Below are 57,671 nucleotides of genomic sequence, written 5' to 3'. Positions count from 1 at the left end.
CCCACCGCCGCCACAGCGCGAGATCGCCGCAGCACCGCGGCGAACAGCCACCACGAAAGGAACGTCAGGACATGAGCGATGCAGCGAGCGAATGGGCCGAGGCCGCCACCGCAGTACGACAGGCACGCGAGACCCTCGAGGCGTCGACCGCGAGCGAGATCCGCGCATGGGCCGAAAAGTCCGGGCTGACCGACTGGTCGATGTGGCAGAAGATCAAACGAGAGCTCTACAAGCAGCTCGACCTCGACTACGACGGATTGCGCGCCAGCGAAGCCGAGCAGGTCACCGACGCCGTCGCCTCCGCGGCATCGGCCGCACCGGTGGTCGAGCTCTACGCCGCAGGTGATGAGCGTGGCAGCTTCGCAGTGGTCGGAGACGGTGACGAAACAGCCTGGTACGGAACATTTCACGCCAAGGACGCGGTCTTTCGGCAGGGCGATCAAACATCGGCCGACGACTCGGCGGCCGGCAAGGCAGCCTTTCTCGCCGGCAAGCTACGCGAAGAGCTCGACGCCCCCGCGATCCGGCTGATACTGCATATCTCCAACCCGCACCTCGACGGCACACGGCTCGCAGCTCTCGCCGCGCGATACGGAGTGCACCTCGAACGCCTCGAGATCGACGACGAGAACCCGGCCACCGTGTGGTGCGAGGTTCCCGGACACCGTCCGTGGCAGGCCATCCGGCTCTCCGATCTGCTCGTCGACGATCAAGCGGAGGTCGGCTGATGGCCGAACAGCACCCGCGCCCAGACGTCGACAACCCCGTCGCGGGGTACGAAGCCGAGGACACCGTCAACCTCCGCGCTCAACGCCTACGACGACCCGAATCCGAACCGGACGAACAGCCTGCGGAAGAGCCGGCCGACGACACGGCACCGGACCCGTACGGGGTCGGGCAGGACGCATTGGCAGCGGTCGAAACACCCGACGTCGACCCCGCAGCGTTCTACCGAGCACGACTGTTCGACCGCCAGGAAGAAGACCCGACCGCCGAGCCCGCCGAAGCAGGGCTGAGGGGCCGGATCAACGCCGCCCTGGGAACTCATCTCAAGCCCAAGCCCACCTCGGCCGAAGTCAGACTGCGTCAGTCGATTCGCGTTGTGCAACAACCCCTTCCCGGATGCTCGGTGGTCTCGGTCATCAATCCCAAGGGCGGAGCGGGCAAAACTCCGACATCGGTGCTGCTCGGTTCGACGTTCGGTAAGCACCGTGGCCACGGGGTGACGGTGTTCGACGCCAGCGAATCGCTCGGCAGTCTCGGCGATCGAGCCGCCCGCACCACCGATCCGGAGCTCACGGTGTGGGACCTGCTCGACCATGCACACGAGCTGGCGTCCTCGTCGGCGGTATCGGGATCGCTCAACGCGTTCCTGCGGCGTCAACCGACGATGGAAGACATTCTTGCTGCGGACAATTCGGCCGACCGTGAGCGCAATCTGGGGTGGGACGAATGCGCCGCGGTGATGGCAGTGCTGCGCCGACACCGGGACCTGATCGTCATCGACACCGCCGCCAATCCCTTGGCCGAGTCCTGGCAGTGGGCCGTGCAGCATTCCGATGCCCTGGTCGTTCCGCTCCCGCTACGCCTCGACATCGCCCGGCAGGTCTATCAGATGCTCGAGGGCATCATCGCCCGCGGCTACGGGCACCTGTTGGCGTCGACGATCGTCGTGACCTGTGCAACACCCGATTCCAACCCGCAGTTGGCGTCGGCGGTCTTCGAGGACCTGCGCAATCTCGGTGTCCAGGAAGGCAATTTTATTCAGGCCCCGTACGAATCAGCGCTCGCCCGCGGCGATCGGATCGTCTATAAGGACCTCCCCCCGGACACGATCGAGGCCTACACCAATGTCACCGCGCTGGTCGCCGACAACGTCGCCGCGGCACGAGCCGGCGCGGCCTATCAGTTCACCGATCCGTATTCCCCGCAGCCGGTGTACCGCCAGCCCGACAGCGCACCACCCCCACAGCTCTCGCAGTGGGAGCGGCGCAGCCGCGACCGTCGCGGAGCCTGACCCGTCCCCACCCCGCTCGAGCACACGAGGAGAACACCATGACCGGCCAGAGAACGCTCACCACCGCGCTACGACGACCGCGCTGGGCGCACTCCGCGATGGCAGCAGCCGCCGCGGTGGTCCTGGCCTTGGGCGCTGTCCCAGCACACGCCGCACCGGCAGCGACGGCGGCGACCTCGTGCGCGAAGTACGTCGCGATCATGGCCCCGGGTACGTGGGAGACCAATGCCGCGGCGAATCCCACCACCCCGGTCGGGATGCTCGCCACCGTCGGCAACGCCCTGAAACAGAAGTACGGCAACGACATCGAGGTCTACTACCCGGCGTACGCGGCGTCGGCGTTCGACAAGGGCCGTACCTACGCCGACAGCAAGGAAACCGGCAAGAGCGCCATCAACAACATCCTCACCTCGGCGTGCGCGACGTCGAAGTTCCTGCTCTCGGGCTACTCCCAAGGCGCGGACGCCGCCGGCGACGTCGCCGCCGAGATCGGTAACGGACGCGGCGTCGTTCCCGCGTCCCGGATTCTCGGCGTCGGCCTGGTCGCCGATCCGCACCAGGGCACCGCCGGCGGCACCGTCGTCGGACCGAAGGTCGACGGCCAGGGCATCGGCGGGGTCCGGCCCGAAGGCTTCGGCTCTCTCGCCCCGGTGGTCAAGCAGCTCTGCAATCCCACGGACCTGTACTGCTCGACGAACGCCGGCAAGGACGGTCTGCTCGCGGGCCTGGGCAAGGTCTTGGCGAACAAGCCTGTCGACCCGGCCACCACCGGCGGACAGGCCGGAACCGGGTCAACCGCGGCAGCGTCGAGTACCGCAGTGCCGTCGACGACCGCGCAGGGCGGTGTGACCGGTGCCGGGACACAGCCGGGAACGACGCCGACACAGGCCGGAGGGGTCAGCGATTTCTCGTCGTCGCTGGTCTCGGACTTCTCCCGCGTCGATCTGGCCGGTGCCGCGAACACCGCATCGACTCTCGGGGAGCGGGTAGCCACCCTGCCCGACTCGGTGGGAACCAACCGCACTCAGTCGCAGGTCGCCAGCGTCGGGGCCTCCGCGACATCGTTGCTCAACACCCTCGAACCGGTCGCCGACGTGCAGTCGGTGATCGCCGCGAACCCCGGCATCCGCTCGACTCTCGACACCGCCCCGGAAGGATCACCGGAGGCCAAGACCTCGACGGTGCTCGACGCACTGGACCAGATCGACATTCCCGCAGTCCTGAGCACAGCGACCTCGATCGCCGACACCGCATCGTCGGTACTGGGCGGCACCGGCACCACCGCCGGCCTCGCAGGCACTGCGTCGACCCTGGGCGGGCAGGTCGCACCGTTGCAGTCCGTGTCCCCGGACGCGCTGACCTCGGCAACGCAGGTGCTCTCGCTGCTCAAGCCGAAGACGGTGGTCAACCAGGTCGTCAACGTCGCGACCGGCTTCACGAGTCTGGACTACCAAGGCATCGTCGACAACCTGATCGCGTTGCCGCAGAAGGTCGCTGCACTCGATGTCACGGGATCGCACAAGATCGCCGGAGATCTCAACAACCAGTTCGCACCGATCGTGAAGATGGCCGCGGGAGTGGATCTGCACACCCTGTCGGTGTTGGTGGCGATGATCCCCGACCCCAGCGGCTCGGCGCAGATCGCCTCCCTGGTGCTGAGCTTGCTCGGCAACGTCGACGTGATCCGCCTGGCCAACGATGTCGGCGCGATTCAGGAAGTCGCGTGGAAGATCCTCGAAACCGGCAACCTCGCGGCCACCGCCGAGCTGCTTCCCATCGGGCTCGACCTCGCCTCGGTCGCGGTCGGAGTCCTGACCGGCTCGGCCGCCAAGACCAGCCCCGACCAACTCGGCGCACAGACCCAGGTCACCGGACAGTCCGCAGCGATCGGCCAGCAAGCCTCCACCGGCGATTTCGCCGGTCTGGCAGGCAGTCTCGTCTCACTGGCCTCGTCACCGAGTGCCGGCGATGCCGCCGAGCTGGTCGGTGCCGGTATCGACGCCGCGACGTTCTTCGCCTCCGGTGCGCACCAGTCCTACGGCGACTTCAAGGTCGACTCCACCGGCCGCAGCGCCCTGCAATGGCTCATCGACTTCTTCACCCAGAAGATCGGGGGCTGACCGGCGGCCACCGAGCAGGCTCTGCAGCCGGGCGGGCATGACGCAGAGCAGCCGAAAACTACAGCACCACAACCGAACTACACGTACCACCACAGGTGTCCGGGCGGGCACTGATCATCTTTTTCGATTCGTGAGGACATGCACCGATGGCAGCATCACAGCAGGGCAGCAAGGGCAGTGCCGGCGCACTGAGCCTGCTGCTGATCGCCGCCGTCGCTGCGATCGGCATGTTCGGTGTCCTCTCGGGCGATCGCACACCGCCGGTCGACGAAGGCACCTGCCTGCCTGCCGGCGCGGCCGTAGTGGCCCCGCACTCGGGAACAGTGGTGATGCCGCTGCGTGAAGGCACCTATCAGGCCACGAGCGGTTTCGGTGCCCGCACGAACCCGGTCACCGGCGAAGCCGAAGGACACCAGGGCCAGGACTACTCCGCCCCGATCGGAACCCCGATCTACGCGGCCACCGACGGCACGGTCGTCAAGGCCGAACACGCCAGCGGGTTCGGCAACTGGATCATCATCGACACCACCGTCGACGGACAGTCGCTCTCGACGGTCTACGGCCACATGAACGACGACGGCGTCGGGGTCACCGCGGGCCAGACCGTCAAAGCCGGCGACCCGATCGGCGGCGTCGGCAACGCCGGACAGTCCACCGGCCCGCACCTGCACTTCGAGGTCTGGCCCGGCACCCGCCTCGCATCCGGATCGAGCCCGGTCGATCCCGTCGCCTGGCTCGCCGCCGCCGGTGCCACCGCACCGACCGCCACCGCAGACGTCCTCGCCGCAGCCCCGGCCGGCCCCTCCGCCGCGACCCCGACCACCGGTGCCGCGGCGCAAGGCGTATCGAGTCGATCGGTCAAACTCGCCGCCGCCATCAAACCCGGCTGCGGAGTCCCGGCCGGATCGACCGGACTGCGACCGGGGTCGGTCCCGGCGGACTTCGAGCCGTGGATCGTCAAGGCCGGCACCGTCTGCGCAGAGGTCACCGCCCCGGTCGTCGCCGCGCAGCTCGAACAAGAGGGCGGCTTCAACGTCAACGCCCACAACAACGGTTCCGGCGCGGACGGACCGGCGCAGTTCATGCCCGCCACCTGGGCCGCGAAAGGCGTCGACGGAGACGGAGACGGCCGCAAGGACACCCGCAGCATCGCCGACGCGGTGATGAGTCAAGCCGCCTACGACTGCGAGCTAGCGGGCATCGCCAAGGACTCGCTCGCCGCCGGCAAGGTCAGCGGCGACCTGACCGAGCTGTACCTGTCGATGTACAACTGCGGGCCCGGTGCGACCCTCTCGCAGGGCCGGGTGTGCCAGAACGCCGAAACCCTCGACTACGTCGCGAAGATTCCCCGCCGCGCAGCAGAAGCGTTCTCCGTCGCCGTCCCCCAGGCCACGCCGGGCATCGTCCCCGGTGGACCGTTCGGTCAGAACGTCGTCGCGGCCGCGATGCGCTGGCTCGGCACCACCTACGCCTGGGGCGGAGGCGACCGCAACGGCCCCACCCGCGGTGTCAGCGACGGCGGCGGCCGCGCGGACATGATCGGCGACTTCGACAAGGTCGGCTTCGACTGCTCCGGACTGGTCCTCTACGCCGTCGCACAAGCCTCGGGCGGTGCGATCGTGCTCCCCCACCAGGACTCGGCACAGATCGCCGACAGCCGCGGCCGCGTGATCGCCACCCCCGGCGAGCTCGCTCCCGGCGACATCATCCAACCCCACTCGGGCCACATCTTCATCTGGCTCGGCGGAAACAAGGTCGTCGAGGCACCGCAGTCCGGCGACGTCGTGAAGGTATCGGACTGGACCCCGCCCGCGAGCGGCCTGACAGCACGGAGATTCGGATGAGAACCACCCGCACCGCCCTGACCGGATTGCTCGTCGCCGCAGCGGTTCTCACTGCCTGCAGTGGAGAGAGCACCTGCGACGGAAGCGAGGCACCGCCGATCCCGGCGCAGCAGTGGACACCGGGTACGCCCCCGCCGAGCGGCAGCGATCCCACCCGCACCCCGGCTCCGGCCGCGACCGCGCTGCCCGACATCGCGGCAGGGGTGGACCGCCAGGATCCGGACTCGGTGGCCACTGCGGCGTTGACGGTCTGGTTCACCTGGAACACCTCTATCGACGCCGGACCCAACGATGCCGCAGCCCGCACCGCACCGCTGCTCACCTCCGAGTACGCGCGTGAGATCACCTCCACCACAGCGCAATCGAGCCCTGGCGCGGCATGGCTGGACTGGGCCGCGGACGGCGCGGTGCTGACCCCCGATCTCGTCGCCGACGACGAACCCGTTCCCCCGCAGACCGATTCGACGGCCTACCGGTCCTACCGCGTCACCCAACGCATCGACGGTGCACCGGTGAGCGAGAGGGTCGTCGCGATGATCCTGCGGCGCGGCACCGACGGCTGGGAGGTGAGCCGCATTCAAGACAAATAGCCCCGCCTCGTACATCCACTGGCACTGCAGAACAACCCGTTTCGGAAAGGAACCCCCGATGGACACAGAATCCGTCACCACCCGCACTTCGCACCGAGCGCGCCGCGTACTCGGCGTCCTCGCCCTCACCGCCGCGCTGACCGTCCTGGCCGGCGGAGTCGCCGCCGCCCAGACCGTCAACCCGTACGACGGGGTCAACCCGGACATCGGCCTGTTCGGGCCCGCTCTGAACCAGACGTGGAAGCGCCTGCTCGCGGCGATCTGGGGAGCCAGCATCGCCCTCGCGGGCCTGTGGGTACTGACCTCGTTCCTCAGCTCCAGGAAGGCCCGCAAGCGCAACATGTCCAGCGATCTGAGCGAAGCGGGCGAGGATCTCAAGCTCTCCCTCATCATCTTGGGCGGAGTGGCCGCTGTCTCGCCGATCGTCGGCGCGGTCCTGCTCCTCGTCCAGCCCGGCGCATAACCGACCCGGCTCCGACCACCACTCTTACGCCTCCCCGACGCGGACACCGTCCGCAGAAACGAGTTACCCATCATGGCCATCGACTACCGCAATGTCGGTTCCGAACCCCCCAGCTCCCCCAACACCGGCAGCGACGCCGGTGACCGCCGCACCGACAGCAAGTCCGGATCCAAACGCTGGATCATTCTCGGGGCCATCGCCCTGGCGATCGTCGCCGTCGTCTCGGTGATCGTGGTCGGTCTGTCGGGCGGCTCCGACGAGACCGGCGGCAGCGATGCCATCCGCGCAGTACACGGGCCCACGACGGTGAACAACGGTGTCCCCAGCGGCTACACCCGCGACACCCAAGGCGCATCGACGGCCGCGGTGAACGTGCTCCAGGCGTTCGATCAGGCCAGCCAGGCCCGCATCGACATGAACGATGTCCGCTCGACGATGATCGCCGCCGACCCCGGCGCCGAACTGGCCCGCGAGATCGAACTCGGCAGCAACCGCGACGAGAGCGGCGACGTCATGAACACTCTGCCGGCCGCGGTGCACGTGTCCTCGTTCAGCACCGATGCCGCGCAGATCTCGGTGTGGTCGATGACCACCACACAGTCCGACATCAACAACACCGGCACCGTCGCTGTGAGCACTCTGTGGGCGACCACCGACATCTCGTTGGTCTGGCAGGACGGGGACTGGAAGGCCAAGGACTGGTCCTACCGCCAGGGCCCGCGACCCGAAGACGCCTCCTACCCGGCCGCTGATTCCGCGCTCGGCGGTCAACTGACCGCCGGGTACTACACCTTCTACATCGACTAGGAGAGAACATGATTCGCCGTCTCGTTCTCATCGCGGTCACCGCCGCACTGGTGGCACTGTTCGGATCACCCGCTGTTGCGCTCGCCCAGCCTTCCGCCGTTCCCGCCCCCGCACCGGGGGCGGTCACCGCCCAACAACCGGCATCGAGGCTGCCCGCGCACTTCCCGGACGATCTCAAGAAATTCATCGGCGGCACCGAGGAATTTCGGAGCGGGCCCTGGTTCACGGGCAACTGCGCAGACCACGGCGGCGACCTGGGAACCTATATCTCCCAAGCACTCACGAACGAAAACCGGCTCCTGTACTGGACAGCATCGGACGAGAACAAAGCCGTCATGCTCGGCGGAGCGGGCGCGGTCGGCAGCGACCCTCAGGCCCAGGCCACGGCCGAGATCACCCGTCAGGCCGTCTCCGACGGGACCGAACCACCCGCCGACGCTCTGCCGACGGTGTTCCCGGCCGGGGACACCAGCTTTCACCCACCGACGGGAACCTGCGCCGAGGACCTCGCCCGGTGGGGCACCAAGGAATGGGGCACGTGGGGCTTCGCCTGGGCGCAGAGCCCGGACGCGGACTCGCTGACCGCGATCAAAGCGCTGCCCGGTGCCGACAAGGTGCCCGACGCCGCCTGGTCGGACCCGTGCTCGCAGGGCTCGGGCGACCAGTACTGCATGCACGCGTTCTTCGTCGACTGCTCGAAAGCCGAACGGGCAGATGCCAGCCGCTGCCAGGACTGGAATCTGTCGATCGGACGATTGTTCGCCGGCACCGCGAACTGGATCGACAAGAACACCTCGTTCACCGAGCGCCTCGAGGACACCCTCGGCAAGGTCATCGCGGCCACCCCGCAGTACAAGCTCGGCAAGGCCTACCTGCAGGCGTTCTCGTGGATCTCGGGGGCAGCGAACGACGTCGTCGACTTCGTCACCGATCCGACCACCGTCATCGACGACTGGGTCAACGCCACCAAGAGCGGGTCACTCTCCCTTACCGACGCCGTGCTGCGCGGGCTCACCTCGACCGGCGACTTCGATCCCACCCAGCAATGGTTCGTGACCTATTACGCCGGATCGACAGGTCTGGGAATCATGGTCATGTCGCTGGCGGTACTGCTGGCGATCATGCGATCACGGCACAAGGGCTCACCGTCGGAGCTGGTGGCCAACGTCTTCGGCTACATGCCGGCCGGGGTGGTGATGATGCTGTTCTCCCTGGCCCTGGCTCAACTGGTGATCGAGTTCGCGACGGTGCTCACCGAGGGCATCGCCAGTTTCAGCGGATCCACGATCACCGAGATGGTGGAGAACATCTACGCCACGATGGGCACGCTGAACAAGGACACCGTCGTCGGCGGCTCGATCGTCGGACTGGTCTTCTTCGGCATCCTGCTGCTCGGCGCGATGTCGGTCTACCTGGGTCTGCTCATGCACCAGATCGGGCTTCCGCTGACCGCGTGCGTCGCCGGAATCGGCTACGGCATGTGGGTGCACCCGACGTGGCGAACCAAAGCTCTGCGGCCACTGTTCACGTTCGTCGGCATCGTGCTCAGCAAGCCGATGCTGTTCCTGCTCATCGCGATCGTGCTCGCCGGGGCGAACAACGCTCTGCTCTCGGGCGGCGGCGGCTCGGGAGATCTGACCTCGCTCGGCGCTCTCGTACTCGTCGGGGCCTCGATGGTCGTCGTCGGCCTGGCACCGTGGGCGATGCTCAAGTGGGCACCGATCCTGCCGACCAAGGCCGACTCCGAAGGATTCGGCGGCGGTGGCGGGTCCGTCGCCGGTGGTGTCATCGGAGGCGTGGGCAGCTCGGCCCTGTTCCGCAGCCGCAGCGGCGGAGGCGGCGGAGGCGGAGGCGGGTCGACGGTCACACCGCGCTCGACCCGCTCCGGCGACGGCGTCGACAAGGCCACCCGATCCGGGCATTCGACCCCGTCGACCAATTCCACCCCCGGCCACACCACCGGGGCCGCCCACAGCGGCGGCGCCGGAAACAAGAGCGGCAGCTCGACCCGTGGCGCGGTGGGCATGGCCGGGCGACTCGGCGGAAAGCTCGCGATGGGCTCAGCCGCGACGGTCGCCTCGGCCGGGGCCGCGGCGGTGCCGATCGCCGCGCAGTCCGCAGCGGCGGCGATGAACAAAGCCAAATCCGGTGCCGAGTCCGCACCGTCCGAAGCCGAAGGCAGGTAAGCGATGTCGACCGAGACCGTCGAACACGACAGCGAGCAGAGAACCTCCATCCTGGGCGGTGAGATCGCGCGCCGCGGCATGACCGGGATCTCGGCACCGGTGCTCATCACCTGGACCGCGGCTCTGATCATCGGCGTCGTGTACTACTTCGCCGCGGGCGGGGGCGCGATGACCGTCGGGCTCGTGGCCGTGTTCTACGTCGGGGTGTTCGCCTCGACATACGAATTCGGAGACGTTTCCCTGGCGGCGCGGCAGATGCACCGGTTGCGGAACTGGACGCGGATGCGGCGCGGGGAGCACGTCTATCGCAACGCCGACGACCCCGCCTACGGGGTAGCCGATCTCGACCCCGGCTGGGAGTACCCGGTGCCGCTCGGGCGGACCGCACCGCTCGACGTCGCCGGCACCGGCCTGGACGGGATGTTCATCGTCCGCACCGCCAACCCCGGCGAGCGGGCCTACTACACGGTCGTCCTGTCCGTGCAGGGCCTGGCCGGCGGGCTGCGCACCGACGCGGCCTGGGCGACGACATCGGAGAAGTTCGGTCTGTTCAGCGCCTCGATGGCCCGCAAGACCTCACTCATCCGCGGAGTGCAGCTGATCCACCGCTCCATTCCCGCGGATCTGACCATGCACGAGGACTGGGTGGAGCGGGAGGTCGAAAAGCTCGGCGACATGCGTCTGCGGGCACCGGTGGAGTCCTACGGCGACCTCATCGACACCATCCGGCCGCACTCGGAAGAGCATCGGGCCTACGTGGTGCTCAAATTCCCCCAAACCGACCACTTCGAGCACGCGGCCGCCCGAGCGGCGGGCGGGAAAGGTGCCCGATTCGAAGGCGGTGTCGCCCAAGTGATCCGCGACGAGACGATGCGCGCGGTGAGCAAACTCGTCGCAGCCGGCCTGGGCCGCGTCCAGGTCCTCGGTGAGCAGCGCACCTGCGCGCTGATCCGCGCGTTCGTCGACCCGTCGAACCCACTCGATCGTCACCAAGGGGCCAGGTGGTCGAACTGCTGGCCCTCCTACATCGGTGGCCACGACTCGGTCATGGTGTCCGGCCGCTGGCACACCCGTGTCGGGTTCCTCCCGCCGGCGAGCATCGAACCCATTCCGCTGGGCCCACTGTGGCTCGCGCCGCTGCTGACCGGGGTCGCGCCCGACATCGGCGACGACGAGAACCCGCCGTCCCCGACGATCCGAACCGTCAGTGTCCGAGTCGATTTCGTGCCCGATGCCGTCGCCCGGGAAGCGGCCAGCCAAGACTTCACCCAGGACAAGGCGGCGCAGGAAAGCGCCGCACGCAAAGGCATCACCGGCGACGGCTCGGCCGAAGTGATGGCCACCGCGTCCGGGCGTCGACGCGCCGATCTGATGCCCGGCTCGGGCCATCACGGCACCATCTACTCCCTGTCGATCGCGGTCACCGGCCGCGACGAAGACGACCTCGAGCAGGCGTGCACGCGCGTGGAGGAAGCCGCCGACGAATCAGGAATCAAAACCATCACCTGGCAGGACGACACACACGACGTCGCCCTGTTCACCACCCTTCCCTTCGCCCGCGGTCTCGCCGTGACGCGCTACACCAAGTAGCCCAGGAGATTTCGATGCCGCAACACACCACCCGTCGTCCCTCCACCCGATCCGCCGCGACCGAGCAACCGGTACGCCCGCGGTTGCTCGGCGGCGATCGGGAACGACTCGGCGACGGCGGCGTCGCCGTCCTCGAGACCGCGCAGGCGGTCCCAAAGCGGATTGCCCGCCGTAAGCCGCCTCGGCGGTTCGCGCTCCTCGACCGCTACGGCTGGTACGAACCCCGCTCCGAAGGTGCGTGGAGTACGACCAGGCAGTCCGAAGCGCTGAACCTGGCCATCAGCCGCCGCAGTGCCCGCCACCAGGGAGCGGTGACGGGCCTGAACCGGATCTCGCAGGATCTGGTGATCACCGATCCGTTCGAGCTCTACGGCACCGACATCTCCAACATCAACGTCTGTGTCGTCGGGGACATCGGCAAGGGCAAGTCGTCGATGATCAAGACCGCGTTTTTGTGGCGGCAGATCATCTTCGGCCGCCAGGTGGTAGTCATCGACAAGAAACGTCAGGGCAGCGAGGGCGAGTACTCCATCTTCGCCCGCACCCTCGGGGTCGAATCGGTCCGGTTCAAAACCGGTGGCGGCGGGGCGCGACTGAACCTGCTCGATCCGGCGATCACCACCGGCGGTGAACACGCCGGCGGTCTCGACGGTGTCACCCCGGCCGGTCAGGAAGCCCTCGTGCTCGCCGTCCTCGCCGACACGATGGAACGCCCGCTGACCACACCGGAGAAGAGCGCCGTCGGCCGAGCGTTGGAGCTGGTCAACGCCGACGCCGCCGCCACAGGTCGTGCACCGGTGCTCGAGGATCTCGCCCGCCGCCTCGTCGAGCCGTCCACCGACGACGGCTCGTACTTCGGTGACCGCTGGTCCGAGCGCTCGCTCGAATGGGGCTATGAGCCTGGCCTGGCCCTGCTGCGCCTGGTAGACCGGGACCTCAAAGGCCTCGTCGACGCCGAAACCTCCCCGGAGGTCCGGGAGGCGCTTGAGCACCCCTTCGCACACTTCGACGTCTCCGCGCTGCCGACCGAAGGGCCTGCGCTACGGGTGGTGATGACCGTGATCAACACCTGGCTGGCGAACCTGCTCGCGGCCCGCTCGTCGGTGTCCAAGCAGACCATTCTCATCGTCGAGGAAGGCTGGCACGTCGCCGAAGGATCGACCGGCACGGTGTTCCGGTCGAACATGAAACTCTCTCGCGGACTGGGCCTGTCGACCGTCTCGGCCTTCCATCACCCCTCCGACATGTCCCACGATTCCCCTGCCCGGGCGCTCATGCAGGAAGCGGGAATCGTGTTCCTGTTCGCGCAGGAACGCTACGACGACGCCCGCGAGACCGCGGAGATGTATCACCTCCCGCCCGGGTCCATCGACATCATCATGGGCCTGGGCCAGGGCGAATGCCTGGTCAAGATCGGCTCGGCCGACCCGATCCTGATGGAACACGTCCGCTCCCCGCAGGAGATCGCCCTCACCGACACCGATGCCGCCGTGAAAGGAGTCACACCCGCATGAGCACCTCATCGCCATCGCCGTCAGCGGCCGGGCGTTCCCGCACCATCGACGTCGACGTGAGCTCGCCGGCCCCGATCGGGTACGACGACACCCGCTCGAGCACGGGGGGCAGGTTCGCAACGCCCTCCGCCGCAGCACGATTCGCCGTCAGCCACGCCGCCGCCCGCGACGCCGGTCGCCCCGACATCACCGTCACTGTCGACGGGCACGACGAGGTCTGTGTGTCCGGTACCTCCGGCGAGATCGCCTGCGCACTCGCCGCCATCCCGGCCTACAGCGCCGGCGTCAGGAAAGCGCGGACCGCGCCGGCACTCGATCTCGGCGGAGAGCCGATGCGGACACTGGCACCGGACTTTCTCCATGCCGCCGTCGACGACATCACCCTGCCGATCCAATGGCGGAGCGACCTCGGCCCCGGTAGCCGTGTAATTGTGACAACCGGCGTCGACGTGCGTGTGCTCTCGACTCGGCCCGATCCACTGCCGAACTCGCCACTAATGCTCGGACAGTGGGCACCGGTCATCGCGCACCGCCTCGCACACGCCCTCGCCCGCTCGATCACCGAGCGCAGCGGTCGACGGACCCCGCCTACCGTGACGTACCTGCCCGACCAGGGGCGGTTCGAGATCACCCATCCCGCCCCGATCTCCGATACCGATGCCGCCGCGGTGGCCCGGTACATCCGGATCACGCAGCTACGAGCCAACCTCGCCGCCCTCGACCCGGTCGCCGACGCGGACTGCGCTGTCGGTCTCGCCGCCGAGCTGCACGTGCTCGAAAGCTATTTTCGCCGTGTCTCTTCCACCGACGACAGGACAGTTCGATGAGTGCGATGCAATCCCCTCCCCGTCGGCCCAGCGATCTGTTCGTTCCGTCCGAGGTCTGGGTCGGTGCCGCTCTGATCCTGGGTCTGGTGGTCGCTGTCGCCGGCGGCGGCATGGTCTCCTCGCTGGTCTCGGGCAAGGTGATCGCGATGCCCACCAGCCTCGGTGAGCTGTTCTCGATCTTCCGCGGGTTGGCCACGAACCCGTCGGACCCCGCCGCTGCGTGGCCGGCGACCGCGCAGCCGGGCCCGGCGTGGGTGACCTGGGTGTGCATTCTGGTGCTCGGTGCGCTGTATACCGCTGTGGCCCTGTGGATCAGCTCCGAGATCGACGACTGGCAGCACCACCGCGGTCAGGCGCAACGTGGTTTCGCCGGCCGACGTGAACTCGCCCGGGCAGGTATCGACGACAAGAGTGTCCGCACCGCTGCCGTCGCCACCCGTTCGTCGTTGAAGGGCACGCGGGCCTCGAAACTGGACGCGAGCGAGGTCGCGATCGCGTTGGGCTGCAACATGGTCGACCCCGACAGGGTCGTCTACATCAAACAGAACGACTGCATGCTCGTCGAGGGCGTCACCGGCTCGGGTAAAACCTGGCGCGTGGCGTATCAGCGCTGCATGGACGCACCGGGGACCTTGCTGGTGACGTCGACGAAAGTGGATCTGATCTCGGCGACGTACGAGCACCGCGCCGCGCTCGGGCGGGTGTCGATCTTCGATCCGGACAACATCACCGGATGGCCCGACCCGATCCGCTGGTCGATCCTCTCCGGATGCCAGGACCCGGACGTGGCGATCCGCCGCGCTCAGAGCTTGGTGTCGGCAATGCCGATGGGAGACACGAAGAACGGCGGCTACTGGGAGGACAAGGCAGTGGTGCTGCTGCGCTGCTACCTGCACGCGGCCGCGATCAGCGGCGCGGATCTGGCAACGCTGCGCGTGTGGGTGAACTCGCGTAAAGGCCGCGAACCGCGCGAGATCCTGATGCGGACGATGCCCGGGTGGGAAGCCGAACTCGGCCAGATCCTCGACTCCGGATCGGATTCCTCCGACGACATGATCGGCGCGGCCAGCCGACTTCTGGCCCCGCTCGCCTCCCCCGCACTGCTCAAGGCGGTCGATGTGCCGATGCGCGAGTCGTTCGACATCGACGAGTTCATTCGATCCGGTGCGGACACGCTGTATCTGGTGTCGAAGGGCAAGGACAATTCTGCGGCACCGTTCATCGCGGCCCTGGCCAGCGAAGTGCACTACCTCGCCGATCGCCACTCGCAGAGCCTGCCCGGTGGCCGATTCGATCCCCCGATCCGGTTCGAGCTCGACGAAGTCAACAACGTCGCCCCGATCCCGGGCCTGCCGGATCTGATGTCGGACTCGGGCGGCCGAGGCATCACCATCCACGCCTACGCCCACAACGAAGAGCAGAACAAGCTCCGCTGGGGCGCGGTCGCGGGCAAGATGTTCGCCGACAACTCCCCCGCCCGCCTGATCCTTCCCGGCCTCAAAGGCGACGAGCTGCAAGCGATCTCGAAGATGCTCGGCGACCGATACGAGTGGCAGCCCTCCGGCAACGCCCAGTCCGGCCCGACACTGCGAGAGGTACCGGTGATGTCGCCGGCGCAGATCCGCCAGATGGACCCCGACCAAGGGCTGCTGATATACCGGACCGCCCCGCCGATCCTGGTGCACCTGCCCACGGTGTGGGACGAGAAACCATCAAGTGCCGCCGTGTTGCGCTCGCAGCAGGTGTTCGACGAGATCGTGGAATCGGGCACCGCGCCTCGTGCCGAGGCCGGGTCCGGCGCGGTGGTGCTCGACAAGGTCAGTGACGGGACGACACTGTCGTGACCGCAACGGGCGGCGAGCAGGAAGAGTTGGTGCCGTCGCGGTTCACCTGGCGCTATCTCGACGCCGAGCAGGCGCGGGGCCTGTGGTCGGAGCTGATCGACTGGACCACGTGGCTGCGCGAGCGCTACGAGCTCGGCACGAAGATTCCGCCCTGCTGGTACCGCCACGATCCCGTCGTCGAGGAACTGAGCGCCCTGATGGCGGCATGGACCGATGCCTACTACCGCGGTGACGAGTACCGGGACGACCTCACCGCCTGGCACACGCAGTGGTTCCGGCCGCTCATGGCGCGTATCCGTGACATCTCGGACTTCGACAGTTGCACCCACGATCGGTGCGCGCACCGGCCGTTGCCGCCGGCCACGCTCGCCGACATCGAGGAGTTCGTCGACGCCGATGTCGACGCCCGCCCCGAACCGGCACCGGCCCGGCCTGCACCGGGTGCCGACGTCAACGCGGCCGAGGAAGTGCGCACCATCCCCGCCGACGAAATGGACATGGCGATCGACTCCAGTCTCGCCGAACCGCTCGACCCCGCCGACCCCGACAGCCCCGTCAGCTTCGAAGGCATCGAATGGACCTTCAACGCCCGCATGGGTGCCTGGGTTCCTTTCACCTGACCTTCATTCACACTCCCTGCCGTTTTGGCAGCTAAGAAGGATCATGGAGAACGCCTCGGACGACCGCAGGTTCTCATCGACGACATTGTTGGTCGCGTGATTCGACAACGAGCATCCGGCACCACTTTGCAAGCAATTGCCGATGGGCTCATCGCGGACGACATCGCCACCGCTCTAGGTGGCCGTTGGCAGCCTGGCACTGTCAGGCACGTGCTGAACTCTCAACGCGCAGCCGACCTCCGGGCAAGTAGTCTGACAGCTCAGTGAAAAATCTCGAAAGGGACCAAGTGCCGCAACCTATCGCGCTCGACTTGACCAATGCGAGAGCACGACTCAATCGAGCCGTCAAGCACAGGCTGGAGATGGCCACGCTTAGGGAGGCAGATCGTGACGCGGGATCCTTTGCAGCGAGCCGCAATGTAGTCGGCAACACCGTTGTAATCGAAGCTAAGTACTCCGCGCATCCCGATCTCGCGATCGCGTTTGGCGAGTGGTTGGCGAGCCTCCGTAGCGGACTGGACTATCTGTTCTTCGACCTAGCGGCCGCAGACACAGGTTCAAACCCGCCGACTCGCCAGGGTTCGCGAATGTTCCCGATCAAGGAGACACCTGAGCAGTTCGAGCAGATTCGGAATTCCGACACCTTTCATGGCATGTCGGACTGGACTGTGGATTCGATTGAGTCGATGCAGCCCTACCACACGAAATATGGCGCGAAGGGGAACGCCCTTCTGTGGCTTCACGATCTGGCGCGGCGAGATCGCCATCGAATGCCGTTCAAAATGGGTGCGCTGATCACTAAGTTCGAGGCAAAGGTACATCCAGTTGCCGGTGCGCGCGGCATCGGTATGGACACAATCGATCCTGAGCAGACCGCAGCGGTCGTAGCCGAGGGCGAATCGATGTACTTAGGTCGGTTGCGGTGTCCTTCCGCCACTGACGCTGAGATCATGTCCGGGCGAATCGAGATCTGGATAGATCAGGATCTAGAGGTCGCAACCTGGTACCGAGAAGCGCATACAAGCGGGATATCTGCCAACATCCGAAATGACAGGCTTGAGGAACGTATGAAGTTCATTGAGTGGTACTTCTACACAGTGCTTGAGCACTTCGAGACAGGCTGGCACCAAACGTCGTAAAGCTAACCTCGATCTTTCTTTCTTCTGACGTGCCTCTCGAACTCGCTGGATTGTTGCCTTCGCAAGTTCAATCTTCCGAGTTCAGGGCACTATCCCTCCGAACTGACACTCGGTCGAGGTCAATTCGCGTGAAAGCCCGAGGCTAAGGCCACCTGCCCGCCACGTTCAACTGCACTCTGCCGGTAACCAACGCTGCTCCGACGCGGTATCAGCACCCACAAATACCCTGAATTAGTTTCTTTTCGCGCCACCGGACGGTTCACACGACGAACGTGCTGCTCGCATGGTGGTGCTTCAGGCGCGGTGTCGCTAATGGCGACGGAAGATGCGGGTGTCCGGTCTCAGATACGTGGTCCACGGGTCGGCCCGGATCGGCGGACCTGTTGCTGGCGCAGTTGTTCACGGCGTTCGGCTTTGCGCTGCTCGGCGAGGCGGCGTTGCTCTGCCGCGCGTTGCTCGGCGGCCTCTCGTCGCGCCCTGTCCGTGTCGACGATCGGATCTGGCGTCGCAGGTTGGGAAACCGGTGCCGACTGCTGTCCGGGGCCTGCGTGTGCGGGTACCGACGCGGGTGCGGTGACTGTCTTGATGCGGGCGCTGACCTGATCCCACGCTCGGGCTGCTTCCCCGTGTTCGGGTCGGTCTCCGATGAGGGTGCGGTCGGTGTCGATGCCGAATTGTTCCCGGTAGGCCCCGACTTGGCAGGCGGTGATCTGCCAGCGCAGTCGGGCACCGCCGGAGTCGGGCACCTCGCCGAGGTGGCGAGTCCAGGCGGGTTGTTCGTCGACGGCGTTCTGTCCGAGCTCGCGGGTGCGTTCGGCGATCTCGGTGTATCGGCGGCGGCTCCAAGCGACGAGTTCGGGGTCGATTCCCTCACGGTCCTGCATCGGCGGCAGGACCCAACTCGGGGCACTGTGATCGCGTGCTTCTCGGCCGAGGGGCCAGCGTCGTTCGGCGTCGTCGAGCAGATCCGCTGCACTCGGGTCGGGGTCGGTGACACCGCGGCGCAGTTCCACGATCGCGGCGTGGGGGTCTTTGCCGGCGCGTTCGGCATTGCGCAGATGGGCGGCGAGGTCGGGCCACGCCCCGTCGTCGCCGAGGATGGTCTCGGCGTGCTCACCGAACTGGGTGCGCAGCGTCGGTTCGATGCTTTGCGCCCACACGTGCATCTCGTCCGCACCGTTCTCGATGTGCTTCTCGAGACGCCAGTGCATCACGGCGGAGACGGAGTCTGCGCTGGCGAGTTCGCGCTCCGAGCGTGCGGCGGCGAGGGTGGGGGCGGCGTCGAGGCCGAGCTGCTCGGCGCGGCGGTACTGGTGGACGAAGGTGTCCCATTCGGCTTCGGCGATCATCGTGTTCGCCAACTCCGGGCCCATTTTCTCGCGGACGATCGCTTCGATGCGGTGCGCGTCGATGAGCTCGCCCGCGTACTCGTATCCGCCCACGTTGTAGTCGAGCTTGCGGTGCGCGACGGCGGCGTCGCGTTGCTGTTCGGTCGCCGAGACGTCCGAGCCGTCGCGGCCGATGATGGTCCGCACGACTTCGTCGGCGATCTTCTTGTCCGGGTGCACATGGATCAGGTGCGGGTCGACGATCCGGTCGATAGGCACATACAGCTGGTTTCCGTCGCGGCCACGGGTGAGGGCGACGTAGAGGGCTTGCCGGTTCATGGTGTCGTCGACGAGCACATGGACCTGGTCGACGGTCATCCCTTGGGAGCGGTGGATGGTGGCGGCGTAACCGAGCTCGCAGTGCTCTTTGACGTAGTCGGCCGGCAGTCGGATGCGCCCGCCGTGTTCGAGGTGGCGCACGGTCAGCGATCCGTCGCGGTGCGCGGTCTTGACCGTCCACAAGTCACCGTTGCGCACTCGTTCCCCGCGGGTACCGGTCACCCGCAGGCCGGTGTCGTTGCGGCGGGTGACGATACGGTCCCCGGCGCTGGCGCGCAGTCCGTCGGACAGGTCGTTGCCGCCTTTTTTGACCAGTCCCTTGGCGAGTCGATCGGTGCGGGCCCGGTCGTTGAGGTCGCGGACGGCGTGGTTGCTGCTGGCGATCATCAGCGACGTCGTGTCGGTGTCCGAGGTCTTCGCCCAGGCGGTGAAGACTTTCTCGGCGAGGTCGTCGGCCATGCCGTGCTGCACGCGGTCTTTCGCGGCGTACCAGGCGGCGACGGAGGTATCACCGTCACGCAGTCGCAGCGAGATGTCGGCTTCTTCCTTGTCGCGGAAGCGATGAACGTCGACCAGTTCCGGTGCCGCGCTCGACCGGGCGACCAGCCGCAGTGCGCCGCCGGTGTCGACGGCGGCGAGCTGCTGCGGGTCACCGAGCAGTCGGACCACTGCGCCGTGCTCGGCAGCAATGTAGGTCAACCGGTCCAGATCGTGTGTCGAGGCCATGCCCGCTTCGTCGACGAGGATCATCGACCCCGGGGTGATGCCGGTGTCGAGTTCGTTCTCGTGGCGGGTGAGGACGTCGGCGATGGTGCGGCCGGTGACACCGAGTTCGTCGCCTAGGACGCCGGCGGCTTTTGCAGAAGGCCCGAGGGCGATCACGTTGTATCCGGAACTGCGCCAGGCGTCGACGACGACGCGCATGGCGGTGGTCTTGCCGGTGCCGGCCGGTCCGACGCCGGCGGCCAGGAGGGCACCGGAGAACAGGAAGTGCTCGACGAGTGCTTTCTTGTCCGCGCCCAGATCCCAGCCCTTGCGTTGGGTGTGCGCGGCGAGGGCGGCGACGTAGGCGTTGCCGGGTGCCATGACCGCGGTCGGGGTGTGGGCGGCACCGACGAGGCGGTGTTCGGCGGCGAGGATCGCTGCGCTGGTGTAGGTCTCGTTGCCGTGCACGGTCAGAATCGACGCACCGTCACTGCGCTGCAACGCTGCCGGGGTCGCATCGACCTGGCGAGTCAGCCGGATCGACTCCCCGCCGAGCGCGGCTTCGGTGACCTTCTCGGCTACCGCGTCGCGCTCGGCCGCGGTGGCGAACACCAGCGGCCGCAGTTGTCGTTGGACCTCAGCTTGGATGTGCCAGCGGTTCCAGCTCGAGCGTTGCTGTGCGATTCGTGCGACGGCGGTGCGGGCGATTTCGCGGTGGTCGATCGCGGCGGCATCGGTGACGGTGATCGTGTTCCCAATGCTCGTTTTCAAGGCTGAGTTCAGGGCGCGTCGGCCCACGACGTCGAGCGCGCGTTCGCGCCATTCCGCGCGTTGGGCACCGAGAGATTTCGGGGGTGCTTTCTCATTGCGGGTTTCCAGGGTCGCTTGATCGGCGAGGCGCATCTGCATCGCGGTCGAGGCGTCTTTGCCGTGGGTTTTGCGGTAGTCCGAGACGAGCTTCTCGAGGCGTGACTCGATGGCGTCGCGGCGGGAGAACTCGCTGAGCAGTGCGGTGGGGATGCCCTCGATTTCACGGACTGCCCGCTTGTTGATTCCGGTGCCGGGTCGGTCGGCGAACACGGTGCCGAGCTCGCGGGTGACGTACTCCTCGATGAGGGTGTTGTAGCGCTCGGATGCGGCGACGGCGAGCTTGTGCAGCACGCGGCCGTCGAGGCTGCGCCATTTGCCGTCGACGCCTTGCACTTTGGTGGAGATCGCGACGTGGGTGTGCAGGTTCGGGTCGCCGTTGCGGTTGTCGCGGTGATCGAACCGGGTGTACATCAGGCCGGTCGATTCGATCTGTCCGACACCGGCTTTGCCGACACGGGTGTAGGAGGCGTTGTCCTCGACCCAGCCGATGACATCGCTCACCGCGGCGCTGTGTGCGCGCTCGATCGCGACACGGGTGTCGTCGTCGCCCAGGCCCCAGAGAACCGAGACAGATTTCTGTGGAGTGAACACGCAGTCGTAGCCGGCGACGGGTTGGCGTTCGCGGCGTTGCTGCGAGGCGATGTAGCGGACGAGTTCGGCTTCGCTGGCCGGTGATCGGCCGACTTCGCGGTGGAACTCGTCGGCTCCGATGCGGTAGCGGATCTGCTGGCACTGCTCAGCGGTGAGCGGCTTTCCGCCGGCGGCGCGATCGTTGTCGATCTCGGCGCGGATGCGCTTCATCAGCGGCACCTCATTGCGGAAACTCGCGAACTTGCGTCCGAGCCTCACACTCTCGATCGCCGCGTTCGCCTTCGTACCGTCGAGGACGGCGGCCTCGATCAACGCCTGGGCTTCGGGATGCAGGCCCTCCCCGAACAGCGCCTTCATCTGGTCCTCGCGGACGTATCCGGACACGCCGAGCTCGGCCGAGGCCCGCCCTCCCCACATGCCCGGTTCGGTGCCGTCAGCGGCGTAGTAGTCGGTGAGGTCCTGGCCGCGTTCGCGGCGGATGTCGTCGCTGGCGACCTCGCGGGTGAGGTAGGTGTAGCCGTCGCCGGCGTGCAGCGCGTGAACGGTCATCATCGCGGGCACCGCCGCCGACGAGCCGGTGCGCGACGAGATCTCACGGGTCGATCTCGCTCGAAATCTGCTTCGGAATCGCGCGGCACAGTCGCGATAGTACGCAGATTCCGCCCATGGACACTAATAGTGCAAGAGGTGTGTGGCGTTTAGTTTGTCATTTCGCAAACAGTCACAAGAAATCCGAAGTCGATAGTATCTGCATTTCGGACGAATCAGAACGTACATGGACCTTGGGGGACGAAAGCTGCAGCAGGACAGACGAATCAGGGCGAACGTGGGTACGAGACACTCTTTCGCCGGCCGGCATGTCGGCGGTAGCCTGTCTCGTATGACTCCCTCGAACGGTGGACCGGTCAGCGCTCGGGAACGGGCTCGGCGGGCGAATGCGCAGCGATTGTCGGACGCACAGTTGCGTTTGAAGAATCAGGAGCAGGATTTGATTTCATATTTCGATGCCACTCGCGACGAACAAAAAATCAATGACGATGTGACCTCGAGGATCGAGAGGTTGCGGCGGGACGCGGAAACCAAACTTGATGCGGCGCGCGAGCGGCGCGCAAGAGCACTTGCCGAGCTGAAGAAACGCGGTGAGACATACGCGAGCATTGCGGCCTTGGTGGATCTTTCAGTGCCAGAAGCGACGCGCTTGGTCAAATCGACGATGGCGGCACGTGCGACAGTCCGGTCCAACGTCGATCCGGCTGCAGAGATTGACGCGGGTGGCACGAGTAGCACGGAAGAGAGTGTCGAGAGCCCTGGAGATTCCGCATCGATCGCCGCTGCCGAGCCCTCGAGAGATGAAGACTCGTGGGCAGATGGCGAGGGCGGACGCAGCATCGCGGTAGGAGGTGAACGACCGTGATCGCATTTGTTGCCATCGGATTGATCGTCGCAGGAGCGCTGTGGCGCGCTGGTAAGTCAGAGACTGGTTGGCGGTTCGCTCCTCTGCGGGCAACGGGAGTCATCGCCGCGGGCGTGTTCCGCATCAGCGTGATTGTTGCTTCGATCTTGTTTGCATTTTTCGTCGCCGCCACTATTGGCGCATTGCGCAGCACCCTTCCATAACGAAGCGAGGCTTCGTCGCGTGGCGATTTTCCCGGCGTAGTCCGGATATTGCCCCATGCGGGTTCACGGGTACGCACCACTTCGCCTTCGCAGCGCTCGTGCTCGTGTGCGTTTGGTGTTCCACGATCGTGCTATTGCATGCGTGTCAGGTCAGCAGGTCACGTGCCTACTCGTGCAACCCGCAAGGAAACACAGTTGCATCCAACGGTGCGGGAACAGAATTCGATGTGCTGCAAGCGGCGCACTCGGGAATTGCGTCGACACCGCAGGAGCCGAACGGGTCGAGCGTGAGGACTTGTTGTCGGGAGCGATGCGGCATTGTTGATTCGTGACTGTGAAACTCGGAGGCGGCAGCCGACATCAAGGTCGACGCCGAAGTAACATCTGCGATGTCCAATGAATGTGTAAAGGCACCGAACAGGGAGAGACGCGCCTGTGACACTGACCCAACCCAGCAAGCACAGGGCGCGGGTGCCGGCCGAACACCGTGTGCTCGGCCTCGACATACGATCACTTCCAGCCGCACTGTTCGTCATCGCGGTCTTCGTGGTCCTGACCATCGTCGTACCGAGAATCGACTCATCTCTCGCCTGGGACGATCCGACCGAGGCAGGCGAGCAACTCGCCCTCACCGACGCCATCGAATTCACCCCCACCGCAGGCTGGAACGTCGAAAGCGGTTTTCGAGTCGACCCAGGCGAATCGGTACAGAAATCCGGCGACGTCATTCTCGCCGGCGACGGTGTGACGTTTCAGATCTCGTCGGACTCCTTCGACGGCACTCCGTCCCAACTACTGGACCAGACAGCGAAGGTCACCTCTCGTACCAGTGATCCTTCCTTTCAGGTCGAGGGCGATCGAACCAACCTCACGACGGTGACCGGAGAACCCGGCGTCCTTGCGCCCTACAGCAGCATCCGAGGAGACGGTCTGGCGGCGACCTTCGTCATCGACGGGACCGGCCTGCAGATCACGGCATACGGCCCACCCGCCCAGATGACTGCAGCCGCCGAGAACATCCGAGACATGATCACCAGCATCCGCAGCACGGACGGGAACAACCGATGAGCGACAACGCAATCGAGACGTCGACGGATCCATCGGCTACCGATGCGCTGCGACGCCAGGACGACGCTGTGAAGATCTCCGGCTGGGGCGAACGATTCGAGTTCTTCCAACCTCACAATTTCTCGTTCTGGGTGTTTACCGCTCTCACCGCCCTCGGTGCTGTACAAGCCTGGTCATTCTTCGCTCCGAAGGCCGGGTTCTACGCCGACGGGTTCGCGATAGCGGCCGTCCTCTGCGGCCTGTGCGGTCTCGCCTGGTTCGCGTGGTTCCGCCACATCGACCGGTGGGAACGTCAGCCCGGCACGCTCATTGCAGCTGCGCTGCTGTGGGGCGCAATTCCCGCGACGTTCGCCTTCGCCATGACCGTGAACACCGCGATGCTCGGCATCTACCCCAAGCTCTTCGGCCAAGTCTGGAGTGCCAACTGGGCCGCAGGTGCGACGGCACCGATCACCGAGGAAGCAGCCAAGCTCTGCGGATTCGTGCTTCTGATGGGCCTCGCTCCGCGCTTGGTCCGAACCGCAAACGACGGCTTGATCATCGGAGCCTTCATCGGACTCGGATTCGCCGTATTCGAGGACTTTCTCTACTCCGCGACCGCGTCTGCTGGGTCGTTCGGGACCGACCCGTTCGGCAATGCCGTGCAGATGTCCTTTACCCGGATCGCGGTCAGCTTCATATCCCACCCCCTGTTCAGTGCGTTGGTCTGCGGTGGAGTTCTCTACCTGATCGGGACCGACGCTCAACCCCGCAGAATCGGACGGGGTCTCGCGTTCGTGGCAACCGGAATGTTGTTGCACTTCATGTGGGACGACGCGGGTGGCCTCAGCGGCGGCAACGGCCTGGCCGTCTTCGGCGTCTGGTTCGTCTCGATCGCCCTCGGATTCACGGTACTGACCATCGCGTTCCGCCGTGCTGCGCCGCGCGAGTACCAATTCGTCCGCGACATCCTCGCCCCCGAAGTCGAGGCCGGACATCTCACCGATACCGAGGTCGAGGGCGTGCTGGAGAAGAAGGCACGGAAGGCATTCGAGAAAGCCGCTTCGAATCGGCGGTCCCGCAAGGCGCGTAAGCATCTCCGACGAGCAATCCTCGACCTTGCACACGACGTCGCGCGCGACAAGAGCTCAGACACAGAGGCCGTCCGACACTCCCGCGCCGAGGTGAAACGCCTCCGAACTGATTCAGAACTAACCCGGGCCCTCTGACTACTCGATCTCGCGCCTGGCTGTCAGCCGCGATTCCGCAGACTCGGACGATCCGGGAATGGGTGGCTTCACGAAAGCCTGATCTACGGACCAGTCGAGTCTTGCCACATCTTTCGTGAGGGACAACCTCATTCGCCGCCCTTGCCTCTTACGAGATCGGACGTGTCGTCTCTCGAGGCACGGAACCGTTGGATGGCAACCGAATACCGGGTACGTCCACAGTGGACGCACCCGGTTCTCGGAATCGCAGGATCTCTATCGCGTTCTAGATCTCACCGAATGCTGCTGCATAGGAGATCGCGCCGGCAGGAACCGGGCGATCTCCGAGTGCGAGCACCATCAACGCTTCGCCGGGCACGTCGATGTTCATGTGCACGCCGTGCTTCGATGCTCGCTCGAATCCGAACCGCGGGTAGTACGTCGGATGTCCGAGGACGGTCACGTACTGCTCACCCGCGTTTCTGGCGGCCGTCAGCGCTGCTCGAGTGGCTGCCGATCCGGCACCGGTGTTCTGGTTGTCGGGCAGAACGGCGCACGGCGCGAGGCACAGTGCGGGCGTATCTCCGATGTGGCACCGAGTCAACAAGGCGTAGCCCACAACCTTGCCGGCCTCGTCCACGCTGACGACCGATAGTTCGTCGATCCAGGCTCGGTCACGACGCAAGGAGTCGACGAGGTCGGCTTCTTCCTCGGTGTCGAAAGCTGCGAGATTGACCGCGCGGACAGCGGCGATGTCGGCGTTCGTCTCGGTGCGAGTGGTCCATCGGGTGTTGTTGTCGAGCATAGTTTTTGACTCCCTCGATGTAGGTGCAAAGCTAGCTGGGCGTTGCGTTCGGAGACGTTTCTCGTCGAACCTCCGGCGCAGGCATCGGGCCGCCTTCGCGCACACCGCTGGTGTCTCACCGCACGGGTGACGACGAATTTTGCTGTCTTACGCTCGGTCGGGTCGATGTTCCGCGTGTCCGTGAGTAGGGCACTCGGTGGCGAACATTCAACGACGCACCCCGTGCCAGTCGCGCAAGGAGAAAAATCAGACAGACCTGGCCTGCGAGGACGGTCGGGTGCATCGCGAAGTACTGGCCTCAGCGGCAACCATCAACTCACCTCACGTACATGATTTTCAATATCGCACACGACCGATTTACGCTAACACGCACAGCGGGGAGCTTCCACCGAGTTTCCGGCGGCGAGTAGTGGTTACGATCATGAATACGAATGCGGTTGCGCATTACGAATGCATCGATGAAAGGTTCTCCACTGTGGCCAAACGAGTGACAACCCAACTGGTGGACGATATCGACGGTTCGGTCATCGACGACGAATCCGGCGAGACTATCGAGTTCGCCATCAACGGCGTCGAGTACTCGATCGACCTGAAAGCGAAGAACGCGAACGAGTTTCACAAGAAGCTCGACTACTACGTAGGACACGCGACGCGGGTCGGTGGCCGCAAGCGTAAGCCCTCCCCCGCTGCCGCGTCATCCGCTGCCGCTGCCGACGGGTCAGCCAAGCGTGATCCAGAGCAGACACGTGCGATTCGGCAGTGGGCATTCGATCAGGGGTACGAGATCAGCGAACGCGGCCGCATCCCGGCCGACATCGAAGAGGCGTACAACGCCGCACACTGACAGGCGGCGAGCCGCCTGTCAGCCACGCGAGCGGCGGCTTCATATTCTCTCTGCTGACCGGTCTGCGGCAGGACGGGCAGTGGAGTTCCATTTGCCTGCTGCCCGCATGGCGGCAACTCGTTCTGCATAGTCGACGGCATCGATTCCCGTCGTGCACGACATGACGGAGGCCCGTCCCTCGGTTGGGCGGGCCTTGTCGGGTTGATGGGGTAGTCAGTCAGTCGCCGACTTGATGTCTTTGCCTGCGGCAACGTCGCGTAGCCACTGCGGGACTGGATCGTTGTCGTACTCGCGGAGCTTGATCGAGGCTCCTGCGGCTGCCGCGCGGACCTTCCGGCGTTGCTCGGGAGTCCAGGCCCGGCGTGGTTCGGTGGTGGTCATGGGCGCTCCTCGCGGGGTGTTGTAGATCCATTGTCGCTGTTGTCGTCGGTTTCCGCTAGGTCGTCGCTGCTGGGCGCAATATCTCGGTCGGCAATAGCTCGGAGTGTGCGACGGTCAGTCTTGGCGATGAAGGGAGTTGCGGCAACGGTGCCGAACACTGTCCAGCCGAGCGCAACTTTGTCAGGGTTGTCGCTGACGGTGCATTCGAGGCACCAGGTGATTCGTTGCCAGGATTGGGAGCGGTTGTCCGCTCGGGTGCGTTGGTTGACGGTTCCGGCGACGCCGACGACGGCGAAGACGCCGACTATGAGGGTGATCCAGGCTTGCGCTGGCACGGGCCGGGTTCCTTTCGTGTGGTGGGTTCGGAGTGCGGCGCGCTGCGCAGCACCTTCTGACATCTCGTCGAAGTTTCGTCACGTGGAGGGCTTGTGGCGTGGACCGAACGTTGCTCAGTGCACGGAAGCGCTCCGCGTCAACGCCGCAGCGAAGGAGCAAGTTCGCTTTCGATCTGTACCGGCCGATCTATACCGTGAATTCAGACCAGCAGGTCATACGCCCACTCGTACGCCCAGCGCGGCATTGCCGGTGCATCGAACGGTGCGGTAGCGAATTTTGGTTCGATGCGAACTGCGCACTCGGGGATCGCGTCAACGGTCCGGGAGCCGAAGGATCGAGCTGCGACGATCAACTGTCCTCGGTGATGCACTCGGATTGCAGTCGACACTGTGCATCGCCCACCTGAGTATCCGGCAGTCAGCTTGTGGCATTCCCATTCGACGTGCTGGTTCTGTCCGAAAAAGTGCGTCAGCGTCTCGGCGAAGGATGGCCCGTAAAGGGTGCCTCGGTCGGTGTCGATGCGGATGAAGTTCATGGCGTCGGCCTCTTCGAGTCATAGCGGCAATGCGAGGTGTGGGTGGAAAGTTGCTCAGAACAGGGGAATTTGGTCGCGCACCGCGAGAATCTCGCGAAACTTTCGGAACTTGCCCAGAAGGTCTGAGGCGACGGCCTCGGTGTACCCGGTGGACCGCGCAACTTCGCTGAGTGTCTTTCCGGCGGCCAGCGCGTCCTCTATCTCACTGCCGGCACCGAGGTCCTCGACTTCGTGTGTATCGAGATGCGCGACATCTGCGGCGGCGAACCAAGCGGAAGCGAGAGCAGCTCGCCGTAGCTCATCGCCTGTGTCTGCCTCGTCCGGTGCCGTCATAGTGCACTGCCGCTGCGGAAGGCGTTCAGGCGGTTCGTCGCTTCACGTTGCGCCCTTCCGATTTCGACGAGCTGGTCGAACAGAAATTCTTCCGGCGCTTCCTCGGCGAGCTGCTGAATTCTGATCCCTGCGTCGAAGAAGCTACGTCGGTAACTTTCCGACAGCACCATGCCGGCGTAGTCGGTTGCCGAGGCACCGCATGCGTTCGCTGCGGTGACGTCGGTCAGTGTTCGACGCAGCCGTGCACCGCGGTGTCCACTGGCACCTGACCGGACGAGGACGCCCAGAACACTCGCGGGATCGTGTGGGAGGTTGTCGATGATCAGCCCCTGCACGATGCCGTACAGCTCGCGATACACGGGATCATGGAAATCATTGGCCTGCAATGTCGCTGCGATGCGGGCGGCCTCGTCGGCGTCCTGCAACCACATCAATGCGCAGATCGCCAGCGCTTCCGGTGCCGTCTCCGGATGGTCCGTCAGATCAGCGTGATCGTCGTCGTCGGTGGGTTCCACTGCTCTCAATGGGGTCATCTGTTCGCCTCGTTTCCATTCGCGGGTCTGTTGCGGGAGAACTGGATTCGATATTCCGGCTGCGCTTTGCCTGGCTATGCCGCCTTCGACGTCATTGCGGAGGTGTGGGTCAGATGTAGAGAAGGTTCGGTGGTGCGGTGCCGTCGAACTGCTCGAGGCTGTCGAGGACGGCGTTGTAGTTCTCGAGCCTGCAGCTTCCGAGTCCGATGATGAGGGCACAGGTTCCGTCGAGTGTGACGAGGTAGGACGGCGGGCTGCCGTTGTCGGACGATGCGTGCTCGCGCGCGTCGAGGAGGGCGGTACGGACGGCATCTGCGGCGGCGCGTTTCGCACCTTGGAGATTGGGTTCTGCTCCGGTTGCGGTCAGAATTTCGGGGTTGTCTTCGGGGTGTGTGGTGACTGTCCAGGTGATCATCGTTGGTTCCTTGTCGCTCGTGCCGGCTAGCTGCTTGTTGTCGAGGGTCACACGAGGTCCGGAAAAACAGGTTTGGCGCGGAGACCAATCAGGCGAGGGTGTGGATAACTGTCGTGTCGAGTCAGCCTGTGGACAAACGACGTTCGGCCCCGGGGCTGGGGCCGAACGTGTGGTATTAGACGTCGTCGAAGACATCGAGGAGCTTGGCGGGGTCGCGGCGGTAGCGGCCGCCGTCGAGAAATACTCCGACGGCAGCACGGTGAACGCGTCGGAGTTCGGCCATCAGAGTGTCGTACCCGATGCGGTCGGTGATGCGCCAGGTGACAGGTCCCATGTGCAGGTCTACCCAGTGGATCGTGCGGCGTTGTTCGGAGCTGTAGCGGTGGTGTGGGACTGCGGTGTGTTCGGGGCTGTCGAGCCATAGGACGGAGATCGCAGCGGCACCGAATTCTGCGCCTGGTTGGGCGGGGTGGGGGGCTTGTCCATCGGCTCCGGCAAGTGCGGCCCGGACGGTGGCGAATCCGGTGATGACTGCGGATACTGTTTCGGCGCTGCGGAAGGTCATCATGACGTGACCTAGTGCGACGATCATCTGCGCTTCGTCGGTTGCTGCGGAGGTGGCGGTGATAGTGGCCTGTTGGGGTCCTGTGACCAGGACGGTTGTGTGGGTGACAATTCCGGTGGTTCGGGCGTTGTATGCGGCGGTGGTCCGTCGTCCTGTGCTGGAAGTACTCTGCGGCATGTCGGGCTCTCTTTCTGTTGCGGGACCGGCACCCCCGGCCCCTCCGCTCTGCCAATTTCTTTCGCCGTCATCTGGCTCGAAGGAGAGAAGGCGGCGCACTGGACCGGCGTCCTGGCCCTGATCCGGAAAGTTTTCAGCCGCAGGCGCTTTGAAAAGTTTTCGGAGCCCATCGGGCCGAAGCAAGGCGGAGTCAGGGTTGGGTAAGACGGGTCAGGGTGTTGCATGCTCGATCGGAGCCAGATGTGCGAAGGAAATTGTTCTTTCTGCTGTGCGGAGCGCAGCGGAGCTCAATCCGGAGACCGCCGGAGGTGGGCCCAGGGCAGCGCGGGCCTCGACGCAGACTGAGCCATCCGGGCGCGACCACCTCACAGCCCTCAACAGCCTGGGGTGATTGCGCGGGAGCGACGGAAAGCAACCAGGCTCGATGTCGCGGTAGCACTTCTATCCTGCGGACATGCGGTCATGTTCGCAGGCTGACCTGTTATCAAACTTGAATTGCCCGTCCTGGTGGCCATCGACGATCCCTGCGGTGACTTCTTCCCACTTCCGATATCGGCGCATCGCGGTCGATGCAACGGAGCCGTCCGTTTCTCTACCGATTCGTGCCCACGACCATTCACGGTGGGCGTGTCGAAGCCGCGCTGTCTCTGCAACTTCCGGTGTGAGGTCGTCTACTTGCAGTCGAGGCGAGTCCGCCGCGTCGACCTGTTCTTCCCGCCAGCCGTCTTCACCCCCTGAGTCATCCCCGCTCTGGCTTTGGCCTTCTTGGATGGAGTCGGCGTCAGTCCAATCCGGCTCTTCTGTGGCAGCACTCGGAGCCAACTCCTCCCCTGCGGTTCCGCGGGGCGCACGAAGGATGACAGCCAGCACTTCCGTCATCGCAAGGAGCGCAATAGGTGCAATGGTGGCAATACCCGCCGAGACCACGGCCGGAAGCAAGGTCGCACTCAACACTGCGTGATACGAGTTACCCGCAATCGACGCCGATGCCGCGACACGTAAAATCGATACGACAAAACGACGGCCCTTGATGGTGCGGTTGTCCGTGTGGTTGGACAGCGCAATCGCCGTCACTGTTGTCGAGACGATTGCACCGTCCAACACGATCGGAATCACCCAGGCTTCACCGGGACCTATCCCTGCCATCACCGCGAGATCACGCAACACAGCGAAACTGAGCCAGAAGGACGCCCCGGCGATGCCAACTGTCAACGCAACGGCTGTTGCGAGAGCCCACTGCAGAATCGCTGGATGTAGCGCAACGACGTCTGACGGCTTCGTTGTCAACGGAGTTGCCGCGGAGTGTGATCGGCTCATCGGATTCTCGGTCCTCGTGCGAGGGGGCCCGTTCGTTGCGGGAACGGCGCACCGTCGTTGAATCTGTTGCGCAACAACTCCAAGTAGTCTTCGATTGCCGCATTGACGAGATCCGACGGGCCCCGCGGTGCGCCGGGCGTTGCGGACAGCGCTTCGGCTGCGTTGAGAAGATCGTCGACGGTGGACTGGTAGAGGTAGTACGAACGCTTCTGTTTTGCGTTGTCCGGTGACGTTTGCGCACCGGTCTCGACCAACGAAACAGTGTCGTGGGGCTGCCGCGAGTTCTCCGGCGGATCGACCGGGCTCGATCCGGCGAGTGCGCTCTTCATACGTTCGGGCCGGGCCATCACAGGTGTCCCTTCGTGAGCAGCGCAAGGGTGTCGCGATAGATCGTCGACAGGCTGCGAGATTGTGTTGTCCCCCAGTCGACCAGGCTGGTTTGGGCCTCCATCGAGTCTTTGATGACAACCCGCTTGGGGACGGCATCGCCGAGGATGTTGATGCTTGCGGCGATCTCGATCAGTTGTTCTCGACCGCTGATCGTCGCGATCTCGTGAAGGTTGACGATCGCACCGAGCATGTCGAGGTCCGGGTTGTAGCTGCGCTTGACTGCGTCGATGGTGCGTAGTAGCCGCGCGAGTCCATTCGCTGAGAACAGCGCGGACTGAGTCACGACGACGGCGGCGCGCGCTGCAACAAGGGCGTTGATAGTCAGCAGATCGAGGCTAGGTGGGCAATCTATGAGGATCACGTCGTACACGCCTCGTACGACCTCGATTGCGTCGCGAAGCCGCCGTTCTCGGCCGGCACCGGCGACGACCAATTGATCGCGGACATAGGCCAGGGACTCGTTTCCCGGCGACGTGGGTACCAGGTCTACGCCGGGCCAGATGGTGGGGACGACAGCATCGGCGATGGTCGCGTTCGACGACTCGGCGAGTACGTCGGCAACACCGACATCGTCGCTCTCTAGCTCGGTCCTGGCCAGGACGGTGCTGGCGTTGCCTTGCGGATCCACGTCGATAACGAGTGCTCGCGTCCCCGCTTGGGCAACGGCGTAGGCGAGGTGAAAGACGGTGGTGGTCTTGCCCACTCCGCCCTTCTGGTTGCAGAACGCAAAGATGTCAGCGGGCATGGTGGGTCTCACTTTCCATGGATGAATGGGACGAACTGGGGGTATGGCGGGAATGGGATGTCATCCACGCCTTGGAACCGAGGGATGTGTCGTGCCCCGTAGAAGTCTTGGATGTATTGCAGGTAAGGGGCACGAAGCGCGAGTCGCGTGCCATAGGCGAAATGCACGCCACAGGGGTATGAGAAGCGTCTACTACCAACACATCCCAAGCGCGACTCGCATCCTTGGTGGGCAATGCTGGTGTAACCACCGCGGGACGTATGACGCCCGTCGCCAGCGAGTCATCTGAGGCACTCTTTGCGGGTAATTCAGGTATGGCACTCGCGGGGAACGCCGCCGTACCGCCCGCGGGAGCGGCCGGCACCAGCGAACTGCTGCGCTCGCGTGCAGACCGCCAAATACGTTGCTCTAGTTGGGTCTTCGGGGAATCGACATGCAGGAGGGCGGCACGGACTGAAAGATCGAGACCTGAATGACAGTTGGCCATACCAGGCAGCTCTGTGATGTGAGCATTGCAGATGGGTCGAGAACTCAACTGGTACCTCCATAGTGGTGACGTATGAAAGACAAGGGACTTCGTTCGTTCGCTCCGGACCCCCCATGGCCCCTGAGCCAATTTCCGCACCCACGTTGTCCGCTCCACGCCCGATAGCCCCGTGCCTCGTTGGGCGCGCGGCTAATCGGTATCGCCACCCGCTCGATGATCAGTCGAGCTGATGGTGCCTCGGGGCCGGTCTCCGAGGATTTACAAAGGGTGCACAGGCCGGCGGCAGGCTGGTTGTTCGTCGGGCTCTGCCAGAAAACGACGCTGCGACAGCGACTGAGGGCGGACTTCAACGGCACACGGGACCCACGCAGGGGTATGGCGTGACGCAGACAATCGCGTAAACAGTGTGTACGCAGATGGATTTACCTAGACGCGGGTAAATCCGGCCTCCACTCATCCCCGCTCTACGTCGACAACATTCCGAAGCAGAGTGAGGGCATGAGCGCGGCAAAACGCCTTGTGAGGCGCGTCAGGACCGATTAGTATCCGAGGACGAAGCTCCTTCCTGCAAGGTGGGGATTTCGAGGACGCCCTCGGCACCGGTGCTCGTAACACCGGAACTCGCCGGGGGCGTCTCTAGTTCGTACGGGTCTGCAGTGAGAGGCATGTCAGGCAACGCCCGAGCTGACGCGTGCCGCCTCCTCCAGTCCGACGATGTACTCGTCAATGGCCGTGTCGGGAATCAGTCGGCGCTTACCGACCTTGACGCTGCGAATCTCACCGGCCGCAAGCTTGTTGAACAGGTTGGAGCGTCCGAGACCTGTCCGAGCCATCGCTTCCTGGACCGAATACAACCGTCGAGACATGGTGTTTCCTCTCCGCATATTGTGTATTTTCACCACAATCGCGCACTCGATCGAGCGCCGTCCATGTGGTTCCACCACAAGGTAGCAATTCAGTAGCGCTGCCACAACACATACGGAAAATCGGCTAGACTGCGTGCTTATGACACAGTCTTGGGCTGAACAGCTAGTGGCCCGCGTCGCCGGTGAAGTTAGGCGGCTCCGAGGTAAGGAGCACTCGGGACTGTCAGCGGCGAAGCTTGCAGATCGCACCGTAGAGATCGGATATGGGATCTCGCGGTCAGTGGTCGCCGATCTGGAGACAGGGCGAAAGAAGACCATTGACGTGCCCGAACTCCTCGTTCTTGCTGCAGCTCTGGGAGTTTCGCCGGCCCAGCTCGTCTTCCCAGATCTCCCCAGAGGCAAAGTCGAGGTGCTTCCTGGCCTGGAGCAGGAATCACACGGTGCTTTGCAGTGGTTCAGCGGCGAGGCAGGCTTGATGAAACCGTCCGCCGACTGGACCGATGCGGAGACAGAACAGCCCGTCGAAATATGGGCGCGGGAACAGTTCGATCCGAACAACGACCGAGTTGGTGTTACGCGCGAGTGGCTTCAGGCCCTTCACACGATGCGGCGCGCACGTGTACAGCTGCGAACTGGTTTGTCGGCGCGGGAGTCAACGGAGCATATCGAGACCATGCAGATGGCCTACGAGGACGCGCGCAGACGCGCAGAAGAGCTGTTTCACCGGATGACAGATCTACAGATGGCAATGGGCGAGGACGACAACGATGGCTAGAACTCAGCTGCCGCCACAGATTCGCAAGCTGACGATCACGGACCGCAAGACCGGTCGTGCAATCGTGCGGTACGAGGTCAGAGTCGACACCGGTAGCAGAACTACAACGCGCAAGAACCCCGACGGAACGACGACACAGATCGTCAATCGAACACAGAGCAAGCGCAGATTTGCAACCGAGCAGGCAGCCCGCCAAGCACTCGCCGAGACTACGAACAAGGTTTCCAACGGCACGTTCATTCATTCGTCCGAGCTCACTCTTGCTCACGCCTGCGAGCGGTGGCTGGATTCGAAACACAAGCTCAAGGAGTCGTCACTTCGGGGGCATAGGGTCAACCTGCAGCCCGTGATCTCCGAAATTGGCGGCATCCCCGTACAGAAGCTGACCAAGACTGACATCGACAGCCTGGTCAAAAAACTCCGAGCGGGTGGCCTTCCCTTGCCGAACGGTCGAGCTCGAAAGCCCTGGTCCGCACGCACGGTCAATTACATGCTGAGCTTGCTGACGGCAATCCTCGACGATCAACTCAAGCAGGGCAGCATAATCCGAAACGTCGCCGCGATGGTCGATCGATTGCCGACCGAGGCCGTCGAAATGGAAACGCTGTCGCAGGTAGAGGCGAAACGCCTACTGAAGTATGTCGACAGAGATCCAATGGCTCACGCTTGGCATCTTGCTCTTTCCGGATTGAGACGCGGTGAGATTGCAGGCCTTCGCTGGTCCGACGTCGACTTCAAGAAAAACACCATCTCTATTGCGAACAGCAGAGTTGCAGTCGGCTCTCGCATAGTCGAAGGCACACCGAAGAGCCGTCGCTCCAAGCGACGACTACCACTCCCGAAACCCCTGGCCGCAGCGCTGAAAGCCGCGAAAGCTCAGCAGGCGGAGGACAAACTCTTGCTGGGCGTCGACTACACCGACTCGATATACGTAGTTCGCCTTCCATCGGGTGAGGCCGTGCATCCGAACCTCTTGACCTTTCGCTGGAAGAAGGTCCTTAAAGCAGCGGGCCTCAAGTCCATCCGTCTGCACGACGCCCGACATACTTGCGCGACTCTCATGCATCTGCAGGGTGTGCCGATCGCTGTCATCGCGGCGTGGTTGGGCCATGCGTCCGCAGCATTCACCCTGAGCGTCTACGCACATTCGCAGGAAGATGCTTTGTTGGAGGCTGCAAACAGCTTCGACCCGTTGCAGAAGCGTAGGAAGTCCACCTAGCGCACGGGCGCAACACATTTCGCTCAGACGCCACTCAATATTCCTTCGATAGTGACCTTCGAAGGTGCGGGAACGTTGTCGTAGATCCTACGAGGCGTCCAGGTGACCTTCAGTCGTCGATTTCCCACTACAGACGGACCAAGAACGACAGCGTCCACCACGGCAGCAGAGCCCGACTCGAACAGGTGTTGCGTAATCAGCAAGGACACGATCGGCCGGAGGACCGAGTCGTCAAGCCCAAGTCCACGTACCAGTTCGAGAGGATCGACCGGCGCGCCCCAGGGCAAAAAAGAATCGCCGCTTGCAGGCTCGCCGAACAACCCGGCTCCCAGCGATTTCTTCTGAACCTCTTCAGCAGGGACACCGTTTATCGAACCGAGACGGAATACGGCAGACGCCGACTGTCCCTGCGAGACAACAGATAATTCAATGGTTTCGTCGTGGACGTTTGTCGAGCGCATCGTCGAGGACAACCGATCGATCCGTACGACTTTGGACTCTGCAGTGGAGGCAAACACAATTTGCGTTCGAGCGTCCCGCAGCTGACCAAGTTCCGCGTGAACCGAGGCGGAACGGACTTGGGCTTTGATGATCAATTTCGTGCCGTCGCCGGAAATATCCGTTGCCCTGAAAAACAACGGTCCCAACCTGACCCACGGTGCCAGGTCCTCTGCTGCCAAAGCCATCAATCGCGCGCGAATGCGTTCTTGAAGATCGTCAATCGTATGCCATGTGCTGGTGGTGTAGAGATTTCGTGCACTTGCGATAAGGTCTCGCTGCTGGCCATCGAAGTCGGCGGTGTTGGCGTCACCTACGAACAGACACAGCCTCAACCCCTGTTTCTCTGCCTCCAGAAACTCCGCGTGGGTTGCCGAGTACCCATCGGGCATCCGGACTCCATATCGCGGACCCCAAAGACCGACGTAGACATCAGACCCCCGAACGCCCGCCAAATACGCCTCATCGGCACTGACGTCCTGTGCTCCGAGCTCATGCTCGAACATCACTGGATCCGCGCCGATATCTGCGATCGCGGACCTCGACGCTGCACGCTCATTTAGCATGTCGGTAATCAAGCTGGAAACAAAGATCCTGCGGCCTGATGCCCAGTCAGCGATGTCTTCTTGCCTCGGCACCACTGATGCGGAGCGTTGATCTATGTCTACATGTGGGGCCATCACCTCATTAGACATCACCCGACCGACAAGTCACATGAGACCGGGATCGAAGCGGCCTCGTTGGTCGTATCGTCCAGGTGGCAACATGTAGATCCGGCAACGTCCGGGAAGCACAGTTATTCTGAGATGTGTCAATATGTGTCACTCTCACTAGTGTTCGAACGTCCACTCACGTCCGACACCGACCTTGACCTGCACCTTTTCTGTGCCCCCAGTCGGACTCGAACCGACACTGTGCGGATTTTAAGTCCGCTGCCTCTGCCAATTGGGCTATAGGGGCGATTGCTGGGACCGCTGGTTCCAGCGGTGACGATCATATCGGTCCGCTACTGGGCGGGGATGACCGGTGGCACGAAGTCGAAGGTCATGCCCAGGAGCCACACCAGCAGCAGGACGACCGGGAAGTGGAAGATGAACTGCAGGAACGTGAATCCGATGAGATCGCGGGCCCGCAGGCCCAGTACGGCGAGCAGCGGAAGCATGAAGAACGGGTTGATGAGGTTCGGCAGTGCCTCGGCGACGTTGTAGATCTGGACGGTCCAGCCAAGGTTCATCTGCACGTCGGTAGCCGATTGCATGACGTAGGGCGCTTCGACCAGCCATTTACCTCCGCCGGAGGGCACGAACAGCCCGAGGATCACGGTGTAGATCGCGATGACGACAGCAAAGCCGCCGCCGCTACCGATGTCGGTGAAGAAGTTCGCGAGGTGCTCGGAGATCGTGACGCCTCCCCGTCCCTCGGCCTCGACCAGAATGGCAGCCATCGCCGCGTACAGCGGGAATTGAACGAGTATGCCCGCGGTGGCCGGCACTGCTTTGGACACTGCGTCGAGAAACCTTCTGGGCGTTCCGTGCAGGACGAGACCGAGGATCAGAAAAACCAGAAGATAGCCGTTCAGGCTCGACACCACCGACAGCACCGGCAACGTCAGTAGCTGCGACACAAGCCATCCCAGCGTCATTGCACCGATCAGCAACGGAAGGACCCGACTGTACTCGAGCCACTCGCCGGGACGCGACCGCGGAGCCGGCTCGTCGATCGTGTCGTCGAGATCGACGCCCATGCTCTCCGCAGTCTTGATCGCCGCGCCCTTCGGAGCGGACAGATGCGCTATGACGACGGTGATCACCGTGATGATCAAACAGGTCACCAACGACTGCCACGTGAAGATGGTCTTACCGAAATCGAGAACACCGGTGATCTGCAGCAGCGGTCCGGGCAGGGAACTCGCAGTTGCCTGCAATTGTGCCGCGGACGAGGACATTCCGAGCGCCCACACCGCACCGAGTCCCATGAATGCCGCGGCACCGAGAGCCCGGTAGTCGGCCTGCATGTCCGACCGTCGCGCGATCGCGCGAGCGAGCAGACCGCTGAAAACCAAACTCAATCCCCAGTTCAGAAACGACACCGTACAGGAGAGCAGGGCCACGAAACTCACTGCGCTGCTGGGTGAACGAGGCAGCAGTGCCAGACGGGTGATCAGCCGCGCCACCGGAGGCGACGTCGCTACGACGTACCCGGTGAGCACCACCATCGCCATCTGCAGCGTGAACGCCGTCAGATCCCAGAAACCCCCACCGAAGGCGTCGACGACGTTCTGCGGCGACGACCCGTTCGCGAACGCCGCCACCGCGACGACGACAACGCCCACCAAAGCGAAGATGTAGGCGTCGGGGAACCATTTTTCGGTGGCTCGAGCCAGTCCTTGCGCGAGCCGTGCCAGGCCCTTCTCGGCGGGTGCCTGCGTCGTCGTCATCGATGATCCTCGTTTCGGCGTAGTCCCCTGCGCGTGCGTGTCGCACGTCACAGAGTTCACCGAATCGGACACCGATGCAAGGAGCATCGCCGCAGGTATTACCTGCGAATCTGCAGAACTACGCCTTCACGGACAGGGCGATGCCATCGAGAATGTCGTGCTCACTGACCACCAGGGTGCTGACGGCGCCGCGACGCTCGAACTCTTCGGCCAGAACACTGGTCACGATGGCACCGCCACCGATGACGTCGACCCGTCCGGGGTGCATGGGCCCCAACGCCGCTCGGTCGGCGCGGGTCATCCCGATCAGACGGTCGCACACGTCGAACAGGTCTCCGAAGGACACTCGTGTCAGGTGGACCTTGTCCGCGTCGTACTCCTGCAGACCTGCAGCGATGGCTGCGATGGTGGTCATGGTGCCCGCGACGCCGACCCAACTCGAGGCCTCGCCGATGTTCACGTCCTCGAACGCTTCCTCCAACTTCTCGCGGGCGTACGCGCGAGCTCCGGCGATCTCGTCGGCGGTGGGCGGATCGGAGTGCAGAAAACGCTCGGTCAGACGGACGCACCCGATGTTGGCGGAAAACGCCGCACGCACACCCTTGCGATCACCCAGAACGAGTTCAGTGGACCCGCCGCCGAGGTCGACGACGACGAACGGTGCACCCTTGGCGTCGAGTTCGCCGACGGCACCGGCGAAGGACAGCCGTGCTTCCTCGTCACCGGTGATGACCTCCGCGACCGAACCTGGCACGATCGGATCCAGGATCTCTCGCGTCATCGCGAAGAAGTCGTCGCGGTTCGCGGCGTCGCGGGTGGCGGACGTCGCGACCATGCGCAGCGCCGACGCACCGGCTTCGCGAATGATGCCGGCGAACTCCTCGAGCGCTACGCGGGTACGTTCGATCGCCTCGGGCGCAAAGGAACCCGTCGCGTCGACGCCTTGGCCGAGGCGCACGACGCGCATCTCCCGCGCAACATCCGTCAGAACACCGTCTTTGATGTCCGCAACGAGGAGGCGGATGGAATTGGTGCCGCAATCGATGGCTGCTACCCGAGTCATGAAGTCTCTCCGCGAAGTTCGGCGATGGTCGGCCAGTCGGCCGGAATTGCTGTGCCGCGCAACGAGGTCTCGGCGGCGAGCGCCACCGACTCGTCACCGAGTGGGTTGACGCCCGGGCCCTTGGCGAGGGAGTGAGCGATCAACACGTGCAGGCACTTGACCCGATCCGGCATACCTCCGCCGGTGAAATCGGTTCCGAGAGATTCGATGTCGTTGCGCTCGGCCAGGTAGGACTCGTGCGCGCGCCGATATCCGGCGGCCAGTTCCTCGTCCTCGGACAACCGAAGAGTCATCTCTCGCATCACGCCCGCCGATTCCTGACGGCTGGCCTCAGCAGTCAAGCGCGGATCCGTCAGATAGAACAGGGTGGGGAACGGGGTGCCGTCGGGCAGCTTGGGGGCAGTTTTCACCACACCGGGCCTACCGTCCGGGGATCGATACGCGATGGCGAGAACACCGCGGGGTTCGCGTCCGAGTTGAGCCGCTACGGCGTCGAGATCTTCCTTCGAGACTGCCGAGCTCACCCGACCGGTCCTCCTTCGATGTCCGGTGCAGGCTCGGGCAAAACAGCCCGATCCGGCACCACTTCTTGTTCCTCCACGGGCCCCTGCGGTTGCACCGCGGACTCCCACAGGTCCCGGTACCACGGGCCTTCGGATTGCTTGGTGGTTTCCACGTCGTCCACCGGCGGACCGACGTCCCCCGGCAACTGCACCGTGTACGGCGTCTCCCCCGGCATCACCCAGCGGAGCCTGGACTTCGCATTGGCTGCGATGCGCGTCGGGTCGTTCAATTGCGTTTTCTCGAGCTCCAGGTCCTTGACGTCCTGCTCGAGTCCGGTGCGCTCGGCGAGAACCTGCTCGAGCTCGGCGCGCTGCGAGAAGTAGGTGCGCAGCGGCATCGCGAGCGTCAACGCCAACGCGCACACGACGACGGCGAGGACCACGGCCTTGGCCGTCGACAGGCCGAGAAAGGTGCGCTCACCGCCGGACGAAGCCCGCGCGCCCACGCGTCGGGGAGCTGCTTTGCCGCCGACCACGGCGTCACGCGCCTGATCGGACGGCTCCGGCGCCGGCTGACCGGAGCTGCGTTCGTCTCCCGACGCAGCTCCGGACGTCCGGCCCCGGGATGCAGAGCGACCACGAGGCCTGGGATCACGCCCACCTGGGCTTGTCCCGGATCTTCCTCGTCGTGCCGCCATGCAATCACCCTCGTCGAATCGAGCTGAAAACTATCCCTCGTAATTGAACCGGGGGAAAGCCAGCTCACCCGAGTAACGCGCCGCGTCACCCAGAGCTTCTTCGATTCTCAGCAACTGGTTGTACTTCGCGACGCGCTCGGAACGTGCGGGCGCACCCGTCTTGATCTGACCGCTGCCGACGGCAACCGCCAGGTCCGCGATGGTGGTGTCCTCGGTCTCGCCGGACCGGTGGCTCATCATCGTCTTGTAGCCGTTGCGGTGCGCGAGGTCGACGGCGTCGAGGGTCTCGGTGAGCGTGCCGATCTGGTTGACCTTCACCAGCAGCGCGTTGGCCGCACCCTTGACAATGCCGTCCTCGAGACGCTCCGGGTTGGTGACGAAGAGGTCGTCGCCGACGAGCTGCACCTTGTCACCGATGGCCTCGGTGAGGGCAACCCAGCCGTCCCAGTCGTTCTCGTCCAGCGGATCCTCGATAGAGACGAGCGGGTAGGCGTCGACGAGTTCGCCGTAGAACGCCGACAGCTCCTCGGCGGACTTGGTAGCGCGCTCGAAGGCGTAGCCGGTGCCTGCGGTGTAGAACTCGGTGGCTGCGACGTCGAGTGCGAGCGCCACATCCTGTCCGGGCTTGAGGCCGGTCTTGGCGATGGCGTCGAGAATGAGGTCGAGCGCTTCCTTGGTTCCGGCCAGGTCGGGCGCGAAGCCGCCCTCGTCGCCGAGGCCCGTCGACAGGCCCTTGGCCTTCAGCACCGACTTGAGGGAGTGGTAGACCTCGGCACCCCAGCGCAGGGATTCCTTGAAGGTCGGCGCACCGATGGGCGCGATCATGAACTCCTGGACGTCGACGCCACTGTCCGCGTGCGCGCCACCGTTGATGATGTTCATCATCGGTACGGGAAGGATGTGCGCGTTCGGTCCGCCGAGGTAACGGAACAGCTCGAGTCCAGCGGACTCCGCAGCCGCCTTCGCCACCGCGAGGGAAACACCGAGCAGCGAGTTCGCGCCGAGACGCGCCTTGCTCGGGGTGCCGTCGAGATCGAGAAGAGCCTGGTCGACGGCCCGCTGCTCGATGGCGTCGAGGCCGATGACAGCCGGTGCGATCTCGTCGAGAACAGCGTTGACGGCCTTCTCGACACCCTTGCCGCCGTAACGCTCGCCGCCGTCACGAAGCTCGACTGCCTCGTGCTCACCGGTGGACGCTCCGGAAGGAACCGCTGCGCGGGTCAGTGTTCCGTCGTCCAGTGCGACCTCGACCTCGACCGTGGGGTTGCCACGGGAGTCGAGAATCTCGCGAGCTCCGACCTGCTCAATGATGGCCACGAATGCTTCTCCTTGTAACGGGGGCGGGCGGGTAAGTGCCGGGTGTCAGACTAGCCGCTCGCCTGACCTCCCCGCGACGCACAGGAGCGGAGCCTGCGGAGTGACCAGGGAAAGTCAGGAGCGGAGCCTGCGGAGTGACCAGGGAAAGTCAGGAGCGGAGCCTGCGGAGTCACGCAGTGGTGCCGACTGAATAGGCGGCTGCAGCGTCGCGGACGTCTCGGAGATAGACACCGGACTGGTTGTAGGCCATGAGCGCGCGCTCCCACCCTTCCGCAGTACGCAGATCACCTCCGCGCGCGCAGAGGTAGCGAGCTGCGGTCAGAGCCGCGTCGTCGAGGTTGTCGGGATCGGCGATTCCGTCACCGTTGGCGTCGACGCCCCATTTCTTCCAGGTCTCGGGAATGAACTGCATCGGGCCCATCGCGCGGTCGTGCACCGGATCGCCGTCGAGTTGGCCGCCATCGGTGTCGGGAATTTCGGCGACGCCCGGGCCGCCGTCCAATGGGATGCCGCGAATCGCGGGCGACACAAGACCGTCGGGGGCGACGGACGAGCCCTGGTACGTGCCGTGGCGACTTTCGATGTAGCCGATTCCGGCGAGCGTCGTCCAGGCGATGCCGCAGCCGGGTGCCGTGTCGGACATGATCGCGGCGGCGTGACCGTAGGCCGCCAACGCCGGAACCGAGATGTTCATGGCGTCGGCCTGGGGCTCCGCCCAATCGAGCAGGAGGTCCGCCGTTCTCCCCTGTGCGTTGAAGTCGATCTCGGGCACCGGCGTTCCCGCTCCGGGAGGAATGCCTTCGGGAATCGCACGCGGCGGTTCCGACGAGCCGCACGCCGCAGCCAACAGACCCACCGCGACCACAGCAACGACGTAGGCCACTCGCTTCTTCACAGGTCCATCCTGCACACGAAAAGTAATAGAAACCTAAAGCGCCGAGTATGCGCAGGTCAAAGGCGTTTTCCAATATGCACGAGGGTGTATGTTGCTCTCAACCACATGAGGGTTCCCTACCCTTTCTCGCAACGCTTCAGGAGCACCGAACGTGTCCGTCCTAGCCGCTCCGCCCATCGCCACCCAAATGTTCGGAAGCGGGTTGATCGGCCTCCGAGAAGGCCTGGAAACGGGCATCGTCGTCATGATCCTGGTCGCTTTCCTCGTCAAGGCCGAGCGGCGCGACGCGTTGAAGTGGGTCTGGTTGGGAGTCGGGCTGGCTGTTGCCATGGTGGCAGCGATCTTTTTCGTCATTCACTACGGAACGTCGACGGTCACCGGACTGACCGCGGAGATCATCGCCGGAGCCGCCTCGCTGGTCGCCGTCGGCATCGTCACCGCGATGGTGCTGTGGATGCGCACCGCTGCCAAGGACATCTCCGGCGAACTCCGCTCCGGCATGGAGCGAGCGTTGACCGTCGGACCACTCGCGGTCCTGGCGCTGTCGTTCTTCGCCGTCGGACGCGAAGGCGTCGAAACTGCGTTGCTGATGGTCGGATACGCGGAGAACACGGGCGGCAGTTCGTGGCCGCTGCTGGGACTTCTGCTGGGAATCGTCGCCGCGGCCGGACTGACGGTTCTGCTGTACTTCGGCGCCATCCGCATCAATTTCGCGGTGTTCTTCAAATACACCGGCATCTTCCTGATCGTCGTCGCGGCAGGCATTCTCGCGTACGGAATCCGTGCACTGCAGATCGGCGGGATTCTGCCCGGCGGAGGTTCGACGGCCTTCGACATCACCGCACAGTTCGACGCTTCCAGTTGGTACGGCACCGTCCTCGCCGGCATCTTCAACTTCCGACCCGAACCCACCGTCCTGCAGGTCACCGGATGGGTGCTCTACCTCGCTGTCGTTCTCTACCTGTTCCTTCGGCCGGTTCGCGTACCCGAACCCGCAGTCACCTCATGAAAGGCACTCCCTTGCGCCGTACCACCTTTGCGCTGGCCGCACTCGCGGCTCTGCCGCTCGCTCTCGCCGGCTGCACCGAGAAATCGTCGTCCGACGGCGGATCCGAGTCCGGTTCCGGCGACATCGCCGTCGCCGCCACCGACACCACGTGCGATGTCGCGACGTCCGAAGGAACGACCGGCAACTCGACGTTCCAGATCACGAACAACGGAACCAAGGTCACCGAGTTCTACGTCTACGGCGAAGGCGACCGTGTCATGGGCGAGGTCGAGAACATCGGACCGGGCCTGACGCGTCAGCTCATCGTCGCCCTGCCCGACCCGGGCACCTACCAAACCGCCTGCAAGGCAGGCATGGTCGGCGACGGAATCCGCGCAGACTTCGTCGTCTCCGGCGACGCCGTGCGTCAGGCCGACGAGAACGGACTGCTCGACGAGGCAGCAACCGGCTACAAACGATACGTCGTCAGCCAGGTCGACGCGCTCCAGGAGACTACGTCATCGTTCGTCGCCGCCGTGAAGTCCGGCGACATCGAAGCCGCAAAGACCCAGTTCCCCGTCACCCGCAGCTACTACGAGCGCATCGAGCCGGTCGCCGAGGCGTTCCCCGACGACCTCGACCCGCGCATCGATCTGCGTGAACCGGACGTCGAGCCCGGTGATACCTGGACCGGCTTCCACCGCATCGAGAAAGATCTCTGGGAGCAGGGGCTGCAGCCCGACACGAACCAGATGGCCGATCAGCTTCAGGCCGACATCGCAGAACTCGCCGAGAAGGTCAAGGCCGAGGACTTCACCATCGACCCCATTCAGGTCGCAGGTGGCGCCCAGGGACTGCTCGACGAGGTCGCCAAGACCAAGATCAGCGGTGAGGAAGACTTCTTCTCGCACACCGACCTATGGGACTTCCAGGCGAACGTCGACGGCTCCCAGGCAGCAGTCGCCGCAGTGCGTCCGATCATCGATCAGAACGACGCAGAACTGGGGTCAGCCATCGATGCACGCTTCGCCGAGCTCGACGCCGAACTGGCCGAGTACCGCCAGGGCGACGGCTTCGTCTTCTACGACACCGTCACCGAACCCCAGCGTCAGGAACTCTCCAACAAGATCGACGCACTGTCCGCCGAGGTAAGTCAGGTACAGGGTGTCGTTGCCGGACAGTAATACCTCTCGCTTCTCTCGGCGGCGCCTGTTCGGCGCCGTCGGGGTGGGCGCGGCCCTCGTCGGGACGGGAGCCGTTGCCGCATGCGCGGAGTCCAACGAGGACCGGCCGTCGGACATCGTGGAATTTCGCGGAGCGCACCAGGCCGGCATCGTCACCCCGGCACAGGACCGCATGCACTTCGTCGCATTCGACATCACCACCGAGTCACGCGACGAATTCGTTGCGCTGCTCCAGAAGTGGACGCTCATGGCGGAGCGGCTCACCCGGGGCGAAGAAACATTCGACGGTGGCGCCGTCGGCGCGGGTGAGTACCGCCCGCCGTCGGACACCGGTGAGGCATTGGGATTGTCCGCGTCGTCGTTGACCCTGACGATCGGATTCGGGCCCGGACTGTTCACCCGCTTCGGGCTTGCGGATCTCAAGCCGACGTCCCTGGCCGACCTGCAGCACTTTCCCGCCGACAATCTCGACGAACGCCGCTCCGGCGGCGACCTCTGCATCCAGGCCTGCGCCAACGACCCGCAGGTCGCAGTCCACGCCATCCGCAACCTCGCACGTGTCGGATTCGGCACCGTGTCAGTCAAATGGTCCCAACTCGGATTCGGGCGCACGTCGTCGACGTCGACCACCCAGGCGACACCACGAAATCTGTTCGGATTCAAAGACGGAACGGCCAACCTCAAAGCCGAGGATCCCGACCTGCTCGACGATTACATCTGGGTCGGGGAAGACGACGATCAACCATGGATGGCCGGAGGCTCGTACCTCGTTGCGCGTCGAATCCGCATGCTGATCGAATCCTGGGATCGGACCACGCTGAAGGAGCAGGAACGAGTCATCGGGCGCAGTAAGGGAACCGGCGCACCCCTGGGCCTGAAAGACGAATTCGACGCTCTCGACCTCGATTCCAAGGGTCCTGAAGGATTGCTGATCGACTCCGACGCCCACGTGCGTCTCGCCTCGAAGGAGAACCTCGACGGCATCCAAATCCTCAGGCGCGGTTACAACTTCACCGACGGCTCCGACGGCTTCGGTCACCTGGACGCAGGACTGTTCTTCATTGCGTACTGCCGAGACCCACTCGAGCAGTTCGTGCCCATGCAGCTGGCCCTGGCACGCAAAGACCTACTGAACGAATACATCCAACACGTCGGCTCCGCCGTCTTCGCCTGCCCGCCCGGATTGGGTGAATCGGAATTCTGGGGGTCTACCCTCTTCGCATGAATGGTTCATTCATGCGAGCAGACAGCGTGTGTGGCGCATCCAGGCCGCTCGACGAGAACGTCTCCTGCCGAAGTGGAACCGATCCGGCCTCGCGTGCGTCTAACCTGACGACGTGATTTCTGCGAGGGGGAGACTATGCGTAAGGCCTGTCTGACGGCGATCAGCGTCGCACTGCTGGTCGGCTGCTCCACCGACATCACCGGCAGCGCCGTCGCCGACTCCCCCTCCGACCAGACCTTCGACCCCTGCACCATCCCCGACACCACCATCACCGCCGCAGGCCTCGATCCAGCCTCCAAAGACTCCATGGCAGACAAGGGCTACACCACCCCGGGCTGGACCATTTGCGGGTGGGACTCGATCAGTGGGGAAGATTGGTACACATTCGATGTCTACTTCACCCCCGACTACGACCTCAACGATGTACGTGAAAACCCGCAGAACTCGGGATTCCAGAGCGTCGAGGTCACTGATCGAAATGCACTCGTCTACCAATCGAGAGTCACCGACACCGAGAATTCGTGCGAGATCGCTTTCGATACCGCGATTGGTCTCGCCCTGTTCAGCGCGTCACGCAAAGGGTCGTCGCAATCCTCGAGAGACCTGTGCGAAATCGTCGTTCGCCATACTCGTTCCATAAGTCCCGCCGTGCCGAAATCGTAGGATACTGCAACAGAGGAGATTCTGATGTCGCCTGAACACCCGATTGCACCTCGTCTTACCTACTGGCAGAGCTTGGCCATCGCCGCCGACAACGGTCAGCTGTACTTGGACGCCGATACCGCTAGGCAATGCAATCAGAGCTGTGTCAACTACCTCGACAGACTCGACCGACATCGAGCGACGGCGCGTCAATTAGGCAAGATCGATGGATACGGCGACTTCGAGATGGGCAAACAGTTTGCACAAATTCTGTCCGAGAAAGCCGTGGGCGGACAGAACAGCATGGTCGGTGTCATCGACAGCCACATTCAAGTGGTGAAGGAAATGCAGGCGGTGTTCCAGAAGTTCTTCGATCAGTACTCGGACACCGATACAGATAATGCATCCGACGTCGCGCAGACGTTCCCCAACTGATCCACCGGCCAGGCCTCGCCGTCGTCGGCGATGAAGTTTGCGCGGATGCCGGGTCTACACTCCGGAACGGCACCTTCGATGCGGGGAGACACATGGCACAGCTACTGCGGGTACAGAATTTCACCATCTCAGCCGACGGGGTCGCCGCAGGCGTCGACCAGAGCCTCGAGAACCCGTTCGGTCTCGACCATCTGACGTTGATGAAGTGGTTCTTCGCCACGGCAAGTTTTCCGGGCAACGCCGGCTCCAGTGGGTCCCGGGGCTTGGACGACTACTTCGCCCGCGATTTCTCGAACAACATCGGCGCCGAGATCATGGGCCGGAACAAGTTCGGACCTCAACGCGGGCCGTGGACGGACCACGAATGGGAGGGGTGGTGGGGTGATGAGCCACCGTTCCGCACCCCGGTGTTCGTACTCACGCGCCACAAGCGCCCCTCGATCCAACTCTCCGACACAACGTTTCACTTCGTCGACAGTTCGCCGGCAGATGTGTTGGACAGAGCCAAGCAGGCGGCCGACGGTAAGGACGTACGTCTCGGCGGCGGGGTCACGACAATCCGCCAGTTCCTCGACGCCGACCTGGTGGACACTCTCCACATCACTGTCGCGCCCATCGAATTCGGGTCGGGGCTGAAGCTGTGGGAGTCACCCGACGAACTCGACGACCGATTCGAGCACGAAACCATCCCCAGCCCCAGCGGCGTCACACATCATCTGTTCTGGCGTAAGTAGCCTCATCGCAGACGCACGCCCAGGTGCGCAGCATTGACCGAACGTCACATTCGCTCCGGAAAACCGGCCGACCAGCCCCTCATCGCTTGGATGTCACATTCATGCGTACCGGTAGCTAGCAGGGCCCATTCGTGCGCCAAAGGGGGCGGACCTACCGCCTACCCCAGTTCTCGATCCATTCGATGGCGGTGAGTTTGCCGGGGACTGCGCCGTGGACCTTGGCGGATTTTTCGGCGTCGCGGATACGGTCGGCGAAACGCAAGACGTTGCGTCGCAACAAGTCCTCGGCGCTTTCGCCCCCGTGACTGTGGTCGAGGCCGATGTGTACGACGCGAAGTTCGTCGGGAATCAGCTCGTCGGGCAGTCCCGCTTTGCTCGCCCGCGCGACGACTTTCTGGGCCAGTGCCAGTGCGGGTTGGGACAGTGCGACGCCGTCCAAGCAGGAACCGCGGGCTTTCTCGGCTGCCTTCTTCTCCTCCCACGCTTTCTCCTGCACAGCGATGTCGATCGGGCCGGTCGATCCGTCGTCGAGGTGCGGGGTTCGGTGCGTCAGCTTTCGTACAAGACCCGCTGCTACGTCGTCGACGTCGAATGCATTTTCCGACGCGTCCTGCGCGATCCGAGAATGAAACAGCACCTGCAGCAGGATGTCGCCGAGTTCCTCTTTCAGGTCGTCGAGGTTGCCGCTGTGGATCGCATCGAGAAGCTCGTACGTCTCTTCGAGCAGGTAACCGCTCAACGACGCGTGTGTCTGCTGAGCTTCCCACCCACCGCGGACCCGAAGGCGGTCCATCAGAAGTACGGCAGCGATAAGGTCGTCACCAGGCAGTTTAGGCGACGAGATCACGCGGTCACCGCGCCGAATGCGCTGCTGCACATCCGGGTTCGACGGGTCGGTGCTGACGAGGACCTCGGCCGAGCCGTCGGCGTGCGCGGTACCCGAGAACAGCCACCGGGTGCGCACCGGAACCTCCTCGGTGAACTCGACGATTCCGTTGAGGAATTCCACGGCCTCGGCCGGGACCATCGTCGGGCGAACGGGATCCAGCAGCACTACCGTCATCACACCCCCACAGTCTGCTCCAGCAACACCGACCTGGACGGTTTACCGTCGAGTGACAGTATGAGGTCGGCGATGTACTGGACCAACTCGACGTCCCGCACTCGCGCAGCACCGACGCCGCCGCCTTCCACGCGAGGCAGGGGCGTCTGCACCACACCGGTGGTGGCGCGGTACGCAGCGTTGGGGTAGAGCCGCTTGAGTCGGATCTGCTTGGAATCGGGCAGATCCATCGGGGCCAGCTTGACCTGGGTGCCCGCGACGTTGACGTCCGTGAGCCCGTACTCCTTCGCGATCAAACGAAGCTTGGCGACGGACACCAGGCGTCCCACTTCCTCGGGAAGTGGGCCGTAGCGGTCGACGAGCTCGTCCAGCACTGCGTTGATCGAGTCGGAATCCGTTGCAGCAGCAAGCTTTCGGTAGGCTTCGAGCCGCAACCGGTCGCTGGTGACGTAGTCCGGCGGAATGTGTGCGTCGACGGGCAGGTCGATGCGCACTTCCTTGGGCGCTTCGTCGGTGGAGATCGGTTTGCCGTCGGCGGCTGCCCGGTACGCTTCCACGGCTTCGCCGACCAACCGCACGTACAGATCGAATCCGACGCCGGCGACGTGGCCGGACTGTTCGGCACCCAGAACGTTTCCGGCGCCGCGGATTTCGAGGTCTTTCATGGCGACGGCCATACCGGCACCGAGGTCGGAGTTCTGCGAGATGGTGGACAGCCTGTCGTACGCGGTCTCGGTGAGAGGCTTCTCCGCCGGGTACAGGAAGTACGCGTAACCACGCTCGCGGCTACGTCCGACGCGTCCACGCAGCTGGTGCAGCTGAGACAGGCCGAGCGAATCACTGCGCTCGACGATCAGCGTGTTGGCGTTGGAGATGTCGAGACCCGTCTCGATGATGGTGGTACACACCAGCACGTCGGTTTCGCGTTCCCAGAAGCCCTGCACCGTACGTTCGAGGGTCTCCTCGTTCATCTGGCCGTGCGCCGTGGTGACGCGCGCTTCCGGAACGAGATCACGAATTCGCTTCGCGGCCTTGTCGATCGAACTGACACGGTTGTGCACGAAGAACACCTGACCGTCGCGCAGCAGTTCGCGGCGAATCGCAGCCGCGACCTGCTTGTCGTTGTACGCGCCGACGTAGGTCAGAACCGGATGGCGCTCCTCGGGTGGCGTGAGGATGGTCGACATCTCGCGAATCCCCGCGAGGCTCATCTCCAACGTACGAGGGATCGGAGTCGCGGACATCGTCAGCACGTCCACGTGGGTGCGGAGCGACTTGATGTGCTCCTTGTGCTCGACGCCGAACCGCTGTTCCTCGTCGACGACGATGAGGCCGAGGTCCTTCCACACGACACCCGTCTGCAACAGGCGGTGCGTGCCGACGACGACGTCGACGGTTCCGTCGGCCAGACCGGCCATGACCTCTTTCGACTCGGCGCCGTGGGTGAAGCGAGAGAGCCCCTTGACCGTCACGGGGAACGCGGCCATTCGTGCGGTGAACGTCTGCAGATGTTGCTGTGCCAGCAGCGTTGTCGGCACGAGTACCGCCACCTGCTTGCCGTCCTGAACTGCTTTGAACGCGGCGCGGACGGCGATTTCCGTCTTGCCGTAGCCGACGTCGCCGAGGATTACGCGGTCCATCGGAACTGCCTTCTCCATGTCCGCCTTGACGTCGGTGATCGCGGTCATCTGGTCCATGGTCTCGGTGAACCCGAACGCGTCTTCCATCTCACGCTGCCACGGGGTGTCCGGACCGAACGCGTGGCCCGGCGCCGCCTGACGCGCCGCGTACAACTGCACGAGCTCGCCGGCGATCTCACGAACCGCCTTGCGCGCCTTTCGTTTGGTGTTCGCCCAGTCGGATCCGCCGAGCTTGCTGAGCGACGGCAATTCGCCACCGACATAGCGCGAGAGCTGATCCAGCGAATCCATCGGCACGAACAATCGGTCGCCGGGCTGACCGCGTTTGCTGGGTGCGTACTCGATGACGAGGTATTCGCGTCGTGCACCGCCGACGGTGCGCTCGATCATCTCCACGAATCGTCCGATGCCGTGCTGATCGTGCACGACGCTGTCGCCGGCCACGAGAGCGAGCGGATCGACTTGATTTCGCCTCTTCGCCGGTAGCTTTCGCCCTTCGGTGGCAGCGACGCGGTTTCCGGTGAGGTCGCTCTCGGTGACGACCACGAGCCGGGCGTCGGGCAGAATCAGTCCCTCGTTCAACGTGCCACACAGGACGCTGACGACGTCCGGCAACGGCTCGGACCCCGACTCGATATGTGCCGCAGGTACTTCCGCTTCGCCGAGCCGCTCGATGATGCGGTTGGCGGTGCCTGCACCGGCGACGGCGATGACCGCGCGCCCACCCGTCGAGACGTGTGCGCGGAGCATCGCGAACACACCGGCGAGCAACTCCTCGGAGCCACGGACCTCCGGGACCGACTCGACGACGAGTGCGACCTCGTCCTCGCTTCCGGACGCGAGAGGACTGATGGTCCACCACGGTCGTCCCAGCGCCTGTGCGGATTCACGAATCTGCCTGAGCGAGCGGTACGCCGACGCCCCGAGATCCAGGCTCACTCCGCCGAGACTGTCGGTGTTGACCGTCGACGCGTCGAGCGGAGCCGCTCCGCCGACCGACGCGGCCGTCCACGACGCTTCCAGGAACTCTTGGCCGGTACGGACCAGATCGGTTGCACGCGTGCGGATTCGCTCCGGATCACACAGCAGGACATGCGCGCCGTCGGGCAATACGTCGGCGAGCAGCTGGAGCTCACCGGGTTGCAGCAGCGGTAGCAGGGCCTCCATGCCTTCCACGGGAACACCCGCGGACAGCTTGTCCAGCATCTCGACCAGCGCTGCGTCCGCCTGGTTGTCCGCAGCGAGCGCCGCCGCACGGTCACGGACGGTCTCGGTGAGAATCAGCTCACGACACGGCGGCGCGATGACCGACTGAATGGCGACGTCCGGGAGCGACCGCTGGTCCGCGACCGAGAAGGCGCGCAGCTCGGTGACCTCGTCGCCCCAGAATTCGACGCGAACGGGGTGATCGGCCGTCGGCGAGAAGATATCGAGAATACCGCCGCGAACGGCGAATTCACCGCGCTTACCGACCATGTCGACGCGCGTGTAGGCCAGTTCCACGAGGCGGTGGATGAGCCCGTCGAAGTCGATTTCGACGCCGACGCGCAAGCCGATGGGTTCGATCTCCCCCAGCCCCGGCGCCATCGGCTGCACGAGCGAGCGAACGGTGGTGACGATGACCTGAAGCGTCGGGCCGTAGTCCTTGTCGTCCGGCCGGGCCAGGCGTCGCAAAACCTCGAGCCGTCGGCCGACGGTGTCCGCACTCGGGGACAACCGCTCGTGCGGCAGTGTCTCCCACGACGGGAACTGAGCGACGGCGTCGCCGAGAATCTGTTTCAGTTCCGTCGTCAGATCGTCGGCCTCACGGCCGGTTGCGGTGACGACGAGGACCTGCGCTCGCTCGGCGATGGCGGATGCGACGAACGGCCGCACCGAATTGGGTGCGACGAGGGTGCGCTCCGCGGCTCCGACGGCGTCGCGCACGGCGGCGAGCGTGGAGTCCGACAGTGCGACGCGCGCGAGGCCCGACAGTGCAAGCGAAGAATCGGAAGACAACTGCGGGGCTCCTGAGCGAGATCGGCGCAATGGATATCGCGATCGATCCTACCGCCGACGTCGTGCGTCCTTTACATACGTCCAGCTACGGGCAACTAGTGCCGGATGACGCGCCGGGCCGCGAACTCACGGAAGTACTCGACCTTGCCCGCCGTCACGAGTGACGGAAGGAGGTAGTACCAGAGACGTTCCATCCGTGACGGAAGTTCCTCCGTGTTGCCTGTGGCGACGGCAACCATGTGCACGCCGGTGAGGATCTCGAGGACGAGAGCACCGATGGTCGCGGGGTCGGCGTCAGCGGCGAGGTCACCTTGCTTGATCGCCTTGGCGGCCAGCGCGTTGAACGACTCGCTCCAGCCGGACATCACGTTGCCCTGGGTGCCCCGGTAGTCACCGATCTGGTGGCTGAGCCGCAGCATTGCCGACACCATCGGGTCACTCACCGACATGTCGACGACGATGTAGGAGATGCCGATGGCTGCTTCCAGAGCGGGGATACGGCCGTCGTTGAACTGCTGGCACGCCGCGATGAGCCGGCCGTTGCCCTCGTCGATGACCGCGCGAGCCAACTCTTCCTTCGACCCGAAGTGGAAGTAGAGGGCACCTTTGGTGACCTGGGACTGAGAGATGATCTCGCTGAGGCTCGCGTTCGCGTAGCCGAGCCGCAGAAAAACATTTGCGGCACCCGACAGCACGGTGTCGCGCGTGATCTCAGCGCGTGCCTGTCTGACCATTGGATCCGCCTTCGCAATACTCGACTGCCACTGCGCAAATTACGAGCGAACGGTACCACTCGGTGGCATTCTTACCTTGGTCAACGTGCAGATGGTCCGAACAACATACATGCGTCGCTGTGAAGTAGGTCTCATGGACGCAAATCAAACCCTACCCGCTCTTTCACCGACACGTGGGGAAATACTCGGCTCATTCACCGGCCAGTAGGGGCGCGGCCTCCAAATTGGTGAGACCGTTCCAACACAGATTGACGACGTGCGCGGCGACGACTTCCTTCGACGGCTCCCTGACGTCGAGCCACCACTGAGCCGTCATGGACACCATCCCGACCAGCGCCTGCGCGTAGAGCGGCGCGAACCCGGCGTCGAAACCTCGACGGGTGAAGTCGCCGGCGAGGATGTGCCCGACCTGGCTCACCGCATCGTTCAGCAACGACGAGTACTTGCCGTCGGCAGCAGCGACCGGAGAGTCACGGACCAGGATGCGGAACCCGTCGGTTCGCTCCTCCACGTACGTCAGCAATGCGAGAGCAACCCGCTCGACCCTCACCCGCGATCGGTTCTGCGACAGCGACGAGGTGACCATGTGCAGCAGAGTCGACATCTCGCGGTCGACGATGACGGCGTAGAGACCTTCCTTGCCGCCGAAATGCTCGTAGACGACGGGCTTCGACACGTTCGCGCGGACCGCGATCTCCTCCACCGACGTCGCCTCGTACCCCCGCTCGGCGAACAAGGAGCGGCCGATCTCGATCAACTGTTCGCGACGCTGCGTGCCCGTCATCCGGACACGCGGCGCCTTCTCGGGCTCGGACATGGCGCACCTCCCTGTGATCTGGTCACTCCTGCCGGTTTCCCGGCGTCGAAACTTGGAGCTCCGGTCTCCCAGCGTCGAAACCCGAGCTTATGGGACGAATGACACCGATCGGCGGGAGCGGTTCGACCTCGGGCCACCCCGCATGCGAGACTCGTTGCGCTCGGCGGGAGCTTCGAGGCCAGTAGTCTGTCTTGTGCAGACACCGGCGACCGGAGAAACCGCTGGTGAAATGATCCGCCGTGGTGTAATGGCAGCACCTCTGATTTTGGTTCAGATAGTTCAGGTTCGAGTCCTGGCGGCGGAGCGAGAAACATTGCCCTGAAGATCCAGTTCAGCGATCGTCGCCCGAGGAGCCCCGTTGCCGTTGCATACCGCCGTGGTCGTTCTCGCAGCAGGTGCAGGCACCCGAATGCGATCCAAGACCCCGAAGGTTCTGCATCCGCTGGCCGGGCGGACGATGCTCGCGCACGCTCTGCACGCCGCCGCCGACCTCGGTCCCGACCACCTCGTCACCGTCGTCGGACACGACCGCGAGCGGGTCACCGAATCCGTCCTCGAACTGAGCGAGGAACTCGGACGCACCATCGTCACCACGGTGCAGGAACAGCAGCTGGGCACCGGCCACGCAGTGCAGTGCGGCCTCAGTGCACTTCCCGACGATTTCGAGGGAACCGTCCTCGTCACGGCAGCCGACGTCCCCCTCCTCGACGGACACACCCTCAAAGCCTTGCTCGACGAGCACCTGAGCGCGCCGCTTCCCGCAGCAGCGACGGTCCTGACGTTCGTGCCCGACGACGCCAACGGGTACGGCCGCATCGTCCGCGCCGACGACGATCAGGTCGCCGAGATCGTCGAACACGCCGACGCCACCCCCGCGCAGGTACTGATCGACGAGGTCAACTCCGGCGTCTACGCGTTCGACGCGACCGCGTTGCGCGTCGCGCTCGGCAAGCTCAGTACGGCCAACGCGCAGCACGAGCTCTATCTCACCGACGTCGTCAAGATCAGCAAGAGCAGCGGCCTACCCGTGTACGGAACCCAGCTCGCCGACCCCGACCTGGTCATGGGCGTCAACGACCGCGTTCAGCTCGCCCACGTCACCGCCGTCCTCAACCGCCACATCGTCGAAAAGCACATGCGCGCGGGAGTCACCGTCGTCGATCCCGCGACCACCTGGATCGACATCGACGTCACCGTCGGTGCCGACGTTCGACTCGAGCCGGGTGTCCAGCTGCTCGGCAGCACCCACGTCGGCGAGGACGCCGTCATCGGACCCGACACGACTCTGCGCGACGTCGTCGTCGGCGAACGCGCATCCGTCGTACGTACGCAGGCAGACAAATCCACCATCGGGCCCGGCGCAACCGTCGGGCCCTTCGCCTACCTGCGCCCCGGATCGGACATCGGGGACAGCGCCAAGATCGGAACCTTCGTCGAGACCAAGAACTCGACCGTCGGCAACCACTCGAAAGTGCCGCACCTGACGTACGTCGGAGATGCGACCATCGGCGAACACTCCAACATCGGAGCATCGAGCGTGTTCGTCAACTACGACGGCGTCAACAAGAGCCGAACCGTAGTCGGATCCCACGTCCGCACCGGCTCGGACAACATGTTCGTCGCCCCCGTGCGAGTGGGCGACGGCGCGTACACCGGAGCAGGCACCGTGCTCCGCAACGATGTACCACCGGGGACGCTCGCTGTCTCCGCTGGTTCCCAGCGCAACATCGAAGGCTGGGTCGAGAAGAAGCGTCCAGGCACTGCCGCAGCAGACGCTGCAGCACGCGCTCTGGCGGCCGAATCGGCAAACGCGCAAAAATCAAAGGACGGCGAACAGCAGTGACCACCCCGAACTGGATCGACAACCAGAAGAACCTCATGCTCTTCTCGGGTCGAGCTCACCCCGAACTCGCACAGCAGGTTGCGAAGGAACTGGGGATCGAGGTAACCCCGCAGACCGCACGCGACTTCGCAAACGGCGAGATCTTCGTTCGCTTCGAGGAGTCGGTCCGAGGATCGGACGCCTTCGTCCTGCAGAGCCACCCCTTCCCGCTCAACACCTGGTTGATGGAACAGCTCATCATGATCGACGCGCTCAAGCGTGGATCGGCGAAGCGCATCACCGCGATCCTGCCGTTCTACCCGTACGCCCGCCAGGACAAGAAGCACCGCGGACGTGAGCCGATCTCCGCACGCCTCGTCGCCGACCTGCTCAAGACCGCAGGCGCCGACCGGATCATCACCGTCGACCTCCACACCGACCAGATCCAGGGCTTCTTCGACGGCCCCGTCGACCACATGCACGCACACAGCCAACTTGCCGATCACATCCGCGACAAGTACAGCCTCGAACACATCACCGTCGTCTCCCCCGACTCCGGCCGAGTCCGCGTCGCAGAGAAGTGGGCCGACAGCTTCGACGGCGCACCCCTCGCCTTCATCCACAAGACCCGTGATCCACTGGTGCCCAACCAGGTCAAGTCCAACCGCGTCGTCGGTGACGTCGAAGGCCGCACCTGCATCCTGATCGACGACATGATCGACACCGGCGGCACCATCGCCGGCGCCGTCAAGGTCCTCAAGGAAGCCGGAGCAGGCGACGTCGTCATCGCCGCCACCCACGGCGTCCTCTCCGACCCCGCCGCCGAACGCCTCGCCAACTGCGGAGCCAAGGAAGTCGTCGTCACCAACACCCTCCCCATCACCGACGAGAAGCGATTCGACACCCTCACCGAGCTGTCCATCGCACCCCTCCTCGCCCGCACCATCCGCGAGGTCTTCGAAAACGGATCCGTCACAAGCCTGTTCAAC

The 57,671-nt window shown here is 64.5% G+C and carries 53 protein-coding genes and 2 tRNA genes; 31 read left to right on the top strand and 24 right to left on the bottom strand.

Annotated elements, in window-relative coordinates:
* Window positions 1-71: 71 nt before the first annotated feature.
* The 15 genes from BH95_RS19720 to BH95_RS19655 all read left to right on the top strand — a co-directional run bounded on the left by BH95_RS19720 (window position 72) and on the right by BH95_RS19655 (window position 17,561).
* Window positions 72-728 carry a hypothetical protein gene (locus BH95_RS19720; RefSeq protein ID WP_037185244.1) on the top strand — a complete coding sequence of 219 codons (657 nt, stop codon included), beginning with the start codon at window positions 72-74 and terminating at the stop codon, window positions 726-728.
* Entirely contained in the window at window positions 728-2,017 is a 1,290-nt protein-coding gene (locus BH95_RS19715) for a MinD/ParA family ATP-binding protein (RefSeq protein ID WP_037183637.1), read from the top strand. Before BH95_RS19720 ends, BH95_RS19715 begins: the two co-directional genes overlap by 1 nt.
* A gap of 38 nt (window positions 2,018-2,055) precedes the next feature.
* The gene (locus tag BH95_RS19710) at window positions 2,056-4,137 is read left to right on the top strand and encodes a cutinase family protein (RefSeq protein ID WP_052060199.1); all 2,082 of its coding nucleotides are present in this window, start codon (window positions 2,056-2,058) and stop codon (window positions 4,135-4,137) included.
* 146 nt (window positions 4,138-4,283) lie between these two features.
* Window positions 4,284-5,981: a peptidoglycan DD-metalloendopeptidase family protein gene (locus BH95_RS29825; protein WP_037183635.1), complete on the top strand. Its 1,698-nt coding sequence runs from the start codon at window positions 4,284-4,286 to the stop codon at window positions 5,979-5,981.
* The gene (locus BH95_RS19700; RefSeq protein ID WP_037183633.1) at window positions 5,978-6,571 is read left to right on the top strand and encodes a hypothetical protein; all 594 of its coding nucleotides are present in this window, start codon (window positions 5,978-5,980) and stop codon (window positions 6,569-6,571) included. The genes BH95_RS29825 and BH95_RS19700 overlap by 4 nt, the downstream gene beginning before the upstream one ends.
* Window positions 6,572-6,629: 58 nt before the next feature.
* Complete coding sequence (locus BH95_RS19695) at window positions 6,630-7,034, top strand: hypothetical protein (RefSeq protein ID WP_037183632.1); 405 nt, start codon at window positions 6,630-6,632, stop codon at window positions 7,032-7,034.
* Window positions 7,035-7,106: 72 nt separating this feature from the next.
* Window positions 7,107-7,841: a hypothetical protein gene (locus tag BH95_RS19690; RefSeq protein WP_037183630.1), complete on the top strand. Its 735-nt coding sequence runs from the start codon at window positions 7,107-7,109 to the stop codon at window positions 7,839-7,841.
* Window positions 7,842-7,849: 8 nt separating this feature from the next.
* Window positions 7,850-10,027: a hypothetical protein gene (locus tag BH95_RS19685; protein ID WP_037183629.1), complete on the top strand. Its 2,178-nt coding sequence runs from the start codon at window positions 7,850-7,852 to the stop codon at window positions 10,025-10,027.
* Window positions 10,028-10,030: 3 nt separating this feature from the next.
* Window positions 10,031-11,617 (top strand): SCO6880 family protein, encoded by a 1,587-nt coding sequence (locus BH95_RS19680; RefSeq protein WP_052060090.1) that lies wholly within the window; start codon window positions 10,031-10,033, stop codon window positions 11,615-11,617.
* Window positions 11,618-11,631: 14 nt separating this feature from the next.
* Window positions 11,632-13,131, top strand: coding sequence for an ATP/GTP-binding protein (locus BH95_RS19675; protein WP_037183627.1), 1,500 nt, complete (start codon window positions 11,632-11,634; stop codon window positions 13,129-13,131).
* Window positions 13,128-13,958: a hypothetical protein gene (locus BH95_RS19670; protein WP_037183626.1), complete on the top strand. Its 831-nt coding sequence runs from the start codon at window positions 13,128-13,130 to the stop codon at window positions 13,956-13,958. Before BH95_RS19675 ends, BH95_RS19670 begins: the two co-directional genes overlap by 4 nt.
* On the top strand, window positions 13,955-15,802 hold the full coding sequence (locus tag BH95_RS19665) for a type IV secretory system conjugative DNA transfer family protein (protein ID WP_037183624.1): 1,848 nt from the start codon (window positions 13,955-13,957) through the stop codon (window positions 15,800-15,802). Before BH95_RS19670 ends, BH95_RS19665 begins: the two co-directional genes overlap by 4 nt.
* Window positions 15,799-16,422: a DUF4913 domain-containing protein gene (locus tag BH95_RS19660; RefSeq protein ID WP_037183623.1), complete on the top strand. Its 624-nt coding sequence runs from the start codon at window positions 15,799-15,801 to the stop codon at window positions 16,420-16,422. Before BH95_RS19665 ends, BH95_RS19660 begins: the two co-directional genes overlap by 4 nt.
* 96 nt (window positions 16,423-16,518) lie before the next feature.
* Window positions 16,519-16,689 carry a recombinase family protein gene (locus BH95_RS30015; protein ID WP_157773103.1) on the top strand — a complete coding sequence of 57 codons (171 nt, stop codon included), beginning with the start codon at window positions 16,519-16,521 and terminating at the stop codon, window positions 16,687-16,689.
* Window positions 16,686-17,561, top strand: a complete 876-nt coding sequence (locus BH95_RS19655; protein ID WP_080738043.1) for a hypothetical protein — start codon at window positions 16,686-16,688, stop codon at window positions 17,559-17,561. The genes BH95_RS30015 and BH95_RS19655 overlap by 4 nt, the downstream gene beginning before the upstream one ends.
* Before the next feature lie 341 nt (window positions 17,562-17,902).
* Here BH95_RS19655 and mobF read toward each other — a convergent pair whose 3' ends face one another.
* Window positions 17,903-21,946 (bottom strand): MobF family relaxase, encoded by a 4,044-nt coding sequence (gene mobF / locus BH95_RS19650; protein ID WP_037183619.1) that lies wholly within the window; start codon window positions 21,944-21,946, stop codon window positions 17,903-17,905.
* A 328-nt stretch (window positions 21,947-22,274) separates the two neighbouring features.
* Between mobF and BH95_RS19645 the strand changes: the two genes are divergently transcribed.
* The 4 genes from BH95_RS19645 to BH95_RS19630 all read left to right on the top strand — a co-directional run bounded on the left by BH95_RS19645 (window position 22,275) and on the right by BH95_RS19630 (window position 25,287).
* Complete coding sequence (locus tag BH95_RS19645; protein ID WP_037183618.1) at window positions 22,275-22,808, top strand: hypothetical protein; 534 nt, start codon at window positions 22,275-22,277, stop codon at window positions 22,806-22,808.
* Complete coding sequence (locus BH95_RS19640; protein WP_037183616.1) at window positions 22,805-23,011, top strand: hypothetical protein; 207 nt, start codon at window positions 22,805-22,807, stop codon at window positions 23,009-23,011. The genes BH95_RS19645 and BH95_RS19640 overlap by 4 nt, the downstream gene beginning before the upstream one ends.
* Before the next feature lie 435 nt (window positions 23,012-23,446).
* A complete protein-coding gene (locus BH95_RS19635) occupies window positions 23,447-24,079 on the top strand; it encodes a hypothetical protein (protein ID WP_052060089.1) in 633 nt (210 codons plus the stop codon).
* Entirely contained in the window at window positions 24,076-25,287 is a 1,212-nt protein-coding gene (locus BH95_RS19630; RefSeq protein ID WP_052060088.1) for a PrsW family intramembrane metalloprotease, read from the top strand. The genes BH95_RS19635 and BH95_RS19630 overlap by 4 nt, the downstream gene beginning before the upstream one ends.
* Window positions 25,288-25,552: 265 nt before the next feature.
* Here the strand turns inward: BH95_RS19630 and BH95_RS19625 are convergent, their stop codons facing one another.
* Window positions 25,553-26,071, bottom strand: coding sequence for a GNAT family N-acetyltransferase (locus BH95_RS19625; RefSeq protein ID WP_037183615.1), 519 nt, complete (start codon window positions 26,069-26,071; stop codon window positions 25,553-25,555).
* Between the two features lie 475 nt (window positions 26,072-26,546).
* Here BH95_RS19625 and BH95_RS19620 point away from each other — a divergent pair, with 475 nt between their 5' ends.
* Complete coding sequence (locus BH95_RS19620) at window positions 26,547-26,915, top strand: histone-like nucleoid-structuring protein Lsr2 (protein WP_037183613.1); 369 nt, start codon at window positions 26,547-26,549, stop codon at window positions 26,913-26,915.
* Between the two features lie 213 nt (window positions 26,916-27,128).
* Here BH95_RS19620 and BH95_RS28780 read toward each other — a convergent pair whose 3' ends face one another.
* The 10 genes from BH95_RS28780 to BH95_RS19570 form a co-directional block, all read right to left on the bottom strand.
* Window positions 27,129-27,296, bottom strand: a complete 168-nt coding sequence (locus tag BH95_RS28780; RefSeq protein WP_157773101.1) for a hypothetical protein — start codon at window positions 27,294-27,296, stop codon at window positions 27,129-27,131.
* Window positions 27,293-27,631 carry a hypothetical protein gene (locus BH95_RS27840; protein ID WP_080738112.1) on the bottom strand — a complete coding sequence of 113 codons (339 nt, stop codon included), beginning with the start codon at window positions 27,629-27,631 and terminating at the stop codon, window positions 27,293-27,295. Before BH95_RS27840 ends, BH95_RS28780 begins: the two co-directional genes overlap by 4 nt.
* Window positions 27,632-28,221: 590 nt before the next feature.
* Window positions 28,222-28,500, bottom strand: coding sequence for a hypothetical protein (locus BH95_RS19605; protein ID WP_037183609.1), 279 nt, complete (start codon window positions 28,498-28,500; stop codon window positions 28,222-28,224).
* Window positions 28,497-29,033: a DnaB-like helicase N-terminal domain-containing protein gene (locus BH95_RS19600; protein WP_037183607.1), complete on the bottom strand. Its 537-nt coding sequence runs from the start codon at window positions 29,031-29,033 to the stop codon at window positions 28,497-28,499. Before BH95_RS19600 ends, BH95_RS19605 begins: the two co-directional genes overlap by 4 nt.
* A 109-nt stretch (window positions 29,034-29,142) precedes the next feature.
* Window positions 29,143-29,448 (bottom strand): hypothetical protein, encoded by a 306-nt coding sequence (locus BH95_RS19595; protein WP_037185238.1) that lies wholly within the window; start codon window positions 29,446-29,448, stop codon window positions 29,143-29,145.
* A gap of 175 nt (window positions 29,449-29,623) precedes the next feature.
* The gene (locus BH95_RS19590; protein WP_037183605.1) at window positions 29,624-30,190 is read right to left on the bottom strand and encodes a hypothetical protein; all 567 of its coding nucleotides are present in this window, start codon (window positions 30,188-30,190) and stop codon (window positions 29,624-29,626) included.
* A gap of 441 nt (window positions 30,191-30,631) precedes the next feature.
* Window positions 30,632-31,507 (bottom strand): DUF2637 domain-containing protein, encoded by an 876-nt coding sequence (locus BH95_RS19585; protein WP_037183604.1) that lies wholly within the window; start codon window positions 31,505-31,507, stop codon window positions 30,632-30,634.
* Window positions 31,504-31,854, bottom strand: a complete 351-nt coding sequence (locus tag BH95_RS19580) for a hypothetical protein (RefSeq protein ID WP_037183601.1) — start codon at window positions 31,852-31,854, stop codon at window positions 31,504-31,506. Before BH95_RS19580 ends, BH95_RS19585 begins: the two co-directional genes overlap by 4 nt.
* Window positions 31,854-32,642, bottom strand: coding sequence for a ParA family protein (locus BH95_RS19575; RefSeq protein ID WP_037183599.1), 789 nt, complete (start codon window positions 32,640-32,642; stop codon window positions 31,854-31,856). Before BH95_RS19575 ends, BH95_RS19580 begins: the two co-directional genes overlap by 1 nt.
* A gap of 1,155 nt (window positions 32,643-33,797) precedes the next feature.
* On the bottom strand, window positions 33,798-33,995 hold the full coding sequence (locus tag BH95_RS19570) for an excisionase family DNA-binding protein (protein WP_032368532.1): 198 nt from the start codon (window positions 33,993-33,995) through the stop codon (window positions 33,798-33,800).
* Between the two features lie 139 nt (window positions 33,996-34,134).
* Between BH95_RS19570 and BH95_RS19565 the strand changes: the two genes are divergently transcribed.
* Both BH95_RS19565 and BH95_RS19560 read left to right on the top strand, forming a co-directional pair.
* Window positions 34,135-34,770: a helix-turn-helix domain-containing protein gene (locus tag BH95_RS19565; protein WP_037183598.1), complete on the top strand. Its 636-nt coding sequence runs from the start codon at window positions 34,135-34,137 to the stop codon at window positions 34,768-34,770.
* Window positions 34,771-35,116: 346 nt separating this feature from the next.
* Entirely contained in the window at window positions 35,117-35,989 is an 873-nt protein-coding gene (locus BH95_RS19560) for a tyrosine-type recombinase/integrase (RefSeq protein WP_244165047.1), read from the top strand.
* 23 nt (window positions 35,990-36,012) lie between these two features.
* On the opposite strand, the gene BH95_RS19555 is transcribed toward BH95_RS19560, so the two are convergent.
* From BH95_RS19555 to BH95_RS19520, 8 genes are all read right to left on the bottom strand, one after another.
* Window positions 36,013-37,128 (bottom strand): DUF4062 domain-containing protein, encoded by a 1,116-nt coding sequence (locus BH95_RS19555; RefSeq protein WP_157773099.1) that lies wholly within the window; start codon window positions 37,126-37,128, stop codon window positions 36,013-36,015.
* A 245-nt stretch (window positions 37,129-37,373) separates the two neighbouring features.
* Window positions 37,374-37,447 (bottom strand) — tRNA-Leu (locus BH95_RS19550).
* A 46-nt stretch (window positions 37,448-37,493) separates the two neighbouring features.
* On the bottom strand, window positions 37,494-38,924 hold the full coding sequence (locus BH95_RS19545) for a short-chain fatty acid transporter (RefSeq protein WP_026347701.1): 1,431 nt from the start codon (window positions 38,922-38,924) through the stop codon (window positions 37,494-37,496).
* A 118-nt stretch (window positions 38,925-39,042) separates the two neighbouring features.
* Complete coding sequence (locus BH95_RS19540) at window positions 39,043-39,987, bottom strand: Ppx/GppA phosphatase family protein (RefSeq protein WP_037183594.1); 945 nt, start codon at window positions 39,985-39,987, stop codon at window positions 39,043-39,045.
* The gene (locus tag BH95_RS19535; protein WP_033190784.1) at window positions 39,984-40,511 is read right to left on the bottom strand and encodes a DUF501 domain-containing protein; all 528 of its coding nucleotides are present in this window, start codon (window positions 40,509-40,511) and stop codon (window positions 39,984-39,986) included. Before BH95_RS19535 ends, BH95_RS19540 begins: the two co-directional genes overlap by 4 nt.
* Window positions 40,508-41,188 (bottom strand): FtsB family cell division protein, encoded by a 681-nt coding sequence (locus BH95_RS19530; protein WP_230594178.1) that lies wholly within the window; start codon window positions 41,186-41,188, stop codon window positions 40,508-40,510. The genes BH95_RS19535 and BH95_RS19530 overlap by 4 nt, the downstream gene beginning before the upstream one ends.
* 30 nt (window positions 41,189-41,218) lie before the next feature.
* On the bottom strand, window positions 41,219-42,505 hold the full coding sequence (gene eno, locus BH95_RS19525) for a phosphopyruvate hydratase (RefSeq protein ID WP_020111364.1): 1,287 nt from the start codon (window positions 42,503-42,505) through the stop codon (window positions 41,219-41,221).
* Window positions 42,506-42,674: 169 nt separating this feature from the next.
* Complete coding sequence (locus tag BH95_RS19520) at window positions 42,675-43,400, bottom strand: lytic transglycosylase domain-containing protein (protein ID WP_033190783.1); 726 nt, start codon at window positions 43,398-43,400, stop codon at window positions 42,675-42,677.
* A gap of 151 nt (window positions 43,401-43,551) precedes the next feature.
* Between BH95_RS19520 and efeU the strand changes: the two genes are divergently transcribed.
* The 6 genes from efeU (at window position 43,552) to BH95_RS19490 (ending at window position 48,608) form a co-directional block, all read left to right on the top strand.
* Entirely contained in the window at window positions 43,552-44,409 is an 858-nt protein-coding gene (efeU, locus tag BH95_RS19515) for an iron uptake transporter permease EfeU (protein ID WP_019664573.1), read from the top strand.
* Complete coding sequence (gene efeO, locus BH95_RS19510; RefSeq protein ID WP_037183591.1) at window positions 44,406-45,572, top strand: iron uptake system protein EfeO; 1,167 nt, start codon at window positions 44,406-44,408, stop codon at window positions 45,570-45,572. The genes efeU and efeO overlap by 4 nt, the downstream gene beginning before the upstream one ends.
* On the top strand, window positions 45,553-46,797 hold the full coding sequence (efeB, locus tag BH95_RS19505) for an iron uptake transporter deferrochelatase/peroxidase subunit (protein ID WP_080738041.1): 1,245 nt from the start codon (window positions 45,553-45,555) through the stop codon (window positions 46,795-46,797). Before efeO ends, efeB begins: the two co-directional genes overlap by 20 nt.
* A gap of 135 nt (window positions 46,798-46,932) precedes the next feature.
* Complete coding sequence (locus tag BH95_RS19500; protein WP_037183587.1) at window positions 46,933-47,460, top strand: DUF3558 domain-containing protein; 528 nt, start codon at window positions 46,933-46,935, stop codon at window positions 47,458-47,460.
* A 24-nt stretch (window positions 47,461-47,484) separates the two neighbouring features.
* Window positions 47,485-47,874, top strand: coding sequence for a hypothetical protein (locus BH95_RS19495; RefSeq protein WP_037183586.1), 390 nt, complete (start codon window positions 47,485-47,487; stop codon window positions 47,872-47,874).
* Between the two features lie 92 nt (window positions 47,875-47,966).
* The gene (locus tag BH95_RS19490) at window positions 47,967-48,608 is read left to right on the top strand and encodes a dihydrofolate reductase family protein (RefSeq protein ID WP_037183584.1); all 642 of its coding nucleotides are present in this window, start codon (window positions 47,967-47,969) and stop codon (window positions 48,606-48,608) included.
* 151 nt (window positions 48,609-48,759) lie between these two features.
* Here the strand turns inward: BH95_RS19490 and BH95_RS19485 are convergent, their stop codons facing one another.
* The 4 genes from BH95_RS19485 to BH95_RS19470 all read right to left on the bottom strand — a co-directional run bounded on the left by BH95_RS19485 (window position 48,760) and on the right by BH95_RS19470 (window position 54,860).
* Window positions 48,760-49,671 (bottom strand): MazG family protein, encoded by a 912-nt coding sequence (locus BH95_RS19485; RefSeq protein WP_037161433.1) that lies wholly within the window; start codon window positions 49,669-49,671, stop codon window positions 48,760-48,762.
* Window positions 49,671-53,309 carry a transcription-repair coupling factor gene (gene mfd, locus BH95_RS19480; RefSeq protein WP_037183582.1) on the bottom strand — a complete coding sequence of 1,213 codons (3,639 nt, stop codon included), beginning with the start codon at window positions 53,307-53,309 and terminating at the stop codon, window positions 49,671-49,673. The genes BH95_RS19485 and mfd overlap by 1 nt, the downstream gene beginning before the upstream one ends.
* 95 nt (window positions 53,310-53,404) lie before the next feature.
* Window positions 53,405-54,043 carry a ScbR family autoregulator-binding transcription factor gene (locus tag BH95_RS19475; protein ID WP_019664565.1) on the bottom strand — a complete coding sequence of 213 codons (639 nt, stop codon included), beginning with the start codon at window positions 54,041-54,043 and terminating at the stop codon, window positions 53,405-53,407.
* Between the two features lie 190 nt (window positions 54,044-54,233).
* Entirely contained in the window at window positions 54,234-54,860 is a 627-nt protein-coding gene (locus BH95_RS19470; protein ID WP_019664564.1) for a TetR/AcrR family transcriptional regulator, read from the bottom strand.
* A gap of 233 nt (window positions 54,861-55,093) precedes the next feature.
* Between BH95_RS19470 and BH95_RS19465 the strand changes: the two genes are divergently transcribed.
* The 3 genes from BH95_RS19465 to BH95_RS19455 all read left to right on the top strand — a co-directional run.
* Window positions 55,094-55,164, top strand: a tRNA-Gln gene (locus BH95_RS19465).
* 54 nt (window positions 55,165-55,218) lie between these two features.
* A complete protein-coding gene (glmU, locus tag BH95_RS19460) occupies window positions 55,219-56,703 on the top strand; it encodes a bifunctional UDP-N-acetylglucosamine diphosphorylase/glucosamine-1-phosphate N-acetyltransferase GlmU (RefSeq protein WP_052060086.1) in 1,485 nt (494 codons plus the stop codon).
* On the top strand, window positions 56,700-57,671 hold a 972-nt coding region (locus BH95_RS19455; RefSeq protein WP_037185236.1), incomplete at its 3' end, for a ribose-phosphate diphosphokinase. The genes glmU and BH95_RS19455, both read left to right, overlap by 4 nt.

Origin of the sequence: Rhodococcoides fascians A44A (assembly GCF_000760735.1) — a bacterium.
Taxonomy (GTDB): Bacteria; Actinomycetota; Actinomycetes; order Mycobacteriales; family Mycobacteriaceae; genus Rhodococcoides; species Rhodococcoides fascians_E.
The sequence above is the reverse complement of the archived record's forward strand: the minus strand, read 5'-3'. Positions and strand labels throughout refer to the sequence as shown.

Excerpts from the sequence above, each read along its gene's own strand:
- BH95_RS19720 (WP_037185244.1), top strand. The coding sequence starts at position 72 with ATGAGCGATGCAGCGAGCGAATGGGCCGAGGCCGCCACCGCAGTACGA.
- BH95_RS19715 (WP_037183637.1), top strand. The coding sequence starts at position 728 with ATGGCCGAACAGCACCCGCGCCCAGACGTCGACAACCCCGTCGCGGGG.
- BH95_RS19710 (WP_052060199.1), top strand. The coding sequence starts at position 2,056 with ATGACCGGCCAGAGAACGCTCACCACCGCGCTACGACGACCGCGCTGG.
- BH95_RS29825 (WP_037183635.1), top strand. The coding sequence starts at position 4,284 with ATGGCAGCATCACAGCAGGGCAGCAAGGGCAGTGCCGGCGCACTGAGC.
- BH95_RS19700 (WP_037183633.1), top strand. The coding sequence starts at position 5,978 with ATGAGAACCACCCGCACCGCCCTGACCGGATTGCTCGTCGCCGCAGCG.
- BH95_RS19695 (WP_037183632.1), top strand. The coding sequence starts at position 6,630 with ATGGACACAGAATCCGTCACCACCCGCACTTCGCACCGAGCGCGCCGC.
- BH95_RS19690 (WP_037183630.1), top strand. The coding sequence starts at position 7,107 with ATGGCCATCGACTACCGCAATGTCGGTTCCGAACCCCCCAGCTCCCCC.
- BH95_RS19685 (WP_037183629.1), top strand. The coding sequence starts at position 7,850 with ATGATTCGCCGTCTCGTTCTCATCGCGGTCACCGCCGCACTGGTGGCA.
- BH95_RS19680 (WP_052060090.1), top strand. The coding sequence starts at position 10,031 with ATGTCGACCGAGACCGTCGAACACGACAGCGAGCAGAGAACCTCCATC.
- BH95_RS19675 (WP_037183627.1), top strand. The coding sequence starts at position 11,632 with ATGCCGCAACACACCACCCGTCGTCCCTCCACCCGATCCGCCGCGACC.
- BH95_RS19670 (WP_037183626.1), top strand. The coding sequence starts at position 13,128 with ATGAGCACCTCATCGCCATCGCCGTCAGCGGCCGGGCGTTCCCGCACC.
- BH95_RS19665 (WP_037183624.1), top strand. The coding sequence starts at position 13,955 with ATGAGTGCGATGCAATCCCCTCCCCGTCGGCCCAGCGATCTGTTCGTT.
- mobF (WP_037183619.1), bottom strand. The coding sequence starts at position 21,946 with ATGATGACCGTTCACGCGCTGCACGCCGGCGACGGCTACACCTACCTC.
- BH95_RS19645 (WP_037183618.1), top strand. The coding sequence starts at position 22,275 with ATGACTCCCTCGAACGGTGGACCGGTCAGCGCTCGGGAACGGGCTCGG.
- BH95_RS19630 (WP_052060088.1), top strand. The coding sequence starts at position 24,076 with ATGAGCGACAACGCAATCGAGACGTCGACGGATCCATCGGCTACCGAT.
- BH95_RS19625 (WP_037183615.1), bottom strand. The coding sequence starts at position 26,071 with ATGCTCGACAACAACACCCGATGGACCACTCGCACCGAGACGAACGCC.
- BH95_RS28780 (WP_157773101.1), bottom strand. The coding sequence starts at position 27,296 with ATGACCACCACCGAACCACGCCGGGCCTGGACTCCCGAGCAACGCCGG.
- BH95_RS19605 (WP_037183609.1), bottom strand. The coding sequence starts at position 28,500 with ATGACGGCACCGGACGAGGCAGACACAGGCGATGAGCTACGGCGAGCT.
- BH95_RS19600 (WP_037183607.1), bottom strand. The coding sequence starts at position 29,033 with ATGACCCCATTGAGAGCAGTGGAACCCACCGACGACGACGATCACGCT.
- BH95_RS19595 (WP_037185238.1), bottom strand. The coding sequence starts at position 29,448 with ATGATCACCTGGACAGTCACCACACACCCCGAAGACAACCCCGAAATT.
- BH95_RS19590 (WP_037183605.1), bottom strand. The coding sequence starts at position 30,190 with ATGCCGCAGAGTACTTCCAGCACAGGACGACGGACCACCGCCGCATAC.
- BH95_RS19585 (WP_037183604.1), bottom strand. The coding sequence starts at position 31,507 with ATGAGCCGATCACACTCCGCGGCAACTCCGTTGACAACGAAGCCGTCA.
- BH95_RS19580 (WP_037183601.1), bottom strand. The coding sequence starts at position 31,854 with ATGGCCCGGCCCGAACGTATGAAGAGCGCACTCGCCGGATCGAGCCCG.
- BH95_RS19575 (WP_037183599.1), bottom strand. The coding sequence starts at position 32,642 with ATGCCCGCTGACATCTTTGCGTTCTGCAACCAGAAGGGCGGAGTGGGC.
- BH95_RS19570 (WP_032368532.1), bottom strand. The coding sequence starts at position 33,995 with ATGTCTCGACGGTTGTATTCGGTCCAGGAAGCGATGGCTCGGACAGGT.
- BH95_RS19565 (WP_037183598.1), top strand. The coding sequence starts at position 34,135 with ATGACACAGTCTTGGGCTGAACAGCTAGTGGCCCGCGTCGCCGGTGAA.
- BH95_RS19545 (WP_026347701.1), bottom strand. The coding sequence starts at position 38,924 with ATGACGACGACGCAGGCACCCGCCGAGAAGGGCCTGGCACGGCTCGCG.
- BH95_RS19540 (WP_037183594.1), bottom strand. The coding sequence starts at position 39,987 with ATGACTCGGGTAGCAGCCATCGATTGCGGCACCAATTCCATCCGCCTC.
- BH95_RS19530 (WP_230594178.1), bottom strand. The coding sequence starts at position 41,188 with ATGGCGGCACGACGAGGAAGATCCGGGACAAGCCCAGGTGGGCGTGAT.
- efeO (WP_037183591.1), top strand. The coding sequence starts at position 44,406 with ATGAAAGGCACTCCCTTGCGCCGTACCACCTTTGCGCTGGCCGCACTC.
- BH95_RS19500 (WP_037183587.1), top strand. The coding sequence starts at position 46,933 with ATGCGTAAGGCCTGTCTGACGGCGATCAGCGTCGCACTGCTGGTCGGC.
- BH95_RS19495 (WP_037183586.1), top strand. The coding sequence starts at position 47,485 with ATGTCGCCTGAACACCCGATTGCACCTCGTCTTACCTACTGGCAGAGC.
- BH95_RS19490 (WP_037183584.1), top strand. The coding sequence starts at position 47,967 with ATGGCACAGCTACTGCGGGTACAGAATTTCACCATCTCAGCCGACGGG.
- BH95_RS19485 (WP_037161433.1), bottom strand. The coding sequence starts at position 49,671 with ATGACGGTAGTGCTGCTGGATCCCGTTCGCCCGACGATGGTCCCGGCC.
- BH95_RS19475 (WP_019664565.1), bottom strand. The coding sequence starts at position 54,043 with ATGGTCAGACAGGCACGCGCTGAGATCACGCGCGACACCGTGCTGTCG.
- BH95_RS19470 (WP_019664564.1), bottom strand. The coding sequence starts at position 54,860 with ATGTCCGAGCCCGAGAAGGCGCCGCGTGTCCGGATGACGGGCACGCAG.